This window comes from Janthinobacterium sp. 61 (assembly GCF_002846335.1).
Taxonomy (GTDB): Bacteria; Pseudomonadota; Gammaproteobacteria; order Burkholderiales; family Burkholderiaceae_D; genus Janthinobacterium.
The window spans coordinates 56,389-111,849 of record NZ_PJMQ01000001.1; the positions used below are offsets into that span (position 1 = coordinate 56,389).

At 63.2% G+C, this 55,461-nt stretch carries 55 protein-coding genes, 4 tRNA genes and 1 pseudogene (2 of these 60 cut by a window edge); 19 read left to right on the forward strand and 41 right to left on the reverse strand.

Features of this window, described 5'->3' with window-relative positions; all coding sequences use genetic code 11:
- The 5 genes from CLU92_RS00280 to CLU92_RS00300 form a co-directional block, all read right to left on the reverse strand.
- Positions 1–51 carry the 5' end (the start) of an ATP-binding protein gene (locus CLU92_RS00280; RefSeq protein ID WP_101480243.1) on the reverse strand. The gene continues 2,805 nt to the left of window position 1, outside the view, so 51 of the gene's 2,856 nt are visible here — the first part of the coding sequence; its start codon is at positions 49–51; its stop codon lies off the left edge, out of view.
- Positions 52–211: 160 nt separating this feature from the next.
- A complete protein-coding gene (locus CLU92_RS00285; RefSeq protein ID WP_101480244.1) occupies positions 212–664 on the reverse strand; it encodes a hypothetical protein in 453 nt (150 codons plus the stop codon).
- Between the two features lie 291 nt (positions 665–955).
- Entirely contained in the window at positions 956–1,861 is a 906-nt protein-coding gene (gene rsgA, locus CLU92_RS00290) for a ribosome small subunit-dependent GTPase A (protein WP_101480245.1), read from the reverse strand.
- Positions 1,858–2,223, reverse strand: coding sequence for a 4a-hydroxytetrahydrobiopterin dehydratase (locus CLU92_RS00295; RefSeq protein WP_101480246.1), 366 nt, complete (start codon positions 2,221–2,223; stop codon positions 1,858–1,860). Before CLU92_RS00295 ends, rsgA begins: the two co-directional genes overlap by 4 nt.
- Entirely contained in the window at positions 2,220–3,500 is a 1,281-nt protein-coding gene (locus CLU92_RS00300; RefSeq protein ID WP_101480247.1) for a M48 family metallopeptidase, read from the reverse strand. The genes CLU92_RS00295 and CLU92_RS00300 overlap by 4 nt, the downstream gene beginning before the upstream one ends.
- A gap of 56 nt (positions 3,501–3,556) precedes the next feature.
- On the opposite strand from CLU92_RS00300, the gene orn reads away from it, so the two are divergent.
- Positions 3,557–4,165 (forward strand): oligoribonuclease, encoded by a 609-nt coding sequence (gene orn, locus CLU92_RS00305; RefSeq protein ID WP_180338396.1) that lies wholly within the window; start codon positions 3,557–3,559, stop codon positions 4,163–4,165.
- A 72-nt stretch (positions 4,166–4,237) separates the two neighbouring features.
- Here the strand turns inward: orn and CLU92_RS00310 are convergent, their stop codons facing one another.
- Positions 4,238–4,603 carry a hypothetical protein gene (locus tag CLU92_RS00310; protein ID WP_101480248.1) on the reverse strand — a complete coding sequence of 122 codons (366 nt, stop codon included), beginning with the start codon at positions 4,601–4,603 and terminating at the stop codon, positions 4,238–4,240.
- Complete coding sequence (gcvA, locus tag CLU92_RS00315) at positions 4,600–5,544, reverse strand: transcriptional regulator GcvA (protein WP_101480249.1); 945 nt, start codon at positions 5,542–5,544, stop codon at positions 4,600–4,602. The genes CLU92_RS00310 and gcvA overlap by 4 nt, the downstream gene beginning before the upstream one ends.
- A gap of 230 nt (positions 5,545–5,774) precedes the next feature.
- On the opposite strand from gcvA, the gene CLU92_RS00320 reads away from it, so the two are divergent.
- From CLU92_RS00320 to CLU92_RS00340, 5 genes and pseudogenes are all read left to right on the forward strand, one after another.
- Positions 5,775–6,674 (forward strand): DMT family transporter, encoded by a 900-nt coding sequence (locus CLU92_RS00320; RefSeq protein ID WP_101480250.1) that lies wholly within the window; start codon positions 5,775–5,777, stop codon positions 6,672–6,674.
- Between the two features lie 203 nt (positions 6,675–6,877).
- Positions 6,878–7,972, forward strand: a complete 1,095-nt coding sequence (locus CLU92_RS00325; protein WP_257560722.1) for a hemin-degrading factor — start codon at positions 6,878–6,880, stop codon at positions 7,970–7,972.
- The gene (locus CLU92_RS00330) at positions 7,960–8,886 is read left to right on the forward strand and encodes a hemin ABC transporter substrate-binding protein (RefSeq protein ID WP_101480251.1); all 927 of its coding nucleotides are present in this window, start codon (positions 7,960–7,962) and stop codon (positions 8,884–8,886) included. Before CLU92_RS00325 ends, CLU92_RS00330 begins: the two co-directional genes overlap by 13 nt.
- A pseudogene (locus CLU92_RS00335) lies at positions 8,883–9,935 on the forward strand (FecCD family ABC transporter permease). Before CLU92_RS00330 ends, CLU92_RS00335 begins: the two are co-directional and overlap by 4 nt.
- 10 nt (positions 9,936–9,945) lie before the next feature.
- Positions 9,946–10,734: an ATP-binding cassette domain-containing protein gene (locus CLU92_RS00340; protein WP_101480252.1), complete on the forward strand. Its 789-nt coding sequence runs from the start codon at positions 9,946–9,948 to the stop codon at positions 10,732–10,734.
- Between the two features lies 1 nt (position 10,735).
- Here the strand turns inward: CLU92_RS00340 and CLU92_RS00345 are convergent, their stop codons facing one another.
- From CLU92_RS00345 to CLU92_RS00370, 6 genes are all read right to left on the reverse strand, one after another.
- Positions 10,736–11,170 (reverse strand): hypothetical protein, encoded by a 435-nt coding sequence (locus CLU92_RS00345; protein WP_180338397.1) that lies wholly within the window; start codon positions 11,168–11,170, stop codon positions 10,736–10,738.
- Positions 11,167–12,606 carry an efflux transporter outer membrane subunit gene (locus CLU92_RS00350; protein ID WP_101480253.1) on the reverse strand — a complete coding sequence of 480 codons (1,440 nt, stop codon included), beginning with the start codon at positions 12,604–12,606 and terminating at the stop codon, positions 11,167–11,169. Before CLU92_RS00350 ends, CLU92_RS00345 begins: the two co-directional genes overlap by 4 nt.
- Positions 12,603–13,673, reverse strand: a complete 1,071-nt coding sequence (locus tag CLU92_RS00355; protein ID WP_101480254.1) for an HlyD family secretion protein — start codon at positions 13,671–13,673, stop codon at positions 12,603–12,605. The genes CLU92_RS00350 and CLU92_RS00355 overlap by 4 nt, the downstream gene beginning before the upstream one ends.
- 28 nt (positions 13,674–13,701) lie before the next feature.
- Entirely contained in the window at positions 13,702–15,237 is a 1,536-nt protein-coding gene (locus tag CLU92_RS00360) for an MFS transporter (protein WP_101480255.1), read from the reverse strand.
- Between the two features lie 117 nt (positions 15,238–15,354).
- The gene (locus tag CLU92_RS00365; RefSeq protein WP_101480256.1) at positions 15,355–16,275 is read right to left on the reverse strand and encodes a LysR family transcriptional regulator; all 921 of its coding nucleotides are present in this window, start codon (positions 16,273–16,275) and stop codon (positions 15,355–15,357) included.
- Between the two features lie 78 nt (positions 16,276–16,353).
- On the reverse strand, positions 16,354–17,052 hold the full coding sequence (locus tag CLU92_RS00370; RefSeq protein ID WP_077401213.1) for a UPF0149 family protein: 699 nt from the start codon (positions 17,050–17,052) through the stop codon (positions 16,354–16,356).
- A 222-nt stretch (positions 17,053–17,274) separates the two neighbouring features.
- Here CLU92_RS00370 and CLU92_RS00375 point away from each other — a divergent pair, with 222 nt between their 5' ends.
- Together CLU92_RS00375 and CLU92_RS00380 are read left to right on the forward strand one after the other, a co-directional pair.
- The gene (locus tag CLU92_RS00375) at positions 17,275–18,288 is read left to right on the forward strand and encodes a serine/threonine protein kinase (RefSeq protein ID WP_101480257.1); all 1,014 of its coding nucleotides are present in this window, start codon (positions 17,275–17,277) and stop codon (positions 18,286–18,288) included.
- A 232-nt stretch (positions 18,289–18,520) separates the two neighbouring features.
- Positions 18,521–20,944, forward strand: coding sequence for a hypothetical protein (locus tag CLU92_RS00380; protein WP_101480258.1), 2,424 nt, complete (start codon positions 18,521–18,523; stop codon positions 20,942–20,944).
- Between the two features lie 182 nt (positions 20,945–21,126).
- Here the strand turns inward: CLU92_RS00380 and CLU92_RS00385 are convergent, their stop codons facing one another.
- The 10 genes from CLU92_RS00385 to CLU92_RS00430 form a co-directional block, all read right to left on the reverse strand.
- On the reverse strand, positions 21,127–21,501 hold the full coding sequence (locus CLU92_RS00385) for a hypothetical protein (RefSeq protein ID WP_096234439.1): 375 nt from the start codon (positions 21,499–21,501) through the stop codon (positions 21,127–21,129).
- A 100-nt stretch (positions 21,502–21,601) separates the two neighbouring features.
- The gene (locus tag CLU92_RS00390) at positions 21,602–22,846 is read right to left on the reverse strand and encodes a TerD family protein (RefSeq protein WP_101480259.1); all 1,245 of its coding nucleotides are present in this window, start codon (positions 22,844–22,846) and stop codon (positions 21,602–21,604) included.
- Positions 22,843–23,838 carry an HpcH/HpaI aldolase/citrate lyase family protein gene (locus CLU92_RS00395; RefSeq protein WP_101480260.1) on the reverse strand — a complete coding sequence of 332 codons (996 nt, stop codon included), beginning with the start codon at positions 23,836–23,838 and terminating at the stop codon, positions 22,843–22,845. The genes CLU92_RS00390 and CLU92_RS00395 overlap by 4 nt, the downstream gene beginning before the upstream one ends.
- Positions 23,831–24,937, reverse strand: a complete 1,107-nt coding sequence (locus tag CLU92_RS00400; protein ID WP_101480261.1) for a cysteine protease StiP family protein — start codon at positions 24,935–24,937, stop codon at positions 23,831–23,833. The genes CLU92_RS00395 and CLU92_RS00400 overlap by 8 nt, the downstream gene beginning before the upstream one ends.
- Complete coding sequence (locus CLU92_RS00405; protein ID WP_101480262.1) at positions 24,934–25,686, reverse strand: HAD family hydrolase; 753 nt, start codon at positions 25,684–25,686, stop codon at positions 24,934–24,936. Before CLU92_RS00405 ends, CLU92_RS00400 begins: the two co-directional genes overlap by 4 nt.
- Positions 25,664–26,821: a phosphoribosyltransferase domain-containing protein gene (locus CLU92_RS00410; RefSeq protein WP_101480263.1), complete on the reverse strand. Its 1,158-nt coding sequence runs from the start codon at positions 26,819–26,821 to the stop codon at positions 25,664–25,666. The genes CLU92_RS00405 and CLU92_RS00410 overlap by 23 nt, the downstream gene beginning before the upstream one ends.
- A complete protein-coding gene (locus CLU92_RS00415) occupies positions 26,818–27,855 on the reverse strand; it encodes an ATP-grasp domain-containing protein (RefSeq protein WP_101480264.1) in 1,038 nt (345 codons plus the stop codon). Before CLU92_RS00415 ends, CLU92_RS00410 begins: the two co-directional genes overlap by 4 nt.
- Before the next feature lie 95 nt (positions 27,856–27,950).
- Positions 27,951–28,667 (reverse strand): TIGR00266 family protein, encoded by a 717-nt coding sequence (locus CLU92_RS00420; protein WP_101480265.1) that lies wholly within the window; start codon positions 28,665–28,667, stop codon positions 27,951–27,953.
- Positions 28,668–28,731: 64 nt separating this feature from the next.
- On the reverse strand, positions 28,732–29,307 hold the full coding sequence (locus CLU92_RS00425; protein ID WP_034759261.1) for a TerD family protein: 576 nt from the start codon (positions 29,305–29,307) through the stop codon (positions 28,732–28,734).
- Positions 29,308–29,407: 100 nt separating this feature from the next.
- On the reverse strand, positions 29,408–30,490 hold the full coding sequence (locus tag CLU92_RS00430) for a DUF475 domain-containing protein (protein WP_101480266.1): 1,083 nt from the start codon (positions 30,488–30,490) through the stop codon (positions 29,408–29,410).
- A gap of 244 nt (positions 30,491–30,734) precedes the next feature.
- On the opposite strand from CLU92_RS00430, the gene CLU92_RS00435 reads away from it, so the two are divergent.
- From CLU92_RS00435 to CLU92_RS00445, 3 genes are all read left to right on the forward strand, one after another.
- A complete protein-coding gene (locus CLU92_RS00435) occupies positions 30,735–31,160 on the forward strand; it encodes a divergent PAP2 family protein (protein ID WP_101480267.1) in 426 nt (141 codons plus the stop codon).
- Between the two features lie 239 nt (positions 31,161–31,399).
- Positions 31,400–32,575: an efflux RND transporter periplasmic adaptor subunit gene (locus tag CLU92_RS00440; protein WP_101480268.1), complete on the forward strand. Its 1,176-nt coding sequence runs from the start codon at positions 31,400–31,402 to the stop codon at positions 32,573–32,575.
- Positions 32,576–32,578: 3 nt separating this feature from the next.
- The gene (locus tag CLU92_RS00445) at positions 32,579–35,800 is read left to right on the forward strand and encodes an efflux RND transporter permease subunit (protein ID WP_101480269.1); all 3,222 of its coding nucleotides are present in this window, start codon (positions 32,579–32,581) and stop codon (positions 35,798–35,800) included.
- Positions 35,801–36,049: 249 nt separating this feature from the next.
- Here CLU92_RS00445 and CLU92_RS00450 read toward each other — a convergent pair whose 3' ends face one another.
- From CLU92_RS00450 to CLU92_RS00465, 5 genes are all read right to left on the reverse strand, one after another.
- Complete coding sequence (locus CLU92_RS00450; RefSeq protein ID WP_101480270.1) at positions 36,050–36,973, reverse strand: S-adenosyl-l-methionine hydroxide adenosyltransferase family protein; 924 nt, start codon at positions 36,971–36,973, stop codon at positions 36,050–36,052.
- Positions 36,974–36,993: 20 nt separating this feature from the next.
- Positions 36,994–39,501 carry a TonB-dependent siderophore receptor gene (locus tag CLU92_RS00455; protein WP_257560729.1) on the reverse strand — a complete coding sequence of 836 codons (2,508 nt, stop codon included), beginning with the start codon at positions 39,499–39,501 and terminating at the stop codon, positions 36,994–36,996.
- 112 nt (positions 39,502–39,613) lie between these two features.
- Entirely contained in the window at positions 39,614–40,084 is a 471-nt protein-coding gene (locus CLU92_RS28050) for a histidine phosphatase family protein (protein ID WP_257560730.1), read from the reverse strand.
- Between the two features lie 2 nt (positions 40,085–40,086).
- Positions 40,087–40,419, reverse strand: a complete 333-nt coding sequence (locus tag CLU92_RS28055; protein ID WP_257560731.1) for a phosphoglycerate mutase family protein — start codon at positions 40,417–40,419, stop codon at positions 40,087–40,089.
- Between the two features lie 80 nt (positions 40,420–40,499).
- A complete protein-coding gene (locus tag CLU92_RS00465; protein ID WP_101480271.1) occupies positions 40,500–41,900 on the reverse strand; it encodes an L-cystine transporter in 1,401 nt (466 codons plus the stop codon).
- A 277-nt stretch (positions 41,901–42,177) separates the two neighbouring features.
- Between CLU92_RS00465 and CLU92_RS00470 the strand changes: the two genes are divergently transcribed.
- The 3 genes from CLU92_RS00470 to CLU92_RS00480 all read left to right on the forward strand — a co-directional run bounded on the left by CLU92_RS00470 (position 42,178) and on the right by CLU92_RS00480 (position 43,550).
- Positions 42,178–42,555, forward strand: coding sequence for a nuclear transport factor 2 family protein (locus CLU92_RS00470; RefSeq protein ID WP_101480272.1), 378 nt, complete (start codon positions 42,178–42,180; stop codon positions 42,553–42,555).
- A 10-nt stretch (positions 42,556–42,565) separates the two neighbouring features.
- Positions 42,566–42,955, forward strand: a complete 390-nt coding sequence (locus CLU92_RS00475; protein WP_143452496.1) for a hypothetical protein — start codon at positions 42,566–42,568, stop codon at positions 42,953–42,955.
- A gap of 130 nt (positions 42,956–43,085) precedes the next feature.
- Positions 43,086–43,550 carry a hypothetical protein gene (locus CLU92_RS00480; protein ID WP_101480274.1) on the forward strand — a complete coding sequence of 155 codons (465 nt, stop codon included), beginning with the start codon at positions 43,086–43,088 and terminating at the stop codon, positions 43,548–43,550.
- A gap of 60 nt (positions 43,551–43,610) precedes the next feature.
- On the opposite strand, the gene CLU92_RS00485 is transcribed toward CLU92_RS00480, so the two are convergent.
- Positions 43,611–44,204, reverse strand: coding sequence for a YigZ family protein (locus CLU92_RS00485; protein WP_101480275.1), 594 nt, complete (start codon positions 44,202–44,204; stop codon positions 43,611–43,613).
- A 67-nt stretch (positions 44,205–44,271) separates the two neighbouring features.
- A complete protein-coding gene (locus tag CLU92_RS00490) occupies positions 44,272–44,529 on the reverse strand; it encodes a hypothetical protein (RefSeq protein ID WP_101480276.1) in 258 nt (85 codons plus the stop codon).
- Positions 44,530–44,658: 129 nt separating this feature from the next.
- On the opposite strand from CLU92_RS00490, the gene CLU92_RS00495 reads away from it, so the two are divergent.
- On the forward strand, positions 44,659–45,375 hold the full coding sequence (locus CLU92_RS00495; protein ID WP_257560735.1) for a helix-turn-helix domain-containing protein: 717 nt from the start codon (positions 44,659–44,661) through the stop codon (positions 45,373–45,375).
- A 58-nt stretch (positions 45,376–45,433) separates the two neighbouring features.
- Here CLU92_RS00495 and CLU92_RS00500 read toward each other — a convergent pair.
- A tRNA-Lys gene (locus CLU92_RS00500) sits at positions 45,434–45,509 on the reverse strand.
- Positions 45,510–45,588: 79 nt separating this feature from the next.
- Positions 45,589–45,664, reverse strand: a tRNA-Lys gene (locus tag CLU92_RS00505).
- Between the two features lie 116 nt (positions 45,665–45,780).
- On the opposite strand from CLU92_RS00505, the gene CLU92_RS00510 reads away from it, so the two are divergent.
- Both CLU92_RS00510 and CLU92_RS00515 read left to right on the forward strand, forming a co-directional pair.
- Complete coding sequence (locus CLU92_RS00510; protein WP_101480277.1) at positions 45,781–46,239, forward strand: MarR family winged helix-turn-helix transcriptional regulator; 459 nt, start codon at positions 45,781–45,783, stop codon at positions 46,237–46,239.
- Positions 46,236–47,735 (forward strand): MDR family MFS transporter, encoded by a 1,500-nt coding sequence (locus tag CLU92_RS00515; RefSeq protein WP_243858219.1) that lies wholly within the window; start codon positions 46,236–46,238, stop codon positions 47,733–47,735. Before CLU92_RS00510 ends, CLU92_RS00515 begins: the two co-directional genes overlap by 4 nt.
- On the opposite strand, the gene CLU92_RS00520 is transcribed toward CLU92_RS00515, so the two are convergent.
- Positions 47,736–48,824, reverse strand: coding sequence for an NADH:flavin oxidoreductase/NADH oxidase (locus CLU92_RS00520; protein WP_101480278.1), 1,089 nt, complete (start codon positions 48,822–48,824; stop codon positions 47,736–47,738).
- A gap of 104 nt (positions 48,825–48,928) precedes the next feature.
- Here CLU92_RS00520 and CLU92_RS00525 point away from each other — a divergent pair, with 104 nt between their 5' ends.
- Positions 48,929–49,270: a helix-turn-helix transcriptional regulator gene (locus CLU92_RS00525; protein WP_101484428.1), complete on the forward strand. Its 342-nt coding sequence runs from the start codon at positions 48,929–48,931 to the stop codon at positions 49,268–49,270.
- 122 nt (positions 49,271–49,392) lie between these two features.
- Positions 49,393–50,523 carry an acyltransferase gene (locus CLU92_RS00530; RefSeq protein ID WP_101480279.1) on the forward strand — a complete coding sequence of 377 codons (1,131 nt, stop codon included), beginning with the start codon at positions 49,393–49,395 and terminating at the stop codon, positions 50,521–50,523.
- Positions 50,524–50,633: 110 nt separating this feature from the next.
- Here CLU92_RS00530 and CLU92_RS00535 read toward each other — a convergent pair.
- The 8 genes from CLU92_RS00535 to tolQ all read right to left on the reverse strand — a co-directional run.
- Positions 50,634–50,709: transfer RNA gene (locus tag CLU92_RS00535), tRNA-Lys, on the reverse strand.
- An 89-nt stretch (positions 50,710–50,798) separates the two neighbouring features.
- Positions 50,799–50,874, reverse strand: a tRNA-Lys gene (locus tag CLU92_RS00540).
- A 67-nt stretch (positions 50,875–50,941) separates the two neighbouring features.
- Positions 50,942–51,700 carry a tol-pal system protein YbgF gene (ybgF, locus tag CLU92_RS00545; RefSeq protein WP_101480280.1) on the reverse strand — a complete coding sequence of 253 codons (759 nt, stop codon included), beginning with the start codon at positions 51,698–51,700 and terminating at the stop codon, positions 50,942–50,944.
- Positions 51,701–51,835: 135 nt separating this feature from the next.
- On the reverse strand, positions 51,836–52,357 hold the full coding sequence (gene pal, locus CLU92_RS00550; RefSeq protein ID WP_101480281.1) for a peptidoglycan-associated lipoprotein Pal: 522 nt from the start codon (positions 52,355–52,357) through the stop codon (positions 51,836–51,838).
- A gap of 43 nt (positions 52,358–52,400) precedes the next feature.
- The gene (gene tolB, locus CLU92_RS00555) at positions 52,401–53,669 is read right to left on the reverse strand and encodes a Tol-Pal system beta propeller repeat protein TolB (protein ID WP_373918887.1); all 1,269 of its coding nucleotides are present in this window, start codon (positions 53,667–53,669) and stop codon (positions 52,401–52,403) included.
- Positions 53,670–53,674: 5 nt separating this feature from the next.
- Complete coding sequence (gene tolA, locus CLU92_RS00560; RefSeq protein WP_101480283.1) at positions 53,675–54,694, reverse strand: cell envelope integrity protein TolA; 1,020 nt, start codon at positions 54,692–54,694, stop codon at positions 53,675–53,677.
- A gap of 48 nt (positions 54,695–54,742) precedes the next feature.
- Positions 54,743–55,183, reverse strand: coding sequence for an ExbD/TolR family protein (locus CLU92_RS00565; RefSeq protein ID WP_242428498.1), 441 nt, complete (start codon positions 55,181–55,183; stop codon positions 54,743–54,745).
- 15 nt (positions 55,184–55,198) lie between these two features.
- Positions 55,199–55,461: the final stretch of a protein TolQ gene (gene tolQ, locus CLU92_RS00570; protein ID WP_046682323.1), read on the reverse strand. It continues 427 nt past the right edge of the window; 263 of the gene's 690 nt are visible here — the last part of the coding sequence; the start codon falls outside the window, past its right edge — the gene reads right to left on this strand; its stop codon occupies positions 55,199–55,201.

Consider the following 55,461-nt stretch of genomic DNA (forward strand, 5'->3'; position numbering starts at 1 on the left):
CAGCTCGCTTTCCCACTGCGCTATTTCATGCTCGAGCGCGAACATTTCCATTCGACAAATCTCCCCGCAAAACAGTGGTGATGGCCTGCGGGCGCCAGGCCATATGTCACTGCATTGTAAGCTGCATTGGGGAGCAATTGTCCAGTGTGGCAGGCAGATTTCGCGCGCGCAGGCCTGCACGGGGCGGCTGCCCCTGCCGCATGGGGATAGCCTAGCGCGAGACCAGCCGCACCGAATGCGCGCCTTCGAGCCGCATGGCCGTGCGGCTGTCGGCGGGCATGCGCAGTCCCGGCAGATACTGGGCATCGTCGATCACCACGTGCTCGCCAGCATTACTGAAAGCAAAGGTGGCTCCGCGTCGTGTGACGAACAGGCCTGGCGCCTGGGGAAAGATTTCGACTTCCGCCTTGTCGTGGCGTCCGTTCTTGTCGCTCAGGCGGCCGTAGAAATGCTGGTTCTGTTCGCGCACCACGAGGATCTGCTGATTCGACAGCAGGTATTGTTGCTCGATTTCCAGCGCTTCCTGCGCGGTGACGCTGTGCGGCGAACTGACGGTAACGCGTACGCTGTCGGCATGTTGCGGGGTCGCTTGCGCCAGGGCGCTGGCGCTGGCTAGCGACAACAGTGCGGCGGCGGCAAACGGGAAAAGACGTGGGGTATGCATGACATTCACCTTCAATCAGGGTTGAGGATAGGATTTGGACCGGATGATCTCTGCCAGGTTTCCTGCAGGGACTGATGTCAAGGTAGCAAATGCCCATCGCCATCACCAGCAGACGGTGATGAAATGCCGGTTTCGTGCGCTGAACTGCATAAAAACGGTGGCGGATGGTTTTTGGGATTAAACGCGGAAAGCTGCCTGTGCAACGGAATTTAATTTTTCCGGTCGAGCTGTTGCTGGTATTAAATTTGCATGGTCGCGCCGCCACACCATGGCGAACGCGACCGGCGGCGGTCAGTAGAGGGTCTGGGCCGATTCGTGCAGCAGCTGGCCATACAGGGTATGGCGCATTCTGGAGATTTTGCCTTCAGACAAGGCTTGCAGGATGGCGCACTGCGGCTCGATCAGGTGGCGGCAGTTGTAGAACTTGCAGCCGCCCAGGTAAGGCTGGAATTCGCGGAAGGCCCGCTCCAGCATGCCTTCGGACAGGTGGTACAGGCCGAATTCCTGGAAGCCGGGCGAATCGATGATGGAACTGTTGGCACCCAGTTCATCGAGTTTGTACAGGCGCGTAAAGGTCGTCGTGTGCTTGCCCGTGTCGAGCGCGGCCGAGATTTCGCGCACGGCGATGTCCGCATCGGGCACCAGCAGGTTGATCAGCGACGACTTGCCCATGCCCGACTGACCGATGAGGATAGACGACTGGCCCGCCAGTAGCGGTGCCAGGGTGGCCACGGCGTGCTCGGGTTCGGCGCGCGCCGACACTTCATCGACGGGATAGCCCATCGAAGAATACGGCAGCAGGCGTTCGCGGGCTCTGTCCAGCGAGGCCGTCACGTCCGTTTTATTCAGGATGATGCGCGCCTCGATGCCGGCCGCGTCGGCCGCCACCAGCGAGCGCGAGATCAGGTCGTCGGCGAAGCCCGGTTCCGTCGCGACGACGATGAACAGTTGCGTCAAATTGGCCGCCAGCAATTTCGATTTGTACTGGTCCGAGCGGTACAGCAGGGTCTTGCGCTCCTCGATGCGGTCGATGACGGCCTGGTCGTTGGACGTGCGCGTCAGGTGCACGATGTCGCCCACGGCCACATTGGTTTTCTTGCCGCGCGTTACGCATTGCAGCTTGGCGCCATCCACGTCGGCCAGGTAATGGCGGCCGTGGGCGGCGATGATGACGCCAGTTAACTTGCCTTCGCTCATGGGGCCACCTGGCTGCTCTGGTAGATGAGGTCAGCCTTGGCGGCGCAGATGAAGTCGTTTTCGGACAGGCCGCCGGCGCCCTGGTTGACCGAGTGCGTGTCGTAGCGCACGGTGCAGGTTTTATAAGTAATGATGAGCTCCGGATGGTGGTCTTGCGTGTGTGTCATATAGGCCAGGGCGTTCACGAACGCCAGGGTCTGGTAGTAATTCTTGAAGCCGAAGTCGCGGCACAGCTTGCCATTTTGCAAGGTCCACTGGGGCAGCAGGGCATGCAGGGTGGCGATGTCGGTGTCGCCCAGCGCCTGCTGGCGCGGCGCGCAGGACAGTTGGGTCAGGCCTTGCGAAGTCGATGGCGTATTCATGTGGAAGCCCCTTTCAGGTGGCGGATGCGCACGCTGGCCGGCGGGTGTGAGTCATAGAAGGCCGAGTGCAGCGGGTCGGGCGTCAGGGTCGACGCATTGTCTTCATACATTTTCACGAGGGCCGAGACCAGGTCGTCGGCCTGCGTGTGCGTGGCGGCAAAGGCGTCGGCTTCGAATTCGTGCTTGCGCGAGCTGAGCGACGTCAGCGGTCCCAGCAGGAAAGTGAAAACGGGCAAGGCCAACATGAATAGCAGCAGGGCCAGCGCGTCCGTCGGCTGGCCCGTCAGCGCCAGGGCGACGGGATCGATGCCCAGGCCCGCGTAAAACCACGGCTGCGTCTTCAGGAATCCCAGCAGGGCCAGAAAGCCCAGCGAGATGACGAACATCATGGCGATGCGCTTGACGATGTGCTTGAGCTTGAAATGGCCCAGTTCATGCGCCAGCACGGCTTCGATTTCCTGCGGCGCCAGTCGCGACAGCAGGGTGTCGAAGAAGACAATGCGCTTGTTGGCGCCAAAACCCGAGAAATACGCATTGCCGTGGGCGCTGCGCTTCGAGCCATCCATGACGAACAAGCCTTTGGAGGCGAAACCCACGCGCTGCATCAAGCCTTCGATGCGGCTTTTCAAGGAGTCATCGGCCAGCGGCGTGAATTTGTTAAACAGGGGAGCGATGACGGTGGGAAACAACACCATCATCAGCAACTGGAAGCCGCTCCAGACGAACCATGCATACAGCCACCACAGGTCGCCCGACTTGGCCATCAGGGTCAGCACGACCCAGATCAGGGGCAGGCCGATGACGGCTCCCAGACCCACGCCCTTGAGCATGTCAGTAAAGAACAGCTTGCGTGCCATGGTGTTGAAGCCGAAACGTTGTTCTAGCACAAATTGGCGGTAGTAATCGAAAGGCAGGTCGATCAGGCCGGAAATGGCGGCAAAGGCGGCGATCAGGCCAATCTGGTACAGCATGGGCGAACCCGCTCCCATCCATTCATTCAGGTATAGCGCCAGCCATTGCAAGCCGCCCAGCAAAGTAAAACCGATCAGCACGGCATAGTTGATCAGCAGGGTTAGCACGCCGAACTTGGTCTTGGCCACCGTGTAGTCGGCCGCCTTCTGGTGGGCGGCCAGCGGGATCTTTTCCACGAATTCGGGTGGGACTGCAGAGCGGTGGGCCAGCACGTGGCGAATCTGCCGCGAAGCGAGCCAGAAGCGCACGGCGAGGGTCAAAACGAGGACGGATACAAACAAAATCGAAAACGCGAGTGAATACATTCTGTGCCTGTGAGAAAATGGCTGATTATTTAGTTTGATTAGGCCAAGAGAGAATTATGTCACAAGCGACCGACTTAACTGCACCCACCTCTGCATCCACCCCAGCACCTGCGGTGCCGGCACGTCCAAATGAGATGAATCTGGTCTGGGTCGACATGGAAATGACGGGCCTGGAACCCGATACCGACCGCATCATCGAGGTGGCGGTGGTGGTGACGGATATGCATTTGAACCTGCTGGCCGAAGGCCCCGTGTTCGTGATTCACCAGTCGGATGAAACCCTGAACAAGATGGATGCCTGGAACAAGGGCACGCACGGCCGCTCCGGCCTGATCGACAAGGTGAAGGCGTCGACCGTGACGGAAGCGCAGGCGGAGGCGGAACTGATCGCGTTCCTGAAGAAATACGTGCCGGCAGGCAAGTCGCCCATGTGCGGCAACACCATCGGCCAGGACCGCCGCTTCATGGTGCGCGGCATGCCGAAGCTGGAAGCGTTCTTCCACTATCGCAATGTTGACGTATCGACGCTGAAAGAGTTGTGCAAGCGCTGGAAGCCGGAAATCGCCACCGGTTTCAAGAAACACCAGAAGCACACGGCACTGGCCGATATCCTGGAGTCGATCGAAGAACTGAAATATTACCGCGAGCACTTTATTAAACTGTAATGGTGTTGTCGGCTTACGCGCTGCGCGCTAAGCCGACCTACGAGCCATTCAGCGCCGCTGGCGTAGGTCGGGTTAGCGCCCTGGCGCGTAACCCGACACATCCGCCGCCTCAAAGACAAGGCTGTGCCAATCGCCATCCTCATCCTGCCACTCCAGCGCAAACGGTCCCGTTTGCCGTAAAGCCGTGATCCAGCGCACGTCGCCTGGCTGGCGGTAGTATTCCACGCACTGCCCGAACGGCTGTTCCAGCCGACACAGCATCAATCCCTCGCCTGCCACGGCACACCATTGCTCATTGATATCGATCAAGGCCACGGCCGGGTCGCCATAGAATTCCCCCAGGCTGGTTTGCCGGCCATCGGCCGCCGTCACGCTGGCCTCTTCATATTCATGCTGGACAATAAATTGGGCGCTGCGCGCCAGTTCCCTGTTCGTCATGCTGTCTCCACGGTGGGCCAGACGGTTTCCTGGTCGGCGCGCGCCTCGGCGATCAGCCATTCGCAGAATGCGTGCACGAGGGGGCGCGTTTCCGCCTGGGGTGAGCGCAGCAGGTAATAGCAGTGGGGGCCGCGCACCGCGTGTTCGAATACGCGCACCAGGCGGCCCGAGCGCAGATCGTCGCCGATCAGCGGGCTGGCGGCGATGGCCACGCCCTGGCCGCTGGCGGCCGCGTCCAGGCATAAATACGTGTGCGAAAAGCGCGCGCCGCTGTTGCCGCTATTGCCGCTGTAATGCACGCCGCAGCTGTGCAGCCAGCGCGTCCAGTCGATTTCGCCGGGCAGGTGTACTTCCGGCTCGTCGTGCAGCAGCGGATAGCGCAGCAGGTCGGCGGGCTGGCGCAGGCTGGCCGCGTTGGCGCGAAAGCCGGGGCTGCAGACGGCGGAAAACCATTCTTCCATCAATAAATCGACTTTGAGGCCCGGATAGCGGCCCGGCCCCAGGCGGATGGCCACGTCCACGCCATCGCGCGCCAGGTCGACCGGGTGCATCGACGCCAGCACGCGCAGTTCGATCTGCGGATAGCGGTCGCGCAGCCGGCCCAGGCGCGGCATCAGCCAGCGCGAGACAAGCGAGCTGGTGGCAGTCACCGTCACCACCTTGTCATCGCCCTGGCGCCGCGCCTGCTCGGACACATCGGCCAGCTGGTTGAGGATGGGGCCCAGCGAGGCCGCATAGCGCTGGCCGGCGCTGGTGAGCACCACGCCGCGCGGCAGGCGCTGGAACAGCACCACGCCCAGCCACGCTTCCAGCTGTTTCACGTGATGGCCGATGGCGCCGGCCGAGACATGCAATTCTTCGCCCGCGCGCTGGAAACCTTCATGGCGGGCGGCCGCCTCGAAGGCATGCAGGGCGGCGAGCGGTGGCAAAGGACGTGACATGCGGGGGAGCCTCCTCGTTGAGGCTAAGTAATATTGAGCCTATCCGTTAAGAATATTGGTTTGTTTCATTTTGCGCAAGCGAATATGATGCCGGCTATGCGTGAAGTGACCCGCAATATGATTCACGCATGAATCATCCCCAGCCTTACCTGGCATTTATATTTACAACGCCTGGGAAAACCGTCGCGATGCGCAGCAGGTTTGCCCAGGTGTACTCAAAGAGGTTAGTCATGTCTGATCGCCGCGCTGTTGCGCTGGTGTTGCTGTCGGCCGCCGGTTTCGGCAGTTCCGCTGTGTTTGCCAAGGCGGCATATGCGTCCGGGGTCAACCCGTCGACCATGCTGGCCTTGCGTTTCGTCATCGCCGCCATGTTGCTGCTGCCGCTGGTGTGGCTGGGCGGCTGGCGCTTGCCACGCGGCCGCCTGCTGGCCGGCTACATGCTGATGGGCCTGATGTACACGGCCCAGTCGCAAGGCTATTTCAATGCCCTGATGTATGCCAGCAGCGGCCTGTGCGGCATGTTGCTGTACGTGTATCCCGTGCTGGTGACCATACTCGCGCTGGCGCTGGGCTGGGAAAAGCTGGACCGCCGCATGCTGGTGCTGATGGCGCTGGCGATTGCCGGCATGGCCATCACCCTGGGTGGCAAGCTGCAGGGGCAGCCCATCGGCATCGCCCTGGCATTGATGGCGGCCGGCGTGTACGCCGTGTACATCCTGTTTGGCAACAGCCTGTCGAAAAGCCGCGAGAATATTCACCCGTTGGCCGCTTGCGTGGTGATCCTGGGTACGGCTGGCCTGTCGAATACTGCGATTGCCTTGTGGCAAGGCGTGTCCTTGCCGGGCACGGCGACGGGCTGGCTGGCCGTCAGCGCCATCGCCCTGTTCTCGACGGCCATCGCGATTGCCGCCTTCTTTGCCGGCGTGGCGCAAATCGGCGCGGCCAAGGCCTCCATCATTTCCACCTTTGAACCTGTCATCACGATGGCGTTCGGCGTGACTTTGCTGAAGGAATCCGTCAGCGGCACGCAATTGCTGGGCGGCGCCATGGTACTGGCCGCCGTGGTCTTGCTGGCGCAGCGGCCCTCGCCCAAGGTGGCGGCCATGCCGGCCGTGCAGGCGAGCGCCTGAACTTTTTTCCTGAACTGATCGGCTGTATCGATCGGTCTCCTTTGGCGCCGCGACGGGTTTCCTGTCGCGGCGCTTTTTTTGCGCGGAAATTTTGAACATAAATAAGTCTTGATTGCGAATGATTCTCATTTATAATTGATTTCAAGATTCCACCACCACCAGCCAGCCCCTGCCAGCCAGTGTTCGCCTTGAAAGGAGACACCGTGTCGAGCACCTTCCCCATTTGCAATACCGAGCTGGTCACCAGTGAATTTGCCCGCCTGCGCCGTCAGAAAAAAGCCCGCCACCGCGACATCGCCGAGGACCTGGGCATTTCCGAAGGCGAGATGATTGCCGCGCATGCTGGCCTGTCGCTGGCCGATGGCGCCTTGCTGGGTGCTGAGCGCCTGCAGGCCGACTGGCCCGCCATCATTGCCGCCCTGGAACCGCTGGGCGAAGTCATGGCGCTGACGCGCAACGCCTCATGCGTGCATGAAAAGACGGGCGTCTACCGCAAGGCCAGCCACAACAACCATGTGGGCCTGGTACTCGGTGGCGACATCGACTTGCGCGTGTTTTACCGCCACTGGGCGCATGGCTTTGCCGTACGCGAGATGGGAGAGCAAGAGGTGCAGCGCAGCCTGCAATTTTTCGATGCGGCCGGCCATGCCGTGCACAAGATTTTCCTCAAGCCGCAAAGCGACCTGGCCGCTTACGATGCGCTGGTGGCGCGCTTTGCGGACGCGGACCAGGCGGCAGGCATCGCCGTGACGGCGCCGCCGCCGCCGCCGGCGGAATTGCCCGACGCGCAGATCGACGTGGCCGGTTTTCGCGCCGCCTGGGCCGACTTGCGCGACACGCATGATTTTTTCACCGTGCTGAAAAAATACTCGGTCTCGCGCCTGCAGGGCCTGCGCCTGGCCGAAGCGCGCTTCGTGCAGCAGATCGACAAATCCTGCGTGCTTGACCTGCTCAATAGCGCAGCCCTCGAAAAAGTGTCCATCATGGCTTTCGTCGGCAATGCCGGCATGATCCAGATCCATTCTGGCCCCGTGCACAAGATCGCCGTGATGGGGCCATGGATCAACGTCCTCGACACGCGCTTCAACCTGCATTTGCGCGACGACCAGATCGCCAGCGCCTGGGTGGTGAAAAAACCGACCGTCGATGGTCTGGTGACGTCCGTGGAACTGTTCGATGCCAAGGGCGACACCATCGTCATGTTTTTCGGCGAACGCAAGCCGGGCGTGCATGAGTTGTGCGAATGGCGCCATATCGTCGAAAGAGTGGCGCAGGAGGGCGAACTATGCGCCGCATGATCGCCGCCAGCGTGGCGCGCCGCATCGCGCTGAAAAAAATGGGCGCGGGAGCGCTGGCGCTGGCAGCGCCGATGCAGGTGCTGGCCGCCGTCAGCGACGCGGCCAAGCCGATTATCAAGGCGCGGCGCATCGTCAGCGTCGGCGGCGCCCTGACGGAAATCATCTATGCGCTCGAGGCGCAGGGCGAACTGGTGGGCGTCGATACCACCTCGCTGTATCCGGCAGTGGCGCAACAACTGCCGCAGGTTGGTTACGCGCGCACCCTGTCGGCCGAAGGCGTGCTGTCGCTGGCGCCCACGCAGCTGATCGCCACCGAGGAGGCGGGGCCGCAAGCGGTGCTGCGCCAGGTGCGCGACGCGGGCGTGCCGGTGGCGGTGCTGAACGCAAATAACAAATTCGAAGGCTTGCTCGCACGGGTAAAACAGGTGGGCCAGATCACGGGGCGCACTGACCCCGCCGCGCGCCTGGCGCAAGCCTTGCAACAGCAGTGGAACGGCGCCCTGGCCAAGGTGGGCCAGCGCAGCCACGCGCCCGTGCGCGTATTGTTCATCCTCGCCCATGCGCCCAACCAGGTGATGGTGGGTGGGCGCGAGACGGGCGCCGACGCCATGCTGGCGTATGCGGGCGCCGTCAACGTGATGGGCGGGCAGGGTGGATTTTCCGGCTACAAGCCGCTCACGCCCGAAGCCGTGATCGCCGCGCGGCCCGACCTCGTCCTCGTCACGGACCAAGGGCTGAAGGCCTCGGGCGGCGTGGATGGCATATTGAAACTGCCAGGGCTGGCGCAGACGCCGGCCGGCCGCAAGCACCGCATCGTCTCGCTGGAAGCCATGCTGCTGCTGGGCTTTGGCCCGCGCATGCCACAGGCGCTGGCCGACCTGGACGCCGCCTTCGCGCAAGCCATGGCCGCATGAACGTGGCTTCCGTGGTGTCCGTTGCTCCGTGGCGCTGGCCACGCTGGAGCGCAGGCGGGCTGCTGGCCGCCGCACTGGCTTGCGGTTTGCTCGCCGCCGTGCAGGCAGGTGCCGTGCCGGTGACCCTGGCAGACTGGCTGGCGCCGTTTCAATCTGGCGACGCGGCGCAGTCCGGCGGCGCCTATGTGCTGTGGCATATCCGCCTGCCGCGCGCCCTGTTCTCCATCTTGATCGGCGCCGCGCTGGCGCTGGCCGGCGGCTTGACGCAAGGGCTGTTTCGCAATCCGCTGGCCGACCCGGGGCTGCTGGGCGTGAGCAGCGGCGCCGCCTGCGCGGGCGCGGCCACCATCGTCTTCGCGGCCAGCCTGCACGTGGCGCCCGAGTTGCGCGTATGGCTATTGCCGGCCGCGGCGTTTGCCGGCGCCATGCTCATTTGCGTGCTGCTCGACAGGGTCGCCTGCTGGGCCACGCCCGGTTCCATCGTCGGCCTGCTGCTGACGGGCGTGGCGCTGAACGCCATCACGGTGGCTGTCATGGGCCTGTGCATTTACCTGGCCAGCGACGACCAGTTACGCACCCTGACTTTCTGGACCCTCGGCTCGCTGTCGGCCGGCAGCTGGCGCCAGGTAGCGGCCTAGCTGCTGGTGCTGGGCGGCGCGCTGTGGGCCACGCGTTTCCTGATGCGTTCACTCAATGCACTGGCGCTGGGCGAAGCGCAGGCGCTGCACGTGGGCATCGACGTGGGCCGGCTGCGCACACAGGTGATTGTGCTGGTGGCCGTGCTGACGGGTTTTGCCGTCGCCTGGTGTGGCGGCATCGGCTTCATTGGCCTGATCGCGCCGCACCTGGTGCGCACATGGATGGGGGCCGACCAGCGCCGCGTGCTGCCGCTGGGCATGCTGATGGGCGGCTTGCTGCTGCTGTTGGCCGACACGCTGGCGCGCACGGTCGCCATTCCCGCGGAAGTCCCCGTCGGTATTTTCACGGCCTTGCTGGGCGGGCCATTTTTCCTGATGCTGTTGCGGCGCTTCCGCCACAGCAGCACCTGAAAGGATAAGCATGACGCCCCTGCTGGAACTCTCTTTCGCCACCACGCAACTGGGCCAGCAGTACTTCGGTCCCTTCAATGTGCAGGTACATGCCGGCGAGCGCATCGCCATCCTCGGTCCCAGCGGCGCGGGCAAGTCGACCCTGCTCAAACTGATGGCGCGCGAACTGCGTCCGCAGGCGGGCCAGGTGGCGTTCGCGGGCCGGCCGCTGGCGCAGTGGCCGCTGGCCGAACTGGCCCTGCGCCGCGCCGTCCTGCCGCAAGGTTCGAACGTGGCCTTCGGATTGCAGTGCGAGCTGGTGATCGGCCTGGGGCGGGTGGCGCGCCTGGCCGACCCGCAGCTGGAGCGGATCCTGCAGGACGCGGCCGCCCTGGCGCATGCCGCGCATCTGCTGGGACGGCGCCTGGACACCCTGTCCGGCGGCGAACAGGCCAGGGTGCAGCTGGCGCGCATCTTCGCGCAAATGTGGGATGTGCAGGATGGCTTGATACTGGTCGACGAACCGCTGGCGGCGCTCGATCCCGGTCTGCAGTTCGATCTGCTCGATAGCCTGCAGCAGTTCTGTGCCGCGCGCGGCCACGCCGTCGTCGCCATCCTGCACGACATCAATCACGCCTTGCTGGCTTTCGAGCGGCTGCTGCTGGTGCGCTCGGGCCAGCTGGTCGCCGATCTCGCCAGCGGTGCCGGCGCCGTGCCGGCCCTTGCCGCGCTGTACGGCATCGCTCTGACGACGGCGACCAACAGCGATGGCGACGTGTGCGTCATCCCTGCCAGAAGCGCGGTCCGCAGGGCCGCCTGATTCACCAGACGTCCGCCGCGCGCGGCCGCGCCATCTGGCCGCTGCTCAGCAGCCACACCATCAGGGCCTCGGCCTGTTCGCGCGTGGCCGCCACTTCCTGCACGATACCAAAGGCTTTCATGGCGCCGGTCGCCATCGCCTGCAGGCGCGCGCGTTGTTCCGCGTCCGCCTCGACTGACACCAGGCCCCGGCAAAGGGCGGCCAGCGCTACCTTGTTGTGCTTGAGCCACAGGCCGCGCCGCTTGCGGTCGATGTGCGCTTCGTCGCTGCGTTCCTCTTCGAACAGCATGACGAACGGTACGCCGTGGCGCAGCAGGGCGTCCATGTCGTTTTCCCACAGCGGGGCATAGCCGGTGACGGCCGTTTCAGGGCGAAAGCGCACGATGGGAAAGTCGCTGACGTCGTGGATGGAAAAGTGTGCGGGATTCGGTTTCATGGCGTGCTTCCTTGTGAGGTGGTTGAAAATGCTTGCCAGCCGCCGCCCAGCGCCTTGTAGACCTGGACCAGCGACAGCGAAGCGGTGGCGCGGCTGTCGACCAGCGCCGCTTCGTTGTTCAAGAGCGTGTTTTGCACATGCAGCACGTTGATCAAGTCCGTGCCGCCCTGGCGATACTGCAGTTCGGCGCTGCCCAGCGCGCGCCGTCCCTGTTTGACGGCTTCATCGAGGCTGGCCTGGCGGCGGGCGTTGGCCTGGTAGCTTGAGAGTGCATCTTCCACTTCGTGCCAGGCGGCCAGTACCGTCTGGCGGTAGGCGATGGCCGCTTCCTGCTGCTGCGCCTCGCGCAATTGCAGATTGCCGCGCAGGCGGCCGCCGTCGAACAGGGGCACGTTGAAGCCGGGGCCGAAGGCAAAGCGCTTGGCGTCCCAGCCGATGTCGGACAGCTGCATCGCTTGCAAGCCGATGCTGCCCGAGAGCGTGATGCGCGGATAAAAATCGCCTTGCGCCACGCCGATGGCGGCCGTGGCCGCGTGCAGCTGCGCTTCGGCGCGGCGGATGTCGGGACGGCGCCCGGCCAGGCTGCTCGGCACGCCCAGCTGCACCTGCATGACCACGGCCGGAATGTCCTTGCCGGCCGCCAGTTCCGCCTGCAGGGACTGCGGAGGCAGCGCCAGCAAGAGGGCGAGGGCATTGCCCAGGCGCACTTCGCGCTGTTGCAGCGGCGGCAGGCGCGCTTCGATGGTGGCCACGTGGGCCGCCGCCTCGGCCTCGTCGAGTTGCGACGCCGCGCCTTCCTGCAGGCGGATGCGGGTCAGGTCCAGGGTATGGCGGGCGATATCGAGCAGCTGCTGCGTGATGGCCAGCGTCTGCTGCGCGCCGCGCAACTCGATGTAGTCGCGCGCCGTTTCGGCCAGCACGGCCAGCAGCACGCCGCGTTGCGTTTCCAGGGCCACCTCGACCCTGGCGTCGGCCGCTTCCACTTCGCGCCGCACGCGGCCCCACAGGTCCAGCTCCCAGGCTGCATCGAGATTGCTTTGCCACAGGCTGTAGGCGGATTGGCCGTTGTTGCGCGACGGGTCGCTCAAGCCTTGTGCGCTGTTACGCGCGCGGCCATAGCTGCCATTCGCGCCCAGGGACGGCCCTTGCGCGGCACCGGCCACGCCGCGCGCGGCACGGCTTTGTTGCAGCCGGCTGCTTGCCGCCAGCACGTCGAGGTTGGCGCCGGCGGCGCGCTGCAGCAAGGACGACAGGGTGGTATCGCCAAAGCTGTCCCACCAGCGCTGCTCGATGGCGCCATCCTGCCTTGCGGTGAAACGGGCATCCTCCGCCTGGTGCCATTGCTGTCCCAGATCGTTGTGCGGGCGCTGGAAGTCGGTGCCGACGCTGCCGCAGCCGGCCAGGCCCAGGGCCGTGATGAGTGCCAGTGCTTTCATCGTGCGCTCACCTGTTGCAGCTGTTGGCGGCGCATGGCCGTATCGATGCGCACTTCGGCCGACATGCCCACGCGCAGGCGATGCTCGCCATCCTGGCCGGGATCGAGCGCGATCCTGACGGGGATGCGCTGCACCACCTTGGTGAAATTGCCGGTGGCGTTTTCCGGCGCGATGGCGGCAAACGTCACGCCCGTGGCGGGCGCGATGCTGTGCACCGTGCCGTGCAGGAGCACGCCCGGATAGGCGTCGACGGCGATGCTGGCGGGCTGGCCCTGGCGCACGTGGGTCAGCTGGGTTTCCTGCAGGTTGGCGACGACGAAGCTGCGGTTCAAGGGCACCACGGCCATCAGGCTGGCGCCGGGAGCCACCAGGGCGCCGACGCGCACGGCACGGCGTCCCACGATGCCGTCGATGGGGGCGCGCAGCAGCGTATGCGACAAATCAAGTTCGGCCCGTTGCAGGCTGGCGCGGGCGCGCAGCAGGGCCGCTTCGGCCGCGCCTTGCTGCGCTTGCAAAATTTCCGTCTGCTTGCGGGTGGAAACCAGGGCGGCGCGGTTTTGCGCCAGGCGTGCGCGGCTCACGTCGAAGCGCGATTGCGCCTGCTGCGCGTTCTGCACGCTGCCCGCGCCCTGGCCGGCCAGATGCTGCGAACGGGCCAGTTCCTGCTGCGCCAGTTTGTCTTCCGCCTGGTTGGCGTCGACCAGGGTGGTGGCTTGTTCGATCACCGATTGCTGGCGCTGCAAGGTGGCGCGGGCATAGTCCAGCTGCGCCTCGGCGCCGGCTACTTCGGCGCGGGCGGCGGCGGCGGCGGCCTGGTAGTCGCGGTCGTCGATGCGCGCCAGCAGATCACCCGCCTTGACAGTCTGGTTGTCTTCCACCAGCACTTCCCGCACGATGCCGCCCACCTTGGGGGACAGTACGGTGTAGTCGGCGCTGACAAAGGCGTCGTCGGTGCTTTGTTCATCGCCATGGGCGAATAGCAGTTGCCAGGCGCAAAAGGCGAGGGCGCAGGCCAGCAGGGCCAGGCCGAGGATAAAAGCGCGCGAGCGCAGGATGGGGACATTCATGGTGAGGCTCTTTCGTAAAAATGAAAACTCAAGCGGCGCGCGGCGGATAGACGCGCGTCGGCAGGATGGGAATGATCAGGATCATGGCCAGCGCGATGGCGGCCACGGTGAGGTACAGGTCGGACGAGGTCAGGGTGACGACTTGCGCATGCATGCGCTGTGCCAAACCCGGTACGTCCACGGCGGTCGGCAGGTTGCCCAGGCGCTCGCTGAGCACCGTCGAATGGAAATGGTTGCGGCGCGTGATCAGCGCATCGAGCACGCCGGTGGCGACGACGGCCGACATGCCCTTGATGGTGTTGAACCAGGCCGAGGCGAATGGGCCATCCTGCGGCGCCAGGCCCGTGGTGGCCAGCAGCAGCAAGGGAATCACGGCCATGGGTTGCGCAAAGATCTGCACCGCTTGCAGCAGGTAGAAATGCGTGCGTATCCAGTCCGGCGACATGCGCGCTCCGAGCACGCAGGACAGGGCCAGCAGGGCCAGGCCGATGGCCAGTACCCAGCGGCAGTCGACTGCGCGGATATTGCACAGGGCGGCCACCAGCGGCAGGGCGATCAACTGCGGCAGCGCCACCATCAGCATCACGGGTGCCGTTTGCAGCGGGCGATACGCGTGCACCTGCGCCAGGTAGGACGAGGGAATCAGGATTACGGCCAGCAGCACGAACAGCACGCCGCCCAGGGTCAGCAGGGCGTGGCTGAGGTTGCGCCGCGACAGCAGCTGCAGTTTGAAGAACGGCAGCGGATGCGACCACTCGTTGATGAAAAACAGCACCAGCAGCAGGAGACCGCCCCCCAGCAGCACGCAGATCAGCGGCGAGGCGAACCATGCCAGGCGCTCGCCCTGCAGCATGCCGACCACCAGCATGCTGATGGCGGGCAGGCCAAGCAGCAGGCCGCGCCAGTCGAACTGGCGGAAGCGCTCCAGGCGCAGCGGGTCTTGCGGCAAGCCCCAGGACACCATCAGCAGAGCGACGATGCTGCCCGGGACGACTTGCCAGAAGGCCCATTGCCAGCCCAGGTACTCGGTCCAGAAGGCCGCCAGCGGCGTGCCCAGGCTCGGGCCAAAGGTGGCGCTCAGCGCATAGCCGCCCAGGCCATACAGCTTGATATTCGGCGGCAGGAAGCGCAGCGCCACCGTCATCAGCATGGGCGGCAGGGCGCCGCCGGCCGCGCCCTGCACCACGCGCAGGAACATCAGCACGGACAGGTTCGGTGCGAACGGGCATAGCAGGCCGGCGGCCATGCAGACGAGGATGGCGGTGGCCGTCAGGCGGCGCAGCGAGAAGGTGACGGAGCACCACGGCGCAAACGCCATGGCCGACACCGAGGCGGCCGCATACAGGACGACGAGCCAGCTGGCGTCGTCGCGCGCGATGCCCATGGCGCCGCGGATGTCGGCCAGCGCGACCTTGGTGATGTTTTCATTCAGGCCGGACACCAGCACGGCCAGCAGCACGCCGGCCAGGCCCGTGGCCAGGCGCAGGCCGAAAACGGGGGGCGCGGGCGGTGAAGGGGGAGGCGGCGCCGTCGGGACGGCGCCGGGTAGCAGTACAGCGGACACAGGGAACTCCGTGGATGAGAATCAGTCCACGCAGTATAGGTAGCCGTTAATCTTGTGAAAATTGATAATTAATGAAGTCTGAATTGCGTCTGGTGCAATGATGCTGGGGCTCAGACCCTAAGCGTCCGGCGGCGCGCTGCCGCACAGCTCCTTGATCATGCGGCGCAGCCAGCGGTGCGCATGGTCGTGATCGAGGCGCGGGTGCCAGGCCTGAAACACGTCGACATCGTCGACGGGAATGGGCAGCGGGAACTGGCGTAGCTTCAAGCCCAGCCGCTCGACGATGGGCAGCAGGGGCGCAGGCATCAGCGGCAGCAGCAGGCGCGAATCGGCGACGGCGAAGATGGCAGACTGAAAATTGGGCGTGATCAGCGAGACTCGGCGCGCGTAGCCCCGCTCGGCCAGGGCCGTGTCGAACGGGCCGCGCGCCAGGCCGCGCCGCGAGACGCTGATATGTTCGTGCTCGGTAAAGCTGTCGAGGTTGATGGGGCCGTCGAAGATCGGATGGTCGCTGCGGGCGATGCCGACAAAGCTGCTGGAAAACAGATGCTGCAGCTTGATGTCTGGTGCAAAGGCGCGCCGGGCGCTGATGTACAGGTCGATGCGGCCCGCGTGCAGGGCGTCGTTTTCCGTGGCGCCATCGCCTTCTGGCACGAAGCGCAGCGCCGTGTGCGGCGCATGGATGGCCAGCAGGTCGCGCAGTTTGCCGCCATACGCGCCGACAAATACGTCGTTGGCGCACAGGCTGAAGGTACGTTCCAGCGTGCGCAGGTCGATTTCCCGGCCGGAAGTGAAGACGGCGTGCGCCTGCTCCACAACGCTGCGCACCTGCTCGCGCAATTCCAGCGCGCGCGGGGTGGGCGTCAGGCCGCGTCCGGAGCGTACAAAGACGGGGTCGCCGATGGCGTCGCGGATGCGCGACAGGGTGCGGCTCATGGCCGGTGCGCTCAAATTCATGCGCCGCGCGGCGGCCACGGCGCTGCCTTCCTCGAGCAGGATGTCGAGGGCAACGAGCAGGTTCAGGTCGGGGAGTTTCATGCGGCGATTATAGCCCTTGGGCCAACGCCAGCGCTGCGCCGGCAGGACGCCGGCGCAGAGGGAGATGCTACTGCTGGATTACTCGGCTGCCGGCTCGGCGCCGCAGCATTTCTTGAACTTCTTGCCGCTGCCACAAGGGCAGTCGTCGTTACGGCCCACTTTTGGCTCTTCGCGCTTCATGGTTTGCACGGGTGCCTTGCGGCGCGGTACCCAGAAACGGTGGATGGCCGGCAGGTTCGCTTCCAGTTCCTGCGCCAGCTTGTGCGCCTTGACCGGGTCTTCCACCAGTTTCAGTTCTTCTTCCTTGATTTCGTCGGCGCCCAGCAGGTAGATTGGCTGCATCAGCTCGGCTACTTCGGAATCCCAGATTTCGTTCCACGAGCCAGGACGCAGTTCCATGCCGTCCCAGAAGCCCCAGCACCAGGCTTCGGCGTCGATCAGGGTCTGGCCTTCGTAGTCGTGTTCGACGAACAGGGCCTCGAATTCCTTCGGTGCGACTTCAAACGTCACCAGCACTTCGTTCATGAAGCGCATGATCAGGTTGACGATGCGCTCTTCTTCCTTGCTGTTCTTGAATTTTGGTGCATCTTCGGCATCTTCGCCCCAGACGCGCGGCAACCACTCTGCCGGCATGATCGGTTCCGGGCCGATGGCCACCGCCGTCAGATAGCCGTGCAGCATATCCATGGTCATCGCGTCTTCGGAGCAGCGGTCCGACAACAGGAATTGGTCTAATTCGTCAAATTCTTTTTCTGATAATGGCTGTTCGAGTTGCATGGCTTGCTCTTTGTATTGAATGTAAGCCGCCAGTATACGCTGAGCTGCGGCTTACCGCCGAATAACCCCCAATTAAACCTGCTGCACGTCGTGATTTTTCATCTCCGCTGCTCACTGCAGCAAAGTACAGTTCCGCTTCTCGACGCCAACTCCCTTCCACTGGCGAGGGTTTTCTCAGGTGTAATCAGCATGATTTTTTGTGCGCGCCTTACAATGTCGCTTATGCACAATGAAAACCAGCCGCACGAGGACGACCGGCCCGTCCATCCCTTTTCCGCCCTGAGCCCCGATTGCGTCCTCGACGCCCTCGATAGCGTGGGACTGCGCGGCGATGGCCGCCTGCTGGCGCTCAACAGCTATGAAAACCGTGTCTACCAGGTGGGCATCGAAGACAGCGCGCCCCTGGTGGCCAAGTTTTACCGCCCCAAGCGCTGGAGCGATACGGCCATCCTGGAAGAACACGCGTTCGTGTCCGAGCTGGTCGAACGCGAAATCCAGGTGGTGCCGGCGCTGGAAATCAATGGCAGCACCTTGCACCAGTACCAGGGCTTCCGCTTTGCCGTCTTCCCCCGTCACGGAGGCCGCGCGCCCGAGCTGGACGACCCTGCCACCCTGGAATGGACAGGGCGCTTCATCGGCCGTATCCATGCCGTCGGCGCACTGTCCACCTACAAGGAGCGGCCGGCGCTCGATCACCAGACGTTTGGCGTCGAGCCGCGCGAGTTTTTGCTGGAGGGAAATTTCCTGCCGCCCGAACTGCTGGCCGCGTATTCCAGCGTGGCGCAGCAGGCGCTCGATGGCGTCAAGCGCTGCTATGACCGCGCGGGCGACGTGGCCGTACTGCGCACGCATGGCGATTGCCATGGCGGCAACGTGCTGTGGACGGACGCAGGTCCCCATTTCGTCGATTTCGACGATAGCCGCATGGGCCCGGCCATCCAGGACCTGTGGATGATGCTGTCTGGGGAGCGGGGCGACATGGTGCGCCAGATGAGCGACATCCTGGCCGGCTACGAAGACTTTTGCGATTTCGACCCGCGCCAGCTATACCTGGTCGAAGCGCTGCGCACCCTGCGCCTGATCCATTATTCGGCCTGGCTGGCGCGCCGCTGGGACGACCCCGCCTTTCCCGTTGCCTTCCCGTGGTTTAACACGCAGCGCTACTGGCAAGACCGCATCCTTGAACTCAGGGAGCAAGTTGCCCTGATGGACGAAGCGCCGCTCTGGCCAATTTAAGCGCGCGATAAAACGCCCATGGCGGCGTTGCATTGCCTAGGCGTACTATTCGTACTGCCTTCGGCAATGCGCCTTGCCTTGAGTATTTTCTCGGACGCTTAAATCCCAGCCAAATCCTGAAAAGAGCGGTAAAAGTCGCTCTTCTTGCCGTGCTGATTTGCATGTGCTTGCTCGATAATGGTGTTAATAAATTCCCATAAGCAACGGAATTCACCCGAATAAGCGAGAAATCATGCAAGCACAGCAAAATCAGCGCCAGGCCGCCTCCCTCACCGTCGCGTATTCCGCCGACGACGAGTTCGACCAGGACAGCATGGTCTCGCTGCATGATTTCAAGGACCTGGAGCGCAAGGCGGAAGCGCCAGTTGTCGCCAACACGCCAGCACTGCAAGCCGAGCCGGCAGCGGAAGCCGACAGCAAGGCGCCTGTCGCCGAACGCCAAAAAATGGAATTGAAAGCCATCCACGAGGCGATTGCCCGCGTGGAGGCGGAAGCGAAGGCCACCTGTGCCGCCGAAAGCCGCGCGCTGGCCGAGGCGCGCGTGCGCTCGCTGGCCGAGGACCGCGCCGCCATCGATGCCGCCGCCGCCGCCGCCGCACAGCAAAATGCGCAGGCCGCCGAAGAAGCCATTGCCGCCAACCGCGAACGTCTCGATACCATGCGCGCCGCCGCGCAAGCCAGCGTGGCCCGTCTGGAAGCGGTCAAGCAGGAGACGGCCGAACTGCGCGCCCGCGTGGAGTCCGATAATGCCATCCGCCTGGCTGCGGAACAGCGTTCGCGCGCCGAGCAGGAAAGCCGTTTGCGCGCCAGCGAGCAGGTGGCCGTGCAGTCGGAGCTGGCCGAACAGGCCGCCCGCGCCGCCGAAGAATTGCAGGTGCAGACGGAGCAGGCCCGCCTGCAAGCCGTCGAGCGCGTCGCCGCCGTGCAGGCGGCCAAGGACGAAATGGTGGGTATCGCCTCAGCCGATGCCCGGGTCGCCGTGCTGGCGCGCGAACGCGAGCGCCATGCGCACGGTGCGCGCCAGACGGCGCAGATGCTGGCCGAAGCGGAAAGCGAAGCGCTGGACTTGACGGTGCAGCGCGAGCGCGCCGACCAGATCGCGCTGGAATCGGCCTTTAACCGGGCAGCCGCCGAAGTGCGCGCCCTGGAAGAAGCGCGCGCGCTGGCGCACCTGGAACAGGAACGCGAAGCCATCGCCCTGGCGCAGGCGGAATCGGAACGCCATGCGGCGCAGTCTCTGCGTCTGCGCCTGCAGACGGAAAAGGAATTGCGCGACGCAGCCATCCACCGAGAGCGCCTGGAAATGGTCGCCGTCGCCAGCGCGCAGGCGCGCCGCGATGCCGACGTGCGCATCCTTGCCGCCACCGAGGCGCGCATCGAGGTGGACCGACAGTTGCGCGCCGTGGCGCTGGCCCGCGTGGCCGCCGAACAGGATGCGGAAATCGCCGGCCACGCCAAGCTGGAAGCGGAAACGGCCGCCCTCGAAGAAACCAGGGCACGCGAAGCGGCCGAGCAGGCAGCCGCCGTGGCAGCGGCCCGCGAACTGGAAGAGCAGCAGCGCGCCGCCAGCCTGGCGCAGGAACGCGCCGAACTGGCGCGCCAGGCGTCGGAACTGGCTGCCATCCAGAACGATGCCGAGCAGGCCGAGGTCGATGCCGGCAAGGCTACAGTGGCAATGCAGGCGCAGGCATCGCAACTGGCGCAGGAAAAAGCCCGCCAGGCAGAGCAACTGCTGCAAGCCGAGCAGGAGCGCCTGGCTGCCGAACAAGCCGCCATCGTGGCATTGAAAGAGAAACTGGAAGCGGAAGCGCTGGCGTTCAACGCGGCGCAGGAACGCATCGCCGCCGAAGGCGCGCAAGCTGAACTGCTGCGCGGCCAGCATGCGGCCGAGCAGGCCTTGCGGGAAGCGGCGCAAAAGGAAGCCGACGCTATCCGCATCCTGATGGATCAGGCGCTGGTCGAGGGCGAGCAGAAAGCCGCTGCCGCGCAAGCCGTGCAGGCGCAGGCGCGCCTGGCCGTGGAACTGGGCCAGGTGCATAGCGAGCGCGCCCGCGTGGAGGAAGACAAAGCCCTGGCAGCCGACGCGCTGCTGGCATCCGAACGCGATTTCGTCGCCGCGGAGCGCGAGTCGCTGGCGCTGATCGCGCAAAAACTGGTGCAGCAGCGCCAGACCAGCAGTGCCGAAGAGCGCGCCTCGCAAGCCATCGCCGGCCGTCTGGAAGCGGAAAAGCAGGCGACGGCGGCCGCCGAAGCGCGCGCCGCCACGGAACAGCAGGCGCTCGACGCCATGCGCCAGCGCGAGCAGCTGGAACGGACCGCGCAGCAAGCGGCCAGCGAGAAACTCGCCGCGCAGCAAGCCTTGCTGGCCAGCGCCCAGGCCCATGCGGCCCTGCAGCGCAAGGCCGCCGAGACCACGCGCGCGATGGCTGCGGCCAAGCAGCAATTGCTGGACCTGGAAACGGCGCGCGCGCAGCAGCAAGAGCGCGAACTGGCCGCCCTGCGCGCCAGCCTGGAGCAGCCGCAAACTGTCTTTTCCAACTCCTTGAGCGCCGCCCGTGCGAAAGCCGAACAAGTGAGCTCGGCGAGTTTGACGCGCGAAGTGATTGAGCGCTTGACGCAGCCTAACGAGGCAGGTGCCGTCTGGCGTTCGCGCTAGGCTCGAAGGTTGAAAACTTCCTGCCCACCCCCGCCGGCGATGGGAGAATTACGCTAACGATCGGCTGGCGGCTTCTCAGGCGATGGCGCAAGAATCTGCACATTGAATACATCTAGGAGGGGAGGCGCCGGCCCGGAAGGGCCGGCCGGCGCGATGCTGCTGGAGTTGCTGGACTTGCGGTATTACTGGCTCAGTACGACTTTGTCGGCAAAATACTCCGTCTCGCCGAAGCATTGCGTTGGCACACCCTTGTGCTGGCTGTAGGTGACGAGGATGCGCTTGCCGGCGGCGGCCGACAGTTGCTTCGCCACTTCCTCGTCGCGCACGCTGAACTGGAATTTTTCAGGGATGGTGCCCGGCAGTGCCGTCAGCAGTAATTCACCCTCCCATGTCTTGCAAATCCAGCCCCGTTTGGAGAACTTTTGCAGGTAGCCCGCCCGTTCGCCTTCCGAGTACGAGAAGCTGAGGGCCATCCACGTGTAGGCCGCCAGCAGCAGGAAGCCGGCCACGAGGAAGATGACGAAGGCGAAGGTGACTTTTTTGGTCGTAGGGGTCATGTTGACTTTTATCGTTAAAGTGAAGAAAACCCGGGGTCAGACGGGGACGCCGAGTCCCGGCGAGTCTGACCCCAGCCTTCCGCTAGTGGTGTACGTACACTCAGTCTTTCCGTCCGGCTTTCCAGTTCAGTCCGAAATTGTAGCGCTCGTCCATGGCCTGGTGCGCCGTGATTTTACCTTGGCCGCCGAAGTATTCCACCAATTTTGTCACCTGCAGGTTGCCGCCGTGGTTTTCCAGCATGGCGATGGCGCACATGGCGTGCGAGCTGTCTGTGTCGAGACGCACTTCCACGGTAGGCTGGCCGGGAATCTCGATCGTCACGACGCCATCCGTGGCAGCCCAGTTCGGTACGCCTTCGTAGATGAAGGCGTAGACGAGCACGCGTTTGATCTGGTCGAAATGGCTGCCGTTGATGAAGATGTTTTCGCCGCTGCTGATGCTGCCCGTACGGTCGTCGCCTTCCAGATGGATGTAGGGCGGACGGTCGTAGGCGCCCCAGCTGTTGCCCAGCGCCTGCACGGCGCTCTTGGCACCGCTGCTCATTTCGAACAGGCAGCCGATGTCGAGGTCGATGCCGCCCGCGCGGCCGGCCGGCTTGTTGAACAGCTTGCCGAGGAAGCCCGTGTCCAGCTTCGAGGCGGGCGCCTGGCCTTGCGCGGCGTTCTGGTTCCAGTTCAGGTTGACACGGATGCGGCCATAGCCGCCGCTGTCGCGCTTGTCGAGCGAAATCTTGTCGCCGCGCTTTTCCAGGCGGATCTTCGACAGCGAGATTTTATTCGCCGGCGGCGGGGCCGCTGGCGTGGGGACGGGAATCGGTGCAGGGGCAGGAGCCGATTGCGCCGCCTCGCTGCCGCCGAAGTGCTTCAGCAGCGCCGCCAGGCCGCCGGCGAAGCCCTGGCCTACGGCGCCGAAGCGCCAGCTGCCGTCGCGGCGATACAGTTCGCCGATGATGACGGCTTTTTCATCCTGGAAGTCATTGCCCGTGAAGGCAAACGTGGCCGCCTGGCCCAGCGCCATGCTGGAGTTGCCCAGCGCGCGCATGCTGCCCTGTTCCGTCGCCGCCGTGAACACCAGCTTGTCGATCGAGGCGGGCAGGCGGGAAAGGTCCACCTGGAAGGTGGAGCGGGGGCCGTTCAGGTCCACCGTGATGGCGTTGTCCGGCGCGCTTTTCTGGTTGAAGAACACCATGTAGCGGTCGTCCGACAGCTTGCCGGCCGCATCGACGCCGAAGCAGCTGACGTCCACTTCCATCGAACCTGAAACGATATCGAGCGTGACGGCAAACGGGCCATTCAAGCCCAGGTCAGCCAGTTTGCCTTTTTGTCCACGTGTGAAATTGGTCATGGTCGTGCAGTCCCTTCGTCGCTGGAGAGTTGAGTATTCAAGGAGTGATGCAAATGAGGGGCGGGCGCCGCGGCACCGTCGGCCGCATGGCGGATGCCGAACAGGCGCGCCTGCTCGATGATGCGCTGCGCCCAGCTGGAGTGGGTCGCCACTTCGCACATCGATTCCTGCATGCGGAACACGGCCGGGCTGTCCGGGTCGATGATGCGCAGTGCCAGTTCGATGTCCGACTGGGCCACCTGATAGTGGCGCTCGATCTGCGGCACCTGGTCCGGGTGGATGGCCGTCTTGGCGATCATGCCATGCGCCATGTCCTGCGCCACTTCGGCGTCCAGCCAGCTGCCTTGCGACAAGTGCTCGAAGACGGGTGCCGTCAGCTGGAAGCCGTGCGGCTTGAAGATGGTGACCAGGCGGCCGATGACTTGCCCCAGCGGCGTTTGATAGATGGTGCCGCTGGTGGGGCGGCGCAGTCCCAGCAGGGCCAATAAATCGTTACCGCCGATGCGCAGGGCCAGGATGCGGCGGCGCACCTCCGGCGCCGACAGGAGGAGGCGGAACTGCTTCATTTCCTCGTCGTCGAACACTTCCGCCGTTTCCAGCGTCGGCATCAGCAAATGGTGCGTGTGGCGCACCAGCTCGAAATACGCGGCGAAATTGTGGCGCGTGGACTTGGGCAGCACGAAGCCGCTCAATTTGTCCGCGCCGGGCATGGCCAGCACGCGCGCCAGTACGTCGAGATTGCGCACGCGCACGAAGCGCAGGGTATCCGATTCGTCGCACATGTTTTGCAACGCCAGCGATAAATTGAACAGCGCGTAACTGAGGTCGCGCTCCGCGATGGCGTCTTCGGTGCAAAGTATGACCGAGCGCAAATGACTGAATTTGTCGCCATTGGCGATCGCCAGCAAGTCCTTGTGCGTGGTCGGCACATACATGGAGGCGCCCAGCGCCGCTTTATGCTCACTTTGTGGGTGTAGGGAGTTGTTATCCATCGACTGCGCTCCTGATAAGGGCGACCGCCTGGTAGGGCAGTGCCGGTTCTACTGTGACGGGTATGGCTTTTTCCTGCGCCAGAAGCAGCAAATGTGCCACGTCCGGCGCATTCGTGTCGCGCACGATCAGGCGTTCGGGCACGCGGCGCAGCAGCACGCGCGTCGCTTCGCCGATGCCTGGCTTGATCAGATTGATGTCGCTGATGCCGTATTCCTGCTGCGCAGCGGCCATGTAGGCTTGCGAGCGCGCCGCCATGGCTGGCGCATCGCTCGCCTCGGCCAGCGGAACGCCGCTGCTGGCGGCGATCGCCATGGCGTCGGCCACCAGGCCGTCGGCGAAATCGCGCGACTGGTCGTGCTGCTCGAACTGCGCGTAGTACACGCAGCCGTGGTAGTCGTCGGGGCCGATGCTGTCATTGAGCACGGAGCGGCTGACCAGGCCCGAGACGGTGGCGTTCAAAATGCTCGACGGGATCAGGTAGTCGCTGGCCGAGGCGGCGCAGGCGGCCGTGCCGGCCAGGTCGGACAGAACGAACAGGCCGCCGTCGATCAACGTGCCGTGCGCGGCGTTGAAATCCTTGACCGTCTGGCGCAGTTCGCGCGAAATCACGCCCTTGCCCGTCCAGCCATCGACGAAGACGATGGACGCGTCGCCATGGCCCTGCGCCAGGATGTGCTTGAGGGCGTTCGCATCGATGCCGCGGTCGCGGATGATGGAGACGGAATAATGGCTGCACTCACGCTGGAACAACTGGCGCAGCAAATGACCGAGGATGACGCCCACGGGCGTGCCGGCGCGCGCCAGCGACACCAGGGTGATGGCGCCAGTACGACGCGCCGCGATCAGGGCCGCCAGACGCAGGCAGTCGCGCGCCATCTGCAGGCGGTTGGCGGCAAACGCGCTCTGGAACAGCGCCAGATAGGCCGGCGAGGGCAGGGATTCCGGCGACAGCATTTCGCTGTAGTGGCGTTGGCCGGACTGGATCAAACGCTCCTTTTCGGCCAGGTCGAGGATGGGTTCGAGCGCCATCGGCGTGAGCAGAAATTCCACGTCTTCCTGGCGGTAGCTGCCGCTGAAATGCTGCGTGCCTTCGGTCATAGCGCCGCCACCGTGAGTGCCGCCAGCTGGGTGCCGTTGGGGATGATGGCGTAGTCGCATTCGGCCATGAAACGCGCGTCCGAACGGCTGTCGCCCATGCCAAAGCTGACGATGGGGCCATGCTCGGCTTCCAGTTCCGCGCGCAGGTAGGCCACGGCGCGCGCCTTGTTCAGGGTCTTCGGTAGCACGGCAAGGTTGTTGCCGTTGCGGTGGATGAAGTAGTCGGCGCCTTCCTTGGCGATCCACTGCTGCAGCACCTGCTCCTCGATGTCGGCCAGGCGCTCGCCGCGCGCTTCATGGTCCTTGACGACGATGTAGAAAGGCGTGTTGTAATCCTCGATCAGGCGCGCGCGCGAGGGCATGCCTGCCTTGATCTGGAAATCGTCGATGATGCGCATGGCGTCCTGCAGGCCGGGCAGCGCCGTCTGCATGTCGTTCTGCATCAGCGCCAGCCAGCCCGCGTCGAGCGCGCCGCCAGGCTGCAGCACGATGCCGCCGTAGTCGAGCACGCTGTAGCTGGTAAACGGCAGGTCGACCCGGCGGAAGGCGTCGCCATTCCTTGCCGTGGCGGGAATCAGGGTCATGCCGCTTTGTGCGAATTCAAAGAAGGCGCGCTGGCGCGCCGTCGTAAACGAGCAGGCGTCACCATTTTTCAGGTAGGCGGCGGCTTGCAGGTCGGTCGCGCCGACGCATTTCTTAGGGGTCTGGAACAGTGTGTCGTCCAGATCAACAAACAGGAATTTCTTCAATTTTGGTCTCTGACTGAAAGTGGAACAGGCGGCCGTTCAACTGGCCGGCGAGTTGCATGAGGGCCGGACTGGCCGGGGTTTCATGGCAGATGAAAACGTGCTGGTACTGGCCAGGCGCCACGTTGTACAGATAGTTGGCGATGCCTTCGCCGTAATTGTCGTCGCAGCGGACGATATGGCCGACGGAGCCCCACGACAAAATCGGTGAGCGCGTGGTCGATTGCACCACGACGTTCTTGCCCAGCGCTTCTAGCTCGCGCGCGAGCAAAAACGACGGGTGCATGAATTCGCCCGTGCCCAGCACCAGCACGGAGTCGCCCGCGCCGATTTCTTGCGCCAGCTGTACCGCCAGGCCTTGCGGCGCCGCCAGAGCGCGGCTCACGCCAATACGGCCGAAGGCGGAGCTGGCACCCCTTTCTGCATTCGCCTCGAAACGCTGCGCGCTGGCCGCTATCGGAGCCGGCGCATCGCCGGCCTGGAATGTGTACTGGCCGGATAGCGCCGCGCCTATGGTGGTGGGCAGGCCGAAACGCTGCGTGAGGCCCGCGTTGGCTGCCTGGCCCATGAAATTGGTGATCACGCCCAGGTGCAGCTTTTCCAGCTGCGGATAGCGTGCGCGGCACACTTGCACCAGGTTGGCGAAGGTGTTGCCGGTCGACGCTTCATCGTCGATCAGCACCAGGCTGCGCGCCGTGGAAAACAGCGCGCTGGCCGCGACCGACAGGTGTAAAAACTGGCGCGGTGCGTGGCTGTGCGATTCCTCGAATTCGAAGAAGGGCACGCTGCCCACGCGATAGCGCGAGCTGTGCAGGAACAGGGCCTTGCCGTTCGGATTGGCGCGCAACCACGCTTCGAACACTCCCTGGCCCAGGCCGACGGCCGTTTCGGCCATGGCGATGAAGACCACGGGGCCGGGCAGGCTGGGGGGGATTTGCGCTGCCAGGTCGTCGTGGATGGCTTCCATGGCGCGCGGCGTGACGGGCCAGTGCTTGCCCAGCACCTTGGACAGGAACAGGAAGCCGCGCTTGGCGTTGGCACGCGCGGCATAGCCGATCAGCCAGTCCAGCGGAAAGCGCGCCTCGTCCACTTTCAAGGTCAGCTCGCCCGTGGGCATCTGCTGCTTGACGATGTTCATGGCAGCTCCACGGCGTAGGCGGCTTCGCCCACGCGCATGCCTTCGTGGATGGCGGGCACGGTGAGCTTGTCAAAGCCCTGGTCGAAACCGGCCAGCGCCAGGTAGGGCAGGTTCGGACCTGCCGCGCACGCCATGCCGATGCCGCCCGACATGCGCGGGTTGATTTCCAACAAAGCCAGGCCGTTCGCGCCTACACGGAACTGGATGTTGAAGACGCCATTGAGGAGGTAGTCGCGCGCCAGTTTGTCGCAGGCTGCCAGCAAGTCGGCGCGCAGCTCGATCAGCTGGCCGCTGCCACCGCCATGCAGCTTCTTGCGCGGCACGGCGCAAATGAGCTTGCCCTGATCGGCGACGCAGTCGGCGCTGTATTCGTGGCCGTCAAGGTATTCCATCAGCAGCAGGGTCTTGAACGTTTCCATCTGCGCCAGGCCGCTGCGCAGCTCTTGCGCATTGATCTGGTAGGCGGCGCCGGCCAGCAACAGCTGGGCGCTGGTGCGCTCTTCATCGAGAATGGCAAAGCCCAGGGCATACACGGATTCGGACGGCTTGATACACAGCTTGCGGTGCAGCGGGCGCAGCTCGGCGTAGGCGGCGTCGTATTCCGCGATGGTCGTCACGGCACGGTAGTCGGCTGGGCGCGCCATCGGCAGATCGAGGCCGTCGCAGAAGCGCGCCTTGTCGTGCATCAGGGTCAGTGTTTCTTCGCTGGCCACGCTGAGCACGCGCGTGCCGAGGGCGGCGAAACGCGCGCTGGCGCTGCCGATCAGGCCCGCTTCCTTGCCGGGCCAGAAAATCGTGATGTTGCGGTCGCGGCAGAATTCCAGGCACCACTCCACATAATTGAGGCCCGTTAATCCCGACGGTTCGACCGCATATTCGTGGGCCGACAAAAAGGCCGCCGCATGCGCGTTCGTATTGCTGCACACGATGTGGTAGCGGGGCTGGCCGCCAGTTGCGGCCATATCGGCCTCGCGGATCAGGCGCATGGCCGTGCCGACCGAGGAAAATGTTTTGTTGAACCAGACTCTTTGCATGTACGGGGACCGGGTGGAAATAGGGGAAGCCGCGCGCAGGTGCGCGCGCGGGAAGTCTATATAGCCAGACTTAACCTGGCCTTAGAGAGAGGGAATCAGCCAGCTTTGCCGCTGGCGGTCCATTTCAAAAATGCGTCGCGGTTGCGCGAGCAGATAAACACCTTGCCCGAACCGGAAAAGCGCAGCACGATACCTTCGCCGCTGGTCACGCTATTGACGATATTGCCGAGGAAACCGCCGATGCCGCCGCCGTTGGCGCCGCCACCCGTGGTCACGGAAATCTCGTATTTCAGGCTATTGTCCCAGCACACTACGTGGGAATTGTCGATCACGACATCCTTGCCCGGCTCGACGTCGAGCTGGAACATGGAGCCGAAGCCCGACACCACCACTTGCCCCGTGCCGGCTGTTTCCATGACGAAGAAGCCGCCCGACTGGGCGAACAGCGCGTTACCGATGCTTTGCGTGCGCACTTTCATTTCCGTGCCCGAGGTGGCGGCGACAAAGGCACCGTCGTTGAGCAGGTACTGGCGTGCGCCCACGTCGACCACTTCGATTGCGCCCGGAAGGGTGGGCGAGAGCAGGCAGTCGCCACTGCCGCGCACCGCTTCGATATGCTGCTGGAAGAACGATTCGCCATTCGCGAAGCGGCGCATGATGGCACTGCCCAAGCCGCCGGTCATTTTGCCTTTCAAGTCCAGCGCCGTTTCCATCATCACCATCGCATCGGATTCGCAATAGATGGTTTCGCCCTGCTTCATGCTGACGTGAAGGAAGGGATCGACGTCGCCGGTGACACTAAATACTGGCATGATAAATCTCCAAAAAAAAGCCGCCTGAGTACGTCCAGGCGGCTGTGTTTAGCGCATAAAACGTTTAGGCATTCACACCGAACGAACGGGCCAGAGGGCCGAGGCCGCCATTGAAGCCCTGGCCGATGGCCTTGAACTTCCATTCGCCGTTGTAGCGGTAGATTTCGCCAAAGATCATCGCCGTTTCCGTCGAGCTGTCTTCGGACAGGTCGTAGCGGGCGATTTCTTTTTCGCCTTCCGCGTTCAGGCAGCGGATGAAGGCTTTCGAGACCATGCCGAAGTTCTGGCGGCGCGCGTCGGCGTCGTGAATGGTGACGGTGACGCTGATGCGGTCGATGTCGGCCGGTACGCGCGACAGGTCGATTTCGATACGCTCATCGTCGCCTTCGCCTTCGCCCGTGGTGTTGTCGCCCGTGTGGACGACGGAACCGTCGGTCGACTTCAGGTTGTTGTAGAAGATGAAGTCAGAGTCGCCACGGACTTTGCCGTCGCTTTTCAGGAGGAAAGCACTACCGTCAAGGTCGAAGGTGGCGCCGTCCGTGGAACGAGGATCCCAGCCGAGGCCGACGATGATCTTCTTCAGGTTCGGTGCTTCCTTGCTCAGGTTGACGTTGCCGCCTTTTTGCAAACTGATTGCCATGTGGTGCTCCTTTTTATTAAATAACTCAAACATACCTTCATGGGATGAGCGCAAGGCGCTCGTGCCATTACTCTCTCAATTGGGGGCGAGCCCCCCGATTTCAAGCTTGTGCCGCGTGCCGTTTGCGATAACGCAGGGACGACCACAGCGAGACCAGGATGAAGGCCACGCCCGACAGGCCCGTGAACCACTCCGGAATATGGTACTTGACGGACGCCAGCATGATCAAGGCCAGGATGCCGATCGCATAATGGGCGCCGTGCTCCAGGTAGACGAATTCGTCCAGCGTGCCCTTGTGCACCAGGAAGACTGTCATCGAGCGCACGAACATGGCGCCGATGGCCAGGCCCAGCATGATGATGACGACGTCGTTGGTGATGGCGAATGCGCCGATCACGCCGTCAAAGCTGAACGAGGCGTCCAGCACTTCCAGGTACAGGAAGCCGCCGATGCTGCCGCGCGCCACCGTTTTGACGAGATCGCCATTGCCGTTCCTGGCTGGCGCGGCGCCTTCTTCTGCGTCATCCTGCAAGTCCGGTTCGCCTTCTTCCAGCAAGCCGCTGATCCAGTTTACGCCGATGTAGACGGCGATGCCGACGATGCCCGCAGCGAGCACGCTGTATTTTTCATCCGCAGGGCCCATCGCCACGCAGGCCGCCACGGCGCCCATGGTGATCAGCACGGCCAGGCTTTCGGTGCCCAGCGCATTCACTTTTTCCTCGGCCCAGCCCAGCCAGTGCAATTCCTTCTCGTCGTCAAACAGGAAGTTCAGGAAGACCAGCAGCAGGAAGGCGCCGCCGAAGGCCGCCACTTGCGCATGGTTGTCCGTCAGGTGCTTGGCATAGACATCCGGCGTGGTGGTGGCCATGGTCCACACGTCGACCAGGCCCAGGCCCGTGGCCACCGATACGATGACCAGCGGGAACAGCAGCCGCATGCCGAAGACGGCCACGAGGATACCGACCGTCAAGAACAGTTTTTGCCAGAATTCATTCCAGTGACGCAAGACCGAGGCATTCACCACGGCATTGTCGAACGACAGCGACACTTCCATGATGCCCAGCACGCCCGTGATCCACAGCGCCTGGATCATGCCTGACATGCCGCCATGGCTGTAACCCCACCAGCCCGACACTGCCATCAGGATGAAAGTGACTAAAAAGGAAATTCTGAAATGCCGCATGAGGACCCCGTTGCAAGTATGAAAGACGTTTGATTATCCGCGCCGCTGTGCGCGCCGCGCTCAGTGTTGATATACGTCAATTGTTGTATATGCCATGATTTTATATTAGTTGCCGCCAAGGGCGGCGTTTTATAGGTTGACGACAGACAGTTCTGCTGGCGCGGATGATCTGCGATAATTGCGGCGCGCCCCTCCGGCTGCCGCAGCCCCTGACACACTCTATACATATAAGAAGGAATACCCCGTGGATATCGCTTACCTCGTCACGCCCCTGATCACCTGGATCCTGGTCGGACCGATCAAATTCCTGATCAACAGTGTCCGCACGCGGCAATGGGCATTCGGCCTGGTCGGCAATGGCGGTTTTCCCAGCAATCACAGCGCCGTCGTTTCCAGCATGGCTACCCTGATCGCCTTGCGCGAGGGCATAGGCCACCCCGCTTTCGGCGTGGCCGTCACCCTGGCCTTCATCGTCATCATCGATGCGAACAGCCTGCGCCAGCACGTGGGCAAGCAGGCGGCGGCGATCAATCGCCTGGCCGTGGAAGCGGCCAGCACCGCGCACAAGACCTTGCGCGAGCGCATGGGCCATACCCTGGTGGAAATCGCCGGCGGCCTGTGCACGGGCGTGGCGATCGGTTTCCTGATCAACACCATTTTTGCCCGCTAAGCGTCTTCGACCCTGACATGCACAACCCCGCCGAAGGCGGGGTTTTGCGTTTCAGGGCGTAAAAACTACGTTTCATCCATTCAATAAAGCATTACAGGAATCCGTTGATTGACATGCCCGGACACGCTCAGGGATACTTTGGCGCTTGTGGTTTTAATAAAAATAAACGCCTGCTAACGCCTGCAGCCCTATCCGGGCCGCCGGGACGGTAGCGGTGCTATCTATCCGGAGAATTACCCATGTTGCGCAAAACCCTGTTTGTTCTGGCAATCGCTTCTGCCCTGACCGCCTGCGGCAAAGAGTCCAAGGATCCTGGCAAGGGCGATGGCAAGGGCGCCAAGGAACAGGCGGGCGCCGCCGTCAATTTGCTCGTCTCTCCGGAAGACCTGCTGACCATACAAAGCAATGCGCTGGCGTCGGGTCCCGTCATCACCGGTTCCGTGCAGCCCGAGCGCAACGCGGACTTGCGCGCCGAGGTATCGGCCGTGGTGATCCAGGTCATGAAGGAAAACGGTGAAGTCGTCAAACGGGGTGACGTGCTGGTGCGTCTGGATGAAACGTCCATCCGCGACAGCCTCAATTCGGCCGAGGAAGCCAGTCGTGCCGCCAGCCAAGTGCTGGAGCAGTCCGAACGCATGTTCCAGCGCATGAAAACCCTGCGCGCCTCGGGCATGACGTCGACGCAGGCGCTGGAAGACGCGGAAATTCGCCGCAACAATGCGCAAAGCGACTTGTCCGCCGCGAAAAGCCGCGCCGCCCAGGCCCGCCAGCAGCTGCAGCGCACCCTCGTGCGCGCGCCGTTCGACGGCATCGTGAGCGAGCGCAAGGTATCGAATGGCGATACGGCGCAAATCGGCAAGGAATTGATCAAGGTCATCGATCCGACCAGCATGCGCCTCGAAGGCCTGGTGTCGGCCGACAAGATCGGCGTCGTCAAGGTGGGCCAGCCCGTGCTGTTCCGCATCAATGGTTATCCAGGCCAGGATTTCGCGGGCAAGGTGCGCCGCGTCGATCCTGCCGCCAACACTGTCACCCGCCAGGTGGCCGTGCTGGTCGATTTCAACGACAAGGAACAGCCGCGCGTGGCCGGTCTGTATGCGGAAGGGCGCATCGAGACGGAAACCGTCAGCGCGCTGATGATACCCGACTCGGCCCTGGTGAAGGCGGGCGACGTCACTTACACGTGGAAAGTCAAGGACAAGGCTTTGCATAAAGTCACGCTGCGTATCGGGGCGCGCGACGTGCGCACTGGCCAGTGGGAAGTGCAAAGCGGCCTGGCCAGCGGCGACACCGTGCTGCGCACGCCCGGTTCGACCTTCAAGGATGGTCAGAAAGTGGAATTGACGGCCGGCAAGGCCGTGCCGGCCGCCGCCGTGGCCAGCAGCAGCAACGCCGTTGCCGGCAAAGGAAACTAAGCCATGTTCCTTTCCGACTTCAGTATCAAGCGGCCCACCGCCACCATCGTCCTGATCCTGGCCATGATGTGCGTCGGTTTGCTTGCGCTCAAGAAACTGCGCGTCAACCAGAATCCGGACGTCGAAGTGCCCTTCATCGTCGTCAGCATTCCTTACCCTGGCGCATCGCCTGATACGGTCGAGCGCGAAGTGGTGAACCGCCTGGAAAAGTCGCTGCAAAGCATTTCCGGCGTGACCGAGGTCAACAGCGACTCGAATGAAGGTTCGGCCAGCATCTTCCTGAAGTTCTCTTTCAATACCAATTTGATCGAGGCATCCGACAATATCCGCAATGCGATTGCCGCCGTGCGCTACAAGTTGCCGACGGAAATGCGTGAGCCTATTCTGCAGCGCATCGACCCGGCTGCCGAGCCGATCATGCAGCTGGCCCTGTCGTCGAATACGCAAAGCCATGCGGAAATTTCGCGCCTGGCAGAAGACGTGCTGTCGGACCGCTTCCGCACCGTCGATGGCGTGGCGCTGGTCAACGTGGGCGGTTCGCTGAAGCGCGAACTGTCCGTGCTGCTGCGGGCGGAAAAGTTGCGTGAATATAACGTTTCCGTCAGCGATGTCGTGACCGCCTTGCGCAACCAGAACACGAACGCGCCCGTGGGCAAGGTGCGCGGCACCCTGGACGAGAAAAGCATCCGCCTGGTGGGCCGCATCGAGTCGCCAAGCGACTTCGAAAAAGTGGTGATCAAGCGCCGCGGCGAGGAAATCGTGCGCCTGGCGCAAGTGGCCACCATCGAGGATGGCTTTGCCGAAGTCAACAGCCTGAGCATGCGCAGCGGCAAGCCCAACGTGGGCATGTCGATTACCCGCGTGCGCGATGCCTCCACTGTCAGCGTGGCCAACAAGATCCGCGACATGGTGGCGGAAATCAACAAGACCTTGCCGAAAGGCACGATCCTGCAAGTGACGCGCGACGGTGGCGAAAACGCCCAGCATAGCTTGAACAATGTGATCGAATCACTGGTGCTGGGCGCCGTGCTGACCATTTTCGTCGTCTACGCCTTCCTGAACTCCTGGCGTTCGACCCTGATCACGGCGCTGAGCCTGCCCACGTCCGTGATTGCCGCCTTCATTGCCGTGTGGCTGTGCGGCTTTACCCTGAACTTCATGACCCTGCTGGGCCTGTCGCTGGCCATCGGCGTGCTGATCGATGACGCCATCGTGGTGCGCGAAAACATCGTGCGCCACATGCAGATGGGCAAGGACCGCCGTACGGCCGCGCTGGAAGGCACGGCCGAGATCGGCATGGCCGTGGCCGCCACGACCTTCTCCATCATCGCCGTCTTCATTCCCGTGGCCTTCATGCCGGGCATTTCCGGCGAATGGTTCCGTCCTTTTGCCTTGACGGTGACGTGCTCGGTGCTGGTCAGCCTGGGCATCTCGTTTACGCTCGACCCGATGCTGTCGGCCTACTGGGGCGACCCGGTCGAGGAACACTCGGCGCCGAAAAAGGGCATCGGCCGCGTGCTGGAGCGTTTCAACCACTGGTTCGACCACCAGGCCGACCGCTATGGCCGCGTCATCGCCTGGGCACTGCATCACCGCCGCTGGATGGCCGTCATCGCCTTCGGCAGCCTGGTGGGCGCCATCGTCCTGCACGCCACGCATGGCGGCACGAGTTTCTTGCCGGCATCCGACTCGGGCAACTTGATGATCAATGTGCGCACGCCATCGTCGAGCAGCATCGAGTACTCGCGGTTGAAACTGGAAGCGGCGGCCGTGCTGGCGCGGACCTTGCCTGAAACCAAGGATACCAACAGCTCCATCAATGCGGGCGGCGGACGCGTGTATGTCGACATCGGCAAGCGCAACACCCGCAAGCGTTCGGCCAAGGAAATCGCGGTCGAACTGCGCGAGAAGATGTCGCGTCTGGTGGGCGCCGAATACGTGGTGCAGGATGACTTGAGCAACGGTTCGCAAAAGCCCATCCAGGTGGAATTCACGGGTCCTGATTCGCGCAAACTGATGGAAATTACCAACGCCTATATGGACAAGCTGCGCGCCATTCCCGGTGCCGTCGACGTGGGCCTGTCCGAGCAGGATCCGAAGAATGAGTTGCAGATTGAGCTCAACCGTGGCCTGGCCAATTCGATGGGCATTTCCGTCAATGACGCGGCGCAATCGTTGCGCGTGGCGTTTGCCGGGGTGGAAGTGGGCGACTGGGTCGATCCGACGGGCGAAACGCGTGACGTGGCCGTGCGTTTGCATCCCGATGACCGGGTGGCATCGGAAAACATCGAGCGCCTGCCGATCAGCGTGACGGGCACGTCGCAAATGGTGCCGCTCGACCAGATCGCCACCATTACCATGGGCAAGGGCCCGTCCGGTATCGAGCACAAGAACGGCAAGCGCACGATTACCGTGTCGGCCAATGCGCAGGGCCGCTCGAACGGCGAAGTGACGAGCGACGCCATGAAACTGGCCAACTCCATCGACTTCCCACCCGGCTACGGTCTGGCGCTTGGTGGCGCAGGCCAGGACCAGCAAGAGCTGTTCACGGAAATGCTGATCGCGCTGGTGATGGGTATCGGCCTGATGTATTTGATCCTGGTCATGCAGTTTGGTTCCTTCACGGCGCCGGTGGCCGTGATGATGTCCTTGCCGCTGAGTCTGATTGGCGTGGTGGTGGCGCTGGTGATCACCAACAATACCCTCAATCTGATGAGCTTTATCGGCATCATCATGCTGATGGGTCTGGTCGCCAAGAACGCCATCCTGCTGCTCGATGCGGCGCGCAAGCGCGAGGAAGAGGGGCATGGCCGCGAAGACGCGCTGATGTATGCGGGCCGCATGCGTTTGCGCCCCATCCTGATGACGACGTTCGCACTGATCGCCGGCATGTTCCCCGTGGCGCTGGGCCTGGGCGAGGGAGGCGAGTTCTACCGTCCATTGGCGATCGCCATCATCGGCGGCACCATCACCTCGACGATTTTGACCCTGCTGGTCGTGCCGACCTTCTATGACAGTATCGAAATCGCCCGCGATGGCGCAGTGGCCAAGTTCCACCGCCGCGCCGCGCGCATGCCCGTGGCCGTGGCCATGATATTGACCCTGCTCGAGTGCGTGCTGACACTGCTGCTGGTGCGCTTCGTCTACCGCATGCTGAAGAAGGCCGTGCTGTTCCTGATGGGGCGCCGCACGCCGAAGGCGACGTCGGTCAGCCTGCAAAAGTAATACCGGGCCAAGGCCAGCTTGCGCTGCGCCGTGGTATTCCAGGAGCCTTCTGCGGAAGGCTCTTTTTTTGCCCGTCCAGCGGACCAGGGTTCAGTCGCTAGCCGTTGCGCGGCGGCGTGATGGTGTCATCGGGATGGCTGGAGGCGGCCGTTGCGGGGGCGAGCAGAGCGCAGGGCTTGACGTGGCACAAACCTGCAAGGGATATGGCCAGGTGGGCCAGGACAGGATGCCCTGGCCGCGCAAGACGATTTATTTGGCGGCTGGCGACTTGCTCACTTCCACTTGCCAATCCACACCCGACTCGATGTGATGCTTGGCCGCAAAGTCACCCTGGCTGAGGGCCACGGCCACGTCGAGCAGGCTGTTCAGATAGACCAGGGGCTTGCCCTTGGCGACGCCGCCAAACGTGTGTTCAAACGGCGCCGTGACCTGGGCCACTTGCTTGCCCTTGTGTAGGATGCGTACTTGCAGCGGGTCATGCAGTTTCACCTGCAATTCGTCGAGCAGGGCTTTCGGGATATTCGTCCACACATTGCCATATTTCACATCCAGCACGGGCACGATGCCGCGGATGGTATTGCCGTCGCGTACAGGTTTTTGATACGCGATCTTGACCACTGATTCGCTCGGCAATAGCGGGCCCACCTGTTCATAGCTGATGGCGCCCGAGGCCAGGCGCGCACCCACATAGGCATACACGTCGCGGCCATGGAAGGTGTAGGACTCGCCTGATCCTGCCAGGCGGTTGACCTTTTCATCGATTTCGCGCAGTTCGGCCACGCCGTCGCGCTCGGCGATCAGGGTGAACAGGCCGTTATCCGGCCCCACGAAGTAGCGGCCACCCTTGGTTTTCAGCACCACCGACTTGCGGTTGGTGCCCACGCCGGGATCGATGACGGATACAAACACTGTGCCTTGCGGCCAGTAATTGGCTGTCTGGTACAGGCGGTAGGCACCCAGCCAGATGTCGTAGTCGGGAATCTGGTGCGTCAGGTCCGAGATGGTGAGCTTGGGGTCGACGCCATAGGCCACGCCATGCATGGCGGACACGGCGCCGTCGGCCGTGCCGAAGTCCGTCATCAGCACCAGCGGTGCGGCAGCCTGGGCGCTGGACAGCAGGAGAGCGCTCAGGCAGGCGCCGGCGACGAGGTGGGAGAGCTGTTTGATGATCATGATTTCCTTTGTGTCCAGTGTCAGAACGTGTAGCTTAATTTAGCGTAAAAGTAGGCGCCATTGACGCCGATGGGGTTGATGAAATTGTAGGGCAGGGCGCCGCCATACGTGGCGTTATTCGTCTGGCGCACGCGCTGCGGATAGCGGTCGAGGATGTTGTTGCCACCCACGCTCAAGGTCAGTTGCTTGCTCAGCTTCAACTGGCCTTCCAGGTCCAGCGACCACACGGCGCCGAAGCGCTGTGCGGGGATGCCATCGATCAAGGGCGCGTCGCTGTCATACGAAAAATCGTTCAGTTCGCCAAAGCGCGTGGCGCGCGCCTGCACGCCCCAGCCGGCCGCCTGCCAGTCGGCACCCAGTATCAATTTGCTGGTGGGTGACGCCTGTTTGATGCGGAACAAACTCGTCTCCGTCAGCAGGCTCAAACTGGGATCGATGGTGCTCAACGCAGCGGCACTCTGGCGTACCTTGTCGAGACTGGTCTTGTTCAGGTTCAAGGCTGCGTTCAGGCTCAGCTTGCCTGAGGTGAACGCCAGGTCGTGATTCAGCACCACGTCCAGGCCTTTTGTGCGCGTGTCGAGCAGGTTGGCCAGGTAGGCGACGGACTGGATGTCGCTGCGACCATTGGCGGCCAGGTAGGCGGTGACGGCATCGCTTTGCAAGTCGCTCGAGCGCGTGATGCGGTCGCGGATGCGGATCACATAGGCATCCACCGTCAGGCTGGTGGCGGCAGCCGGTTTCCAGGCCAGGCCCAGGGACAGGTTGGTCGATTTTTCCGGTTTCAGCTGTTGCGCGCCGAAGCTGCGCGCCAGCGGGTCGCTGGCCGGCAGCAGGGCCGATGTTTGCAGGGCCGTTCCATCGGCGTTGAAGTTTAACGTAGCAAAGCGGAAGCCCGTCTGCACGAGGGCTGGTGCGCGGAAGCTGTTCGACAGCGAACCGCGCACGAGGAAATTCTCCGTCACTTTGTAGCGTGTGGATAGCTTGCCCGTGCTGGCGCTGCCGAAGTCGCTGTAGTCGGAATAGCGGGCGGCGGCACCCACCAGCAGGCGCGGCGTGAGATCGCTTTCCACGTCCGCATACACGGAGCGGATTTGCCGGCTGCCGTCGTAGGCGTCGGACGGGCGCAAGCCCGGTCCCGCCTGCGCGCCCGGTGGAGCGTCCGTAAAGCTGCCGGCCGCGTACGAAGCCGGGTCGCCCGCCGAGCTGGTGTAGGTTTCGCGCATCCATTCGGCGCCCACGGCCACGCTCAAGGGTGAGGGCAAGCCGATGTCGATGCTGCGTGTGGCATCGAGGTTCAAGGCGTTCTGGCGGAAGTCGAAGCCGGCCAGCTTGAAACGCGTGGGGCTGGCGGCGCCCAGCGAGGCGTTGACGGAGTGGCTCACGCCGTAGTCAAAGCGGTCGCTGCCGTGGCGCGCGCTGGCATCCCAGTTCCACTCGCCGGCACTACCGCGTACGCCGGCCACGATGCTGAGGTCGCGCTTGTCGCCGTTGGTGACGGGGCGGTAGCCGTTCGGATACAGTGCCAGTACGTTCGACGGGTCGCCCGGATAGCGGAAGTAGGCGCTGCCGTCCGATTTGCGCTCGTTCAAGGTGGCAAACGAGTACAGGTCCAGGCCGTTGGCGAGGGTGAGCTGGGTGTTGTAGAACAGGTAGTTGTTGTGCTGGCGCGAGTCGCCTGACTTGAACACCACCTTGCCATCGAGCGCCTGGTCGGCTGGGGTGAAGTTGTAGGAAGTCCAGCCTGCGTCGCTGGGGCCGGCCCGTTCCGTGGGCGAGCGGCGCCGCGTTTCTGCACCGAAGCGGAAGTAGCCCGCTTCGCCCAGCGGCACGCCATAGTCGGCGTTGACGATGACAGTCTGGCCATCCGTCAGGGTTTGGTCGGTCGGGTCGAAATGCGTGTGGTTGGCACCATAGCTGACGGAAGCGGCGCCGCCTGTGCGCGCCTTTTTCAGCACGATGTTGATCACGCCTGCTACGGCGTCGCTGCCGTACTGGGCGCCCGCACCGTCGCGCAGGATTTCGATGTGGTCGATGGCGTTGGGTGGAATGGCATTGATGTCCACCGGCACGGTGCCGGCAAAGCTGCTTTCCGTGTCGAGCACGGCGCTCGTGTGGCGGCGCTTGCCGTTGATCAGCACCAGCACCTGGTCGGGCGCCAGGCCCCGCAACTGGATGCCGCGCACGGAGTCCGACGCGCCGCTCGACTCGATGCGGGGGAAGTTGATCGAGGGCGACAGGTTTTGCAGGGCCGCGCCCACGTCGCCTGTCGATAGCGCATTGCTCACTTCGCGCGCGCCGAAACGGTCGATGGGCACGCTGCTGTCGAAGACGGTGCGGTTGCGCGCGCGCGAGCCGACGACGGTGACCTGGTCGATGCTGGCGCTGGCCGTTTCAGCGGTGGTGCCGGTGGTGGCTTGCGCCTCTTGTGCCCAGGCGGACGGTGCGCCGAGCATGGCGCAGGCCAGCACGATGGCGCGCAGCGGCGTGGCGGGAAGGGAGAGGGAGGCGGATGAATGGCGCGGATACAAGGCGGTGTCCTTTGGGCTCGATTAGTGTCGGTATGGAAACTGTTGCCATGAGCTTAAGGGAGGTGACGGCGCGCGCTAACGATTCTTTCTGGATATGCTTATGCTGTTGTTTTTATGCCGCCAGCAGCGCAGCTGGGAAGACGCGAACTCGATGGCGGACATGGACAAGGCCTAGGACTTGGGTGCGGCCGGCATGTCGGGCTGGGCCGTGACGGGGGTACCGGCCGCTTCCAGCGGCGCGACGAAGTTGCACAGGTCCAGCTGCAGCTTGCCGTGCCTGCCCAGGGCGGGGTGAAGGCGTACGAGGTGATGCTGCAGTCGGGCACGTCGGCGGCCTTGTCGATGCCAGGATGGTCTGCTTGTCGCAGTGTTCCAGCAGGTAGCGGAAGCAATTGACGATGACCTGGTGGCCGACGATCAGCACCCGTTCGCCCCGGTATTCGCGGGTGATGGTGTCGAGCACGCTGCGCAGGCGCAGGATGACGTCGCACCAGCTTTCGCCGCCCGGTGGGCGGAAGTAAAACTTGCCCACGTGCTGGCGTTGTTCGTGCAGTTCCGGGTACTTGCTGGCGATGCCGTGCACGGTCAGGCGGTCGAGGAGCGCAGGCGCTTGTCGGCCACCACCGAGGCAAGGCTGTCCGCGTCGATGCGCGCCAGAACGGCTTGCGCCGTCTGGTGCGCCCGCACGTAGGGCGAGTACAACACGACGGTCGGTTGTTGTTCAGGGGGAAGGGTGGCGAACCAGTCGCGCAAGGTGTGCGCCTGGCGCGCGCCCAACTCGGAGAGGGGGACGTCGACATCGCGCTCGGCAATGGCGATCAATAACTGTTTTTCCGCTTCGGCGGCATCGCGCGCCACGTTGCCGGCACTTTGGCCGTGACGCACGATCCAGATTTGCTGCGGCCATTTCTGTTGCATCGCCTCGCGCCTTCCTCTGTATTTATTGTTAATAAATATAGGCGAAAGGGGCAAGGCGCGGCGCGCCGGTGGATGGCTACTTAAGCGGCGTGTTCCGCTTCGTCCAGGTCGGGTGCGTCGTCGCTGTTGTAGACGGCCAGGTCGGTCTGCCCCATGACCCGGCTGGTGACGGTGCCGGCCGTAATCGAGCCGCTCACGTTCAGGGCCGTGCGGCCCATGTCGATCAGCGGTTCGACGGAGATCAGCAAGCCGGCCAGGGCGACGGGCAAGTCCATGGCCGACAGCACGATCAGGGCGGCAAACGTGGCGCCGCCGCCCACGCCGGCCACGCCGACGGAACCGATGGTGATAATGGCCAGCAAGGGCAGCAGGAAGCTGACGGTGAACGGGTCGACGCCGACGGTGGGGGCGATCATCACGGCCAGCATGGCCGGATAGATGCCGGCGCAGCCGTTCTGGCCGATGGTCGAGCCGAACGAGGCGGCGAAGTTGGCGATGCCTTCCGGCGTGCCCAGGCGTTGGGTTTGTGTCTGCACACTCATCGGGATCGAACCGGCGCTGGTGCGCGAGGTGAAGGCGAAAGCCAGCACGGGGAAGACTTTTTTCACGAAGCGCAGCGGGTTCAGGCCGACGCCGGCGATGATGGCCAGGTGCACCAGGAACATCAAGATCAGCGCGCTGTACGAGGCGACGACGAAGTTGATCAGTTTCAAAATGTCCGTATAGCTCGACGATGCCACCACTTCAAACATCAGCGCAAATACGCCATAGGGCGTCAGGCGCAGCACCAGGGTGACCATGCGCATGACGATGGCGTGCGCCACTTTCATGAAGCTCTCGAAGGAAGCGAATATTTCCGGCTTTTTCGCGGCGATGCCCGTGGCCGAGATACCGATGAAGATGGAGAACACCACCACAGCGATGGTCGACGTCTTGCGCGCGCCCGTCATGTCGAGGAAGGGGTTGGTCGGCACGAAGCTGACCAGCAACTTTGGCAAGGACAGGGCTTTCGCCGTTTCCAGCGAGCCTTGCAGCTGCACGCCGCGCGCCACTTCGGCCGCGCTCGACGTCAGGCCGACAGCCGTCAAGCCGAACAGCTTGGCCATCAGGATGCCCAGCGCGGCGGCGATCGTGGTGGTGATCAGGAGGGTGCCGATGGTCAGCGCGCTGATCTTGCCCAGGGAACTGGCATCCTTGAGTTTCAGGATGGCGGAAATGATGGAGACCATGATCAGCGGCATGATGATCATTTGCAGCAGTTTCACGTAGCCGCTGCCGACGATGTCGATGTATTCATTGGTGCCCGCGATGATGGGCGAACCGGCGCCATACAGCGCTTGCGCTGCCGCACCCAGCAGTACGCCCAGGCCCAGGCCCGTGAAGACGCGAACGGTAAACGTCGCGTGTTTGCGTTGCTGGTGGAACATGAAAGCGAAGACGATCAGCGCAACGAGCAGGTTCAGAATGATGTTAATTGCCATGAAGGGGCCTTATCTTGGTTTTATTCGAGACTGCAGAGAGCATGAGAACTTTACTACAAGTAATTGCTGCCCCAGCCCGGGGCGGAAGGGCAAGCACTGTACAGTACTATGGGGGCGTTTTATACGATGCCGCTGCGAATATTACGCTATATGAATATGCTCCACAGGCATAAGCGCAGGTATAGGTCTGCCGGATGATTGTGAAAAGGTAGATTTCGTGCCAGCATTGCATGTTTGTTCGCTTGCTAATTTGGCGCACTATTTTTTAAGGAAAAAGATGAATGCTTTAACGGAAGCTCAAGTACTCGATGCGGAAGAGCGCTTGCGCCTGGCCATGATGGCCTCCGACGTGGCGGCACTGAATGTGCTGCTGGCCGATGACTTATTGTTTACGAATCACCTGGGTCATCTGCTGAGCAAGCATGCGGACCTGGCAGCGCATGAGCAGCGCTTGCTGACCATCACCGATCTGCGCGCCTCCGAGCGCCATGTGCGCATCAACGGCAACGTGGCCGTGGTCTCCGTGCGCATGCAGCTGACGGGCAGTTATCACGACGTGGAAACGCATGGCGACTTCCGTTTTACGCGCGTCTGGACGCAGGATGTTGCCGGCGCGCTGCAAGTGATCGCCGCCCATTCGGGCGTCGTGGCATAGGGGTGATGTAGTGGATCATCGTTCCAAAGGGCAGTTGTTTGAAGCTGTCATCGCCGCCGGTCCGGCCACTCTGGCCATTACGGCCGGCTATCCCCTGCTGGTGTACAACCTGGTGCGCACCTGGGCCGACGCACCCGGCGCCAATGCCCTGGCCGGGCTATTGCTGACGGGCGGCCTGTGGGCATTGCTGGAATTCTGGCGCATCGCGCTGGCGACAGTGGCGCGCAAGGCCTACGCGTTCAATTGGCGCTTCTGGCTCGCCATCGCCAGCTTTCTTGGCTGCTTCGTGCGCTTCGTGCCGGACATGCCGGCCGGACTGATGTTGTTGTTGATGGTGCTGCCGGCGCTGGCGTGGACGCATTTCATCTTGCTGCAGGTCAAACGTCCGCGCGGCGTCTGAGTTTCGCACAAGCAGCGCAAGCCGTGGCAAGATCGTCATGCCACGGCCCCTGGCTATCGATATAATCATTCCCCGCATGCACGGCAAACGGCATGTTTGGCGTAACTTCTCTTATTTTGAAAGAATTTCGATGAAAGCTCTCTTTTTGCTGCTGTTCGTATCGGGCGCGGCCCTGGCCGATGATACTGCCATGTTGCAATGCCGTTCGCTGACCGATATCGCCAGCCGCGTGAAATGCTATGACGCCATTCCTCTGGGCGCCGCCGCGCCTGTCGCCGCCCCCGTTGTCGCGGTGCCGACCGCGCAGCAGCGCGAGCAGAGCTTTGGCATGGAAACGGTCAAGGCGCCCAAGGCAGCCGAGCCGGAAGAACACAAGTCGATCAGCAGCAGCATCGCCGGCAAGTTTGATGGCTGGAGTGGCAACGAACTGATCAAATTGAGCAATGGCCAGGTGTGGCGTATCGTCGATGGAAGCTCCGCCGTGCTGCCGCCGCTGAGCAATCCCAAGGTGACGGTCGAACGCAATTTCGTCGGCACCTTCTTTCTGAAGATCGAAGGCACGAACAACTCGCCCAAGGTACGCCGCGTGCAATAAGCTGCGCCAGTCCCAGTCCCAGTCCCAGTCCCAGTCCCAGTCCCAGTCCCAGTCCGATTCTCAGTCCTCGGCGTCGAGCCAGGCGATGCGTCCATTGCCCGCCTCATGCAGATGGGCGAGCAGGGCGGTGGCGGCCGTTTCAGGCAGACTGAAGTCGAACAGCACGTCTTCGCTGTGCGCCACGTTCTGCAAGGTGGCGCCAGCGCTATCGAGTTCGCGGCGCAGCATGCCTTCCATCGCATATGGCACCGTGCAGCGCAAGGTTCGCTGGCGCACGATGGCCGTCTTTTCCGCCTGCAACAGCGCTTGCGCCACGCTGTCCGTATAGGCGCGCACCAGGCCGCCGGCGCCCAGCTTGATCCCGCCAAAGTAACGCACGACTGTCGCCAGCACGCCTTCCAGGTCCTGGTGGCGCAGCACGTCGAGCATGGGCCGTCCGGCCGTGCCGCTCGGTTCGCCATCATCGACGGCCGCCGATTGCCCGCCCGCCAGCAGGGCCCAGCACACATGGCAGGCGCCCGGATGCTGCGCCTTCAAGTCATTGACCACCTGCTGCGCGCTGGCGCGGTCCGTCATCGGCTGCACGCAACCGATGAAACGGCTTTTCTTGATGATCAGTTCGCTGTGGACGGGGGTGGCAATGGTAAACGGCATGGCGGGTGCGAAGGCGGGTAAAGCAGCATGATAGAGGAAATGCGCGCCGGGCACGAGCCGGTGCCGCCTAGGCTCCCGATGGCGACACCAGTTCGCGCAGCGCCGCGTCGCGCACCTGCAGAATGTCGAACAGTCCCAGCGCGTGCAGGGCGGGCAAGGCGTCGAGGATGTCGCGCTCGGCGACGGCCTTTTCGTCGATGCTGCTGGCGTCATCCAGCCATAGCCTGGCATTGGCGAGGAAGGCGCCCACCGTGCCCTTGCGCACGGTGACGCCATTGAACTGGCCCTGGTTTTGTTGATCGGCTAATACGTCTTCTGCACGCATGGTGAACTCCTGAACGATGGAAAGACTCCACTGTATGATGACGGGATTGTCTTGCCTGCGTTGTTTATGTCATTCGATACGTCAAATCCGTCAATTTTGCCAGCGTCGCTGCCGTCGCCGTTGCGTGCCATGCGCATTGCCCAGCCGCAGGAACGGGTGACGGCGGCGCACCGCCATGCCAGCGGCCAGCTGTTCGGTGCGGTGCGGGGTTTGCTCTCCGTTGCCGCCGACAGCGGACAGTGGGTGGTGCCTGCCAGCCACTGCGTGTGGATGCCGCCCCATCACATCCATGCGCTGCGTTCGCATGGCCCGTTTGCGGGCTGGAGCGTGTATGTGGACGAGGCCAGTTGCGCCAGCTTGCCCGCCGCGCCTTGCGTGATGCGCGTCTCGGGCTTGCTGCGCGAGGCGGTGGCCCGCGCCAGCGCCTGGAACGATGGCGCGTTCGATGCTCGCCAAGCCCGGGTGGCGGGCGTGATTCTTGACGAGATCGCTGCCTCGCCGCACGAGCCATTCGGCTTGCCCTTGCCCACGGACCCGCGCCTGTTGCGCGTGGCGCGCACCGTGCTCGATGACCTGGCCGACGAGCGGGGCGTGGAAGCGCTAGCCGCCTGGGCCGGCGTGTCGCCGCGCACCCTTGCCCGCCGCTTCACGATCGAGACCGGCTTTACCCCCTCGGCCTGGCGCCAGCGCGCCCGCATCCTGCGCGCCCTGGAATTATTGGCCGCCGGCCGGCCCGTCACGACCATTGCGCTGGACCTGGGCTACGACAACGTCAGCGCCTTCATCGCCATGTTCAAGCGGGTGATGGGCGTGACGCCGGGCAGGTATGGGGAGGCAATGGAATAGCTGGCGCGGAAAACAAAAAAGCCCACGAACCGAAATTCGTGGGCTTCTCTGAAGTATTTGGTAGGCCGTGCGGGATTCGAACCTGCGACCAACGGATTAAAAGTCCGCTGCTCTACCAGCTGAGCTAACGACCCAAAAACTTTGACTACTTGCTGCGGTAACACTGTGCGGTACGTGCTTGCCATGAAGGCAAGTAAGCGGACTGCAAATTCTTGGTAGGCCGTGCGGGATTCGAACCTGCGACCAACGGATTAAAAGTCCGCTGCTCTACCAGCTGAGCTAACGACCCAAGGGCGGCTATTATGACGGCCAAAGGCGGTTTTGGGAAGGGCAGGGGAGGAAAAAGCCTTGCATGGTCCTGATGCGCGGTCTAATATGGGTAGGTAGCCTACCTATATATATGCCATGTCCACTATCGAAGACCTTCCCATCCCCGAGCGCGCGCTGGCGCTGTCCGACGAATTGCGTACGGCGTTCAAGCGCTTGCTGCGTTCCATGCAGCGCGAAGGGGGCGAGCTGGAAGGCAGTGTATCGATGATGCAAACCATGCTGCTGGCGCTGATCCACGAGCAGCCAGGCATCGGCGTGGCAGCGCTGGCGCGGCTGCAGAATGTGCGCGGGCCCACCGTCAGCGCGCAAGTCAAGTCGCTGGCCGAAGCGGGGCTGGTCGAGCGCAGCGCACCCGATCCGCAGGACCGGCGCCGTTCCGGTCTGCAAGTGTCCGCGCAAGGCCTGGCCGTCCTCGAAACCTTGCGCGCGCGGCGCCGCGATGCGCTGGCGCGGCGCATCGCCCGCCTGTCGCCGCAACAGATCGATGCGCTGGCCGCCGCCATGCAGCCCCTGCTTGAGATAGGCCAGGCATGAGCGACCACGATCACGCCGCAGGCGCAGAAAAAGACGCGGCCAAACCCGTCACCGAGCGCGAAGTGCGCGCCATCTACCTGGGCCTGATGGCCGTGCTGGGCCTTGGTGCGCTGGACCAGAGCATCGTCGCCACGGCCTTGCCGCGCATCGTCGATGACCTTGGCGGCATGGCGCATCTGTCGTGGGTGGTCACGGCGTATGTGCTGGCGTCGACGGCCACCATGCCCCTGTACGGGAAGCTGGCCGACCAGTATGGTCGCCGCCCCATGATCTTTACGGCCCTGCTGACCTTTTTGCTCGGTTCCGTGCTGTGCGGGCTGGCGCAGAACATGACGGAGCTGATCATCTTCCGCGCCATCCAGGGCCTCGGCGCGGGCGGCTTCATGCCGCTGGCGCAAATCATCATCGGCGACATCGTGCCGCCGGCCGAGCGGGGCAAGCGCCAGGGCATGGTGCCCATCGTGTTTGCCGTCACCAGCGTGCTGGGCCCCGTGCTGGGCGGCGTCATTACGGATGCCTTGTCGTGGCACTGGATTTTCTATGTCAACCTGCCCATCGGCGCGGCCGCCTTTGTCATCATTGCGCGCGCCATGCGCAAGCCCGCACGCACCCATGCGCACAAGATCGACTACCTGGGTTCTGCCTTGCTGACGGGGGCCATCACGGCGGCTCTGCTGGTGCTGGCGCTGGGCGGCACCGAGTGGCCGTGGGACTCGCTGGCCATCAAGGTGTGCGGTGGCGTCGCCCTGCTGCTGGGCGCCTGGCTGGCCTTCCACGTGGGGCGGGTGGATGAACCCGTGCTGCCGCCCGACCTGTTCGAGAACCGTACTTTCAATATCGCCAGCCTGGTGATGGCCATGACTTTCATGGGCCTGATGGGCGCCAGCGTCTTCTTCCCCCTGTTCTTCCAGCTGGTGATGGGCGCCAGTCCCGCCGAATCGGGCGTGATGACGGTGGCCATGATGGTGGGGCTGGTGGCCTCGTCGATGTTCAACGGCCGGGTGTTGTCGCGCTCGGGCAAGTACAAGATGGTGCAGGTGGCGGGGCTGGCGGTGGCGCTGGTGGCGTTTGCCGTGCTGGCCTGGGCCATGGCAACGTCGCGCGGTTACTGGATCATCGAGCCGGCCATCTTCTTCCTGGGCACGGGGCTGGGACTGGTGATGCCGAACATGACGATCGCCGTGCAAAATGCCTTGCCCCTGGCGCGCCGTGGCGTGGGCACGGCCATGCTGGCCTTTTTCCGCTCGCTGGGCGGCTTGCTGGGCGTGACGGCGTCCGGCGCCATCCTTGCACACCAGCTGCACCAGCATGGCGTGGAAGCCGTCTCGGCGCTGGGTGCGCACGCGGCGTCGCAGACGGTGGAAGTCTACCGCCACGCGATCGCCAGCGTGTTTGGCGCCGGCGCCGTGCTGCTGCTATTGGGACTGGTCTTCCTGCTGTTCCTGCCGGAACTGCCCCTGGAGGGGCATCCGGCAACGGTCAAGGATGATGGATGATCAATAGCGTTCCAGCCAGTGCGCGTACGGCGCCGGCAGGGTCCACGAGGCGCGCTCCACGCCGAGTTCCTTGGCGGCAAAGTATGCCCAGTGCGGATTGGCCAGGTGCGCCTTGCCGACCATCACCACGTCCAGCTGTTCTTCCTTGACGACACGCTCGGCGATGGCCGGCGTGCCGAAGCCCCAGGCGGACGAGACGGGCACACCTGCTTCGCGGCGGACTCTTTCTGCAATCGGGCCCATGAAGGCGGGGCCCCACGGAATCGATACGTCGGGAATCGTGAAGCCCATGCTGACGCTGAGCATATCCATGCCCGCATCCTTGAACTGGCGCACCAGGCCTATCGATTCGAGCAGGGTTTGCTCGTCGCGGCCGTCGAATTCCAGCACGCCAAAGCGGATCGTCAGCGGCAGGTGCTCGGGCCACACTTCACGCACGGCTTTCAAGGTTTCCAGCAGGAAGCGGCTGCGGTTTTCCACGCTGCCGCCATAGATGTCGTCGCGCTGGTTCGAGTGGGCGGAAAAGAAGCTTTGCGCCAGGTAGCCGTGGGCGAAGTGCAGTTCCAGCCATTCGAAGCCCACTTCGCGGGCGCGCACGGCGGCGTCGACGAAGTTCTGGCGCACGCGGGCGATATCGTCGAGGTCCATGGCGCGCGGCACTTTCGGCAGGCCGCCGCCAAAGGCAATGGCGGACGGGGCGATGGTTTGCCAGCCGCGTGTATCACCTTCAGCGATATGGTCATCGCCTTCCCATGGGCGGTTGGCGCTGGCCTTGCGGCCCGCGTGGGCGATCTGGATGCCGGGCACGGAGCCGGCCGCCTTGATGGCTTTCACGACAGGTAAGAAGGCTTGCGCCAGATCATCGTTCCAGATGCCCGTGCAGCCGGGCGTGATGCGGCCTTCTGGCGCCACGGCCGTCGCTTCGACGATCACCAGTCCCGCGCCGCCACGGGCCATGCCCGCGTAATGCGACAGGTGCCAGTCGTTGACCTGGCCATCGACGGCCATGTACTGGCACATGGGCGGCACGGCGATGCGGTTGCGCAGGGTGATATCTTTAAGACTGAATGGCTGGAAGAGGGCGGACATGGTGGCCTTTGTGTGTTGGTGGACAGGTAGATAAGTACTGATTCGGTAGTTCGTAAATATTCGAAGAATGGAATTAGTATAGCGCATGCTGTATGATTCTGCTCATGCGTCCACACAAACATCCCTCCGCCAGCGAATTCGTGCTCGAAAGAGTGCTGTACGCCTTGAGCGATTCCATCCGCCTCGACATCGTGCGCCACCTGGCCAGAGTTGACGCGGCCGCTTGTGGCGACCTCGATGGCGGACGGCCGAAGTCGACTGTCTCGCACCATTTCAAGGTCTTGCGCGAAGCTGGCCTGGTCTACACGGAAAACGCGGGCACGACGCACATGAACACCCTGCGCCGCACCGATATCGAGAGCCGCTTCCCCGGTTTGCTCGATGCCATCCTGGCGCAGCAGCCATTGTCCGCCGAGGCGCCGGAGGCGGGCGGGCAGGAAGTCTAGCTGCCTGCCGTGCCCCGCCATCTTCCAGGCTCGGCTATCATATCGGCCTTTCGGTAAATCCTCAGCCGCGCGCCCGTTGCGCGATGGGCTGGCGACACTACCTGGCATGGCAAGGGATGGGAATGACGGCAGTAGCATCGGTATCACAGGCGGACCTGGCAAATCGTCCGCAGTTTGGCTGGATCAATGGTTTGAAGGCGGGCGCGGCGCAGTTGATCGTGTTGCACCACCTGGCGTTTTACGGGCCCATGTCCGACTATGTGCAGCCCCTGTGGCCCGCATTGCTGGACTGGCTGGGCGGCAGCGCGCGCATCGCCGTGCAAGTGTTTCTCGTCATCGGCGGCTTTCTCGTCGCCAAATCCCTTTCGCCTGCCGGCCGCCCCGGCATCGCCTCGCCGCTGCAGGCGATCTGGCGCCGCTATGCCAAGCTGGCGCCGCCTTTCCTGGCTGCCACCTTGCTTGCCGCCGTCATTACGCCTGTGGCTGGTATCTGGATGCTGCATGATTCCATGTCGGCCGCCGTCACCATGGGCCAGCTGAGCGCCCATGCCTTGCTGCTGCATGGCGTGCTGGGCTATGAATCGCTGTCGGCCGGCGCCTGGTACGTGGCCATCGATTTCCAGCTATACCTGCTGACGGTATCGCTGCTGTGGCTGGGCGGCCGCCTGGCGGGCCAGCGGCGCATGGGCTGGCTGATGCCGCTGGCCGTTACATTGGGTATCACCTTTTCCCTGCTGTACTTCAATCTCGATGCGGGCTGGGACAACTGGGCGCCGTATTTCTTCGGCAGCTACGGCCTCGGCATGCTGGCCTGGTGGGCCAGCGACCCGGCCCGCAAGCCCGGTTCCATGACCGCGCTCATGGCGATGGCCGCCGTGCCCGTGCTGCTGGCCCTGGCCGTCGACTACCGCAGCCGCATCGCCCTGGCGCTGATCGTCGCCTGCGTCCTGTTCCTGTTCGGCCGTGCCCGCACGCCTGCGCAGGGCGGCGCCTGGCATATCATCAATACCCTGGGCCGCATCTCGTATGCCGTGTTTCTCGTGCACTTTCCCGTCAGCCTGCTGGTCAATGCCTTGTTTACCGCCTATGTCCCATTGGAGCCGGCCTGGCAGGCGCTGGGCATGCTGACGGCCTGGGGCGCCAGCCTGGTGGCCGGGGCCGCGTTTTACCGCTGGGTGGAGGTGCCGTTGGGGCGGGTGATGGGCAGTGTGGTGGCGCATCTGGCGGGGCGGCCGGCATGGGTATCGCGTTAAGGTCGAAGATGTCGAGTGCCGATCGCGCTCGCCTTCTGAAATAATGCTGCCTGTTTCTATTCTGAAAAACAAAAAAGCCAACCGCGAACGGTTGGCTTCTTCATAGTATTTGGTAGGCCGTGCGGGATTCGAACCTGCGACCAACGGATTAAAAGTCCGCTGCTCTACCAGCTGAGCTAACGACCCAAAAACTTTTTACAACAACTTCGGTAACACTGTGCCGTAAAAAAATGCTTGCTATAACAACTCGCAAGCAGATCAGTACTGCGTATTCGTGGTAGGCCGTGCGGGATTCGAACCTGCGACCAACGGATTAAAAGTCCGCTGCTCTACCAGCTGAGCTAACGACCCGAAGAAGAAAGATTATAGGGGGTGCCCGGGATTCTGTCAAACCTAACGGGCAACTTTTTCCCCGGTTTTACTTTTTGCCGCCCCGTTCCTTCGCTGCCTGGGCGGCGCTGGAGTCAGGGTAGCGCGAGATCAGGGCGTTCAGCGTCTTGGTCGCGTTCGACTTGTCTTTCAGCTCCGTGTAGCAGCTGGCGATGTTGAGCATGGCGTCGGGCGCCTTCGGGCTGTCCGGATAATGCTTCAGCACGGCCTGCTGGGCCGTGATGGCGCTCTTGCAGTCACGCTGGGCGTAATAGGCATTTCCCAGCCAGTATTGCGCGTTGGCCGCGTAGGCCGATTCCGGATAGCGTTTCACGAAGGCGTCCAGTGCCGTGACAGCGCCCTTGTAGTCGCCCGACTTGAACAGGCCGAACGCGGACTCATACGAGCTTTGCTCGGAGACGCCTACGGCCGCTTCCTGGCCATCGATGGTGACCTGGCGCGGCTCCAGCTTGCGCAGGCGCGCGTCGATGTCGGTGTAGAAATCCTTCTGGCGCTTTTGCGTGTTCGCCAGGTCGTTGCCCAGCACTTCGATCTGGCCGCGCAGGCGGGCGATCTCTTGCATGGTCTGGTCGTGCTGGTTGAGCAGGCTCAAGGTGCTGGTCTTGTCCGCCTTGGTGTCGATGCGGCCGTTCAGGTCGCGCGCCATGGCGTCCACCTTGGCGCGCAGCTCCAAGATGGCCTTGCGCGCTTCGTCGTCGTCGAACAGGGCGGCGTTGGCGTGCAGGGGCAGGTAGGCAAACGCGGCCATCAAGGCGGCGGCGACGCCGGCTTTCGAGAATGTCATCATGGGTCGGGCTTTCAAAGGTTACGCAAAACATGCAAACGGGGCGCCGGGCGGTGAATCACCGCGCTGCGCCCCATTATTATGCCTATGACTGGCCAGTTAGGTAAGCGTCAATGCTGCAGCGCTCACCCATGAACATCAATAAACGATGTCAGCGCGGCGGTTTTCAGCCCATGCTGCTTCGTTGCTGCCTTGTGCTTTAGGCTTTTCTTTGCCCAGCGACACGGCTTCCATTTGGCCTTCTGGCACGCCCAGGGCGGCCATCGACTTGCGCACGGCTTCAGCACGTTTCTGGCCCAGGGCCAGGTTGTACTCAGCGCCACCGCGTTCATCGGTGTTACCTTGGATCAGGATCTTGCGTGCCGGGGTTTTTACCAGGTAGGCGGCGTGGTTTTGCACGACTGGGGTGTCCGCTTCGCGCACGACGTATTTGTTGAAGTCGAAGTAGATGCTGCGGTTAGCCAGCACGCCTTTTGGATCGTCCAGTGGATCGACCGATGCGGTCGTTACTGGCTGAACTTGACGGGTGTCAACTGGAGCTGCGACTTTTTCAGGAGCGCGCTCAACCACTGGGGTCTCTGCGACTTTGACTGGGGTGCTGCAGGCGGACAGCAGGGCTGCGGTAGCGGCGATGAAAGCCAAACTTTTAAAGTTACTCATTTTTATTCTCCGGGTCATGGTTAAAGGTGAAACTGTACAGCATTTACTTCATAAAAGGACCCCAGGTGGGCTCCTTGATATTGCCAGCTTGCGTAGTCAAACGCTGTTTGACGCGGCCATCCACCGATACCACTGCCAGCGACTTGCGTCGTCCGGATTCGGTCGCGTACATGATATATTTCCCGTTGGGCGAAAAGCTCGGTGATTCGTCGTTGGCGGTGTCCGACAGACGCAGTTCCTGGCCACTAGCCAGGTCGAGCGCGTAGAGCTGGAAATTGCCGTCGCGACGGGAAATATAAGCGAGAGTCTTCCCATCGGATGAAATCCGCGGGCTGATGTTGTAGGAGCCGCCAAACGTCACGCGCTTGGCTTCGCCGCCGCTGACCGACATGCGATAGATTTGTGGTCCGCCGCTGCGATCGCTGGTGAAGTAAATGCTTTGTCCATCGGCCGAGAATTGCGGTTCCGTATCGATGCCGCTGCTGTTGCTGACGCGGCGCAAGCCGCTGCCGTCGGCATTGACGGTATAGACCTGGGTATGGCCATCGCGCGACAGGGCCACGGCAAGGCGCGAACCGTCCGGGCTCCAGGTGGGCGCAGAATTGCTGCCTTTTTCATTCGATACGATGGTGCGCTGGCGCGTCACCAGATTTTGCACGTAAACGATGGGCTTTTTCTTTTCAAACGACACATACGCCACCTTGGTGCCATCCGGCGACCACGATGGCGAAATGATAGGCTCATTCGAGCGCAGGGCGACCTGGATGCCTTCGCCATCGGCGTCGGCCACTTCCAGGCGGTATTCGCGGCCCGATTGCGTGACGTAGGCGATGCGCGTGGCGAATGCGCCTTTGACGCCCGTCAGCTTCTCATAGATGTCATCGGCAATTTTGTGCGCCAGCAGGCGGTTGAACTGCGGCGCGGCCGCGTTGTTCATGCTGGAGATCTGGGTGCCCTTGATGGTGTCGAACAGCTTGTAGCGCACGTCCAGGCGGCCATCGGCCATGCTTTGCACGGTGCCGGCTGCCAGCGCGTCTGCGCCGCGCGACTTCCATTGGTCGTAGCTGACGGGCGCCGTTTCCGACACGGGCGCATCGGCGTCGATCAGCTTGAACACGCCGCTGCGTGCAAGGTCGGCCTTGATGATGCCCGACAGCGATTGCGGCGCCGCCGATTCATTGACAAAGCTGGCGACAGCTACCGGGATCTGGTTGCTGCCGATCCCTGTAATCTCCACGCGCAGCTGCGCCTGGGCGCCAGAGGCTCCCAGCATCAGGCCGGCACAGAGCACGACATAGCTCATTTTTTTCATGGTCATCATTTAGGCAAATCCTTCATCTCGAATATGAGTTCAATCTCGCGTTCCACGGTGCCGTCTTTTTTCTTCGGCAGTGGCGACGATTTATTAATGGCGTTTTCCACCGAGCTGTCATACGCCGGCAGGCCGCTACTTTTAATCTTTCGGACCGAAATAATTTCCCCAGTTGGCAGTTGCTCGATCTTGAACACGGCGCGCGGGTTGCCCGGCACGTCCGTGCTACCGCTGTACGCGATATTGCTCTTGATCTTGCTCGTCAGGGCAGCGACATAGCCGCTGTCCTTGCGTGGCGCGGTCGCTTTCTCGGCCGTGCCCGTTGTGCCTGCGCCCGCCGCACCCGTGATGCGGCTCATTTCTGCGGCGCGTGCCTTGTCGGCGGCTTTTTTCTCTTCCGCCGCTTTCTTGGCTTTGGCGGCTTTTTCCGCCGCCGCTTTTTTATCGGACAGTTCTTTCTCGGCTTTTTCTTCCGCCGCTTTTTCTTTCTCTTTGGCTTCTTTGGCTTTCGCCAGTTTGTCGGCCTTTTCTTTTTCCAGTTTTTCAGCCTTGTCTTTTTCTTTCTGCTTCTGTTTCTCCAGTTCGCGCTTTTCTTCCTCGCGTTCCTTCAGTTCCTGCTTGCGGCGCTCTTCCGCTGCCGCTTTCTCTTTTTCTTCTTTCAGCTTGGCCTTCTTGCGTTCCAGGGCGATCTCCGCCTCGCGCAGGTCGACCTTCGGCTCGGGTGCTGCCACCGGCGGCGGTGGCGGCGGGGCCGGCTGTTCCACTTGCGGTTCCGGTGGCGGCGCCGGGGTCGGTTCCGGTTCCGTCGCCACGTCGGGCGGCGGCGCTGCCGTCTGCACTTTCAGGTCCCATACTTCCGCTTCGACGGCGACAGGTTCCGTATTTTGCCAGTGTACGCCCACCCACAGGAAAAACAGCAGGCCAAGGTGCATCGCCAGCGCCAGGCCCAGCGAGGGCCAGCGGCTGCGTTCGCGCGGCACGCTGTAGGGCTTGCCGAGTACATGGTCGATTTGTTTGGTCTGCAAAGTCTAGTCTATCTAAAAACGGTCAAGTCTGGAAACAGGATGCTGTGCTTACTTGGTGGCCAGGCCGACGCGGGTAATGCCCATTTTTTTCGCTTCCGAAATGAGCTGGATCACATCGTCGTACTTGCTTTCCTTGTCGCCCGCAATCATCACGGGATAGTCGGGATTGCTCTCGTGCAAACCGCGCAGCTTGCGCAGCAGGGCGTCGCGGTTCGGTTCCGTTTCCGGCGACAACTGTTCCTTGCCGATGACGCCGATCGACAGCGAACCATTCGGTTTGAGCACGATCTGGATATAGTCATCGGGCGGCTTCGCCGACCTTTCCGCGTTGGGCAAGTTCACCACGCTGGGATTGTTCGACGACGGCATGACCATGAAGATGATCAGCAGCACCAGCATCACGTCGATGTACGGCACGACGTTGATCTCGGACTTGAACTTGCGGCCACGGCCGCCGCGCATGCCGCCGCTATTGAATGAGGAACCCATGAACGCTGCTCCCTCTTAGCGCGACTGGCGCTGCAAGATGTTGGAGAATTCCTCGACGAAGCTCTCGAAACGGATCGCCAGGCGGTCGATGTCATGCGAAAAACGGTTGTAGGCGACGACGGCGGGAATTGCCGCGAACAGGCCGATGGCGGTGGCGATCAGCGCTTCGGCAATGCCGGGCGCGACGGCGGCCAGGGTGGCTTGCTGCACGTTGGCCAGGCCGCGGAAGGCGTTCATGATGCCCCAGACGGTACCGAGCAGGCCGATGTAGGGCGAGA

Bases quoted from the DNA above. Each gene is read 5' to 3' on its own strand.
- pal (WP_101480281.1), bottom strand. From the start codon at position 52,357: ATGAGTAACTTTAAAAGTTTGGCTTTCATCGCCGCTACCGCAGCCCTG.
- CLU92_RS00480 (WP_101480274.1), top strand. From the start codon at position 43,086: ATGAAAGCTCTCTTTTTGCTGCTGTTCGTATCGGGCGCGGCCCTGGCC.
- CLU92_RS00395 (WP_101480260.1), bottom strand. From the start codon at position 23,838: ATGGATAACAACTCCCTACACCCACAAAGTGAGCATAAAGCGGCGCTG.
- tolB (WP_373918887.1), bottom strand. From the start codon at position 53,669: ATGAAAAAAATGAGCTATGTCGTGCTCTGTGCCGGCCTGATGCTGGGA.
- CLU92_RS00430 (WP_101480266.1), bottom strand. From the start codon at position 30,490: ATGCGGCATTTCAGAATTTCCTTTTTAGTCACTTTCATCCTGATGGCA.
- CLU92_RS00375 (WP_101480257.1), top strand. From the start codon at position 17,275: ATGCACAATGAAAACCAGCCGCACGAGGACGACCGGCCCGTCCATCCC.
- ybgF (WP_101480280.1), bottom strand. From the start codon at position 51,700: ATGATGACATTCTCGAAAGCCGGCGTCGCCGCCGCCTTGATGGCCGCG.
- CLU92_RS00390 (WP_101480259.1), bottom strand. From the start codon at position 22,846: ATGACCAATTTCACACGTGGACAAAAAGGCAAACTGGCTGACCTGGGC.
- CLU92_RS00310 (WP_101480248.1), bottom strand. From the start codon at position 4,603: ATGACGAACAGGGAACTGGCGCGCAGCGCCCAATTTATTGTCCAGCAT.
- CLU92_RS00470 (WP_101480272.1), top strand. From the start codon at position 42,178: ATGAATGCTTTAACGGAAGCTCAAGTACTCGATGCGGAAGAGCGCTTG.
- CLU92_RS00510 (WP_101480277.1), top strand. From the start codon at position 45,781: ATGTCCACTATCGAAGACCTTCCCATCCCCGAGCGCGCGCTGGCGCTG.
- CLU92_RS00520 (WP_101480278.1), bottom strand. From the start codon at position 48,824: ATGTCCGCCCTCTTCCAGCCATTCAGTCTTAAAGATATCACCCTGCGC.
- CLU92_RS00445 (WP_101480269.1), top strand. From the start codon at position 32,579: ATGTTCCTTTCCGACTTCAGTATCAAGCGGCCCACCGCCACCATCGTC.
- gcvA (WP_101480249.1), bottom strand. From the start codon at position 5,544: ATGTCACGTCCTTTGCCACCGCTCGCCGCCCTGCATGCCTTCGAGGCG.
- CLU92_RS00485 (WP_101480275.1), bottom strand. From the start codon at position 44,204: ATGCCGTTTACCATTGCCACCCCCGTCCACAGCGAACTGATCATCAAG.
- CLU92_RS00440 (WP_101480268.1), top strand. From the start codon at position 31,400: ATGTTGCGCAAAACCCTGTTTGTTCTGGCAATCGCTTCTGCCCTGACC.
- CLU92_RS00515 (WP_243858219.1), top strand. From the start codon at position 46,236: ATGAGCGACCACGATCACGCCGCAGGCGCAGAAAAAGACGCGGCCAAA.
- rsgA (WP_101480245.1), bottom strand. From the start codon at position 1,861: ATGAGCGAAGGCAAGTTAACTGGCGTCATCATCGCCGCCCACGGCCGC.
- CLU92_RS00370 (WP_077401213.1), bottom strand. From the start codon at position 17,052: ATGCAACTCGAACAGCCATTATCAGAAAAAGAATTTGACGAATTAGAC.
- CLU92_RS00425 (WP_034759261.1), bottom strand. From the start codon at position 29,307: ATGGCAATCAGTTTGCAAAAAGGCGGCAACGTCAACCTGAGCAAGGAA.
- orn (WP_180338396.1), top strand. From the start codon at position 3,557: ATGTCACAAGCGACCGACTTAACTGCACCCACCTCTGCATCCACCCCA.
- CLU92_RS00565 (WP_242428498.1), bottom strand. From the start codon at position 55,183: ATGGGTTCCTCATTCAATAGCGGCGGCATGCGCGGCGGCCGTGGCCGC.
- CLU92_RS00495 (WP_257560735.1), top strand. From the start codon at position 44,659: ATGCGCATTGCCCAGCCGCAGGAACGGGTGACGGCGGCGCACCGCCAT.
- CLU92_RS00415 (WP_101480264.1), bottom strand. From the start codon at position 27,855: ATGCAAAGAGTCTGGTTCAACAAAACATTTTCCTCGGTCGGCACGGCC.
- CLU92_RS00400 (WP_101480261.1), bottom strand. From the start codon at position 24,937: ATGACCGAAGGCACGCAGCATTTCAGCGGCAGCTACCGCCAGGAAGAC.
- CLU92_RS00380 (WP_101480258.1), top strand. From the start codon at position 18,521: ATGCAAGCACAGCAAAATCAGCGCCAGGCCGCCTCCCTCACCGTCGCG.
- CLU92_RS28055 (WP_257560731.1), bottom strand. From the start codon at position 40,419: ATGCAACAGAAATGGCCGCAGCAAATCTGGATCGTGCGTCACGGCCAA.
- CLU92_RS00340 (WP_101480252.1), top strand. From the start codon at position 9,946: ATGACGCCCCTGCTGGAACTCTCTTTCGCCACCACGCAACTGGGCCAG.
- CLU92_RS00465 (WP_101480271.1), bottom strand. From the start codon at position 41,900: ATGGCAATTAACATCATTCTGAACCTGCTCGTTGCGCTGATCGTCTTC.
- CLU92_RS00330 (WP_101480251.1), top strand. From the start codon at position 7,960: ATGCGCCGCATGATCGCCGCCAGCGTGGCGCGCCGCATCGCGCTGAAA.
- CLU92_RS00345 (WP_180338397.1), bottom strand. From the start codon at position 11,170: ATGAAACCGAATCCCGCACACTTTTCCATCCACGACGTCAGCGACTTT.
- CLU92_RS00295 (WP_101480246.1), bottom strand. From the start codon at position 2,223: ATGAATACGCCATCGACTTCGCAAGGCCTGACCCAACTGTCCTGCGCG.
- CLU92_RS00300 (WP_101480247.1), bottom strand. From the start codon at position 3,500: ATGTATTCACTCGCGTTTTCGATTTTGTTTGTATCCGTCCTCGTTTTG.
- CLU92_RS00490 (WP_101480276.1), bottom strand. From the start codon at position 44,529: ATGCGTGCAGAAGACGTATTAGCCGATCAACAAAACCAGGGCCAGTTC.
- CLU92_RS00450 (WP_101480270.1), bottom strand. From the start codon at position 36,973: ATGATCATCAAACAGCTCTCCCACCTCGTCGCCGGCGCCTGCCTGAGC.
- CLU92_RS00525 (WP_101484428.1), top strand. From the start codon at position 48,929: ATGCGTCCACACAAACATCCCTCCGCCAGCGAATTCGTGCTCGAAAGA.
- CLU92_RS00320 (WP_101480250.1), top strand. From the start codon at position 5,775: ATGTCTGATCGCCGCGCTGTTGCGCTGGTGTTGCTGTCGGCCGCCGGT.
- CLU92_RS00385 (WP_096234439.1), bottom strand. From the start codon at position 21,501: ATGACCCCTACGACCAAAAAAGTCACCTTCGCCTTCGTCATCTTCCTC.
- CLU92_RS00410 (WP_101480263.1), bottom strand. From the start codon at position 26,821: ATGAACATCGTCAAGCAGCAGATGCCCACGGGCGAGCTGACCTTGAAA.
- CLU92_RS00285 (WP_101480244.1), bottom strand. From the start codon at position 664: ATGCATACCCCACGTCTTTTCCCGTTTGCCGCCGCCGCACTGTTGTCG.
- CLU92_RS00350 (WP_101480253.1), bottom strand. From the start codon at position 12,606: ATGAAAGCACTGGCACTCATCACGGCCCTGGGCCTGGCCGGCTGCGGC.
- CLU92_RS00365 (WP_101480256.1), bottom strand. From the start codon at position 16,275: ATGAAACTCCCCGACCTGAACCTGCTCGTTGCCCTCGACATCCTGCTC.
- CLU92_RS00355 (WP_101480254.1), bottom strand. From the start codon at position 13,673: ATGAATGTCCCCATCCTGCGCTCGCGCGCTTTTATCCTCGGCCTGGCC.
- CLU92_RS00530 (WP_101480279.1), top strand. From the start codon at position 49,393: ATGACGGCAGTAGCATCGGTATCACAGGCGGACCTGGCAAATCGTCCG.
- CLU92_RS00420 (WP_101480265.1), bottom strand. From the start codon at position 28,667: ATGCCAGTATTTAGTGTCACCGGCGACGTCGATCCCTTCCTTCACGTC.